Source organism: Halobaculum sp. D14 (assembly GCF_051195135.1).
In the GTDB taxonomy this organism is placed as follows: Archaea; Halobacteriota; Halobacteria; order Halobacteriales; family Haloferacaceae; genus JBNTKA01.
Genome location: NZ_JBNTKA010000001.1, coordinates 665,128 through 720,386, shown reverse-complemented (window position 1 = coordinate 720,386; position 55,259 = coordinate 665,128). Strand labels below are relative to the sequence as shown.

Below are 55,259 nucleotides of genomic sequence, written 5' to 3'. Positions count from 1 at the left end.
CCGTTCTCGGTCGGCTACGAGGCGTTCACGGAGCTGCCGTCGACGACCCAGCGGCAGGACTTCCACTGCGTCACCGGCTGGTCGAAGTTCGACTGCGAGTTCACCGGCGTCACGTTCCCGGAGCTCGCCGCGCAGGTCGGCGTCGACGACGACGCCGAACACGTCATGTTCCACGCACTCGACGGCTACACGACGAATCTGCCGCTGGAGACGTGCATGCGCGAGGAGGTGATGTTCGTCTACGAGTACGACGGCGACCCGCTGCCGGCGGACCACGGCGGCCCGCTGCGCGTCGTCACGCCGCACAAGTACGCCTACAAGGGCGCGAAGTGGGTGACGGGCGTCGAGTTCCTCACCGACCACGAGCGCGGCTACTGGGAGAAGCGCGGCTACTCCGACTCCGCGAACCCGTGGAACGAAGAGCGGTACAGCTGAGCGGACGACCGGAACCAGAGCCGTCAAGGGAGTGCCCGGCGAACGTCGACCAATGAGTCAGTCGGAGGGCGAGCCGCGGGCGACGCGACCGGACCCCGACGCGTCGCTCCACAGCCGGAGCTGTGAGGTGTCAGACGTCTCGTACCGCGCGTTCCTCTCCGCGCAGGGGACACCGCGGGTCCACTGGGCCTCACCGGCCGGCCTCGAACTCGTCGGCGCCGGCGCCGCAGCGCGGCTCGTCTGCGACGGCCCCGACCGGTTCGACGCGCTCCGCGACGCCGCCGCGACGCTGTTCGACGACGTCGACCACGACGGCCCCGCCGCGACCCGGCCCCGCGTCCTCGGCGGCCTCGCGTTCCGCGGCGACCACCGCGCCGACGCCGACGAGCAGCAGCGCCGAGACGGCGAACCCCGGCGTCGAGACGGCTGGGCGGGGTTCCCGGCGTCGTCGTTCGTGCTGCCGGCGGTGCAGTTGACGCGGGGCGACGACGCGACGTGGCTGACCGTGAACCGCTACGGCGACGACGTCGACGCCGCGGACGCCGACGCGGCGCTGACTGCGGCGCGGGAGTCGCTCGCGGACCTGCCGATGATGCGGCCGAGCGGCGGGAAGCCGGGCGTCGCGTCGACGACGTGGCGGACGTCGCGGGCGGACTGGACTGACCAGGTCGCCCGCGTCGTCGACCGCATCCGTGCCGGCGAACTCCGGAAGGTGGTGCTCGCGACGGCGCTCGACGTCGACCTGGAGACGCCGGTCGACATCCCGGACGCGCTCGAACGGCTCCGCCGGACGTACCCCGACTGCTACCGGTTCCTCGTGCAGCCGACCGACGCCGCCGGCTTCTTCGGCGCGCCGCCGGAGCAACTGGTCGAGCGGGACGGCCGCACCGTCCGGACGGAGGCGCTCGCCGGGTCGATGCCGCGCGGCGAGACGCCGGAGGCGGACGCCGAGCACGCCCGGTCGCTGCTGGACAGCGAGAAGATACAGCACGAACAGCGCGTCGTCGCCGAAACCATCTGCGAGCAGCTCTCGACGTACGGGGACGTGACGGAGGGGGAGCAGGGGCTCCGGAAGCTCTCGAACATCCAGCACCTCCGGACGCCCATCGAGGCGACGCTGCACGAGGACACGCACGTCCTGACGCTGGTGGAGGCGCTTCACCCGACGCCGGCGGTCGGCGGCCTCCCGCTCGAGGAGGCGCTCGCCACGATTCGGGCGACCGAGACGTTCGACCGCGGCTGGTACGCCGCCCCGGTCGGCTGGTTCGACGCCGACGGCGACGGCGAGTTCGCGGTCGGCATCCGCTCGGGCCTCGCGGGCGACACGTCCGCGACGCTGTTCGCCGGGAACGGTATCGTCGCCGACAGCGACCCGGCCGACGAGTGGGACGAACTCCAGCCGAAGGTCCGGCCGATTCTGGACGAACTGGAGCGCGACGACTGACCGGCGAGCGGCGCGGACGGACCGGGAGAACGGACGACACGGACGGATTCGAGCGAGCCGACGGACGCGGAGAGAAACTACGGCGCGGTTCGGTGGCGGTCGAGGTGGGCGGTTCCTGAGCCGGGTCAGCGGAAGCCCATCGCTTCGATCTGCTCTTGATACCGGTTGCGGATGGTGACTTCGGTGACCTGCGCGACGTCGGCGACTTCACGCTGCGTCTTCTTCTCGTTGCACAGCAGCGACGCGGCGTAGATGGCGGCGGCGGCGAAGCCGGTCGGGGACTTCCCGGAGAGCAGGCCCTGTTCGGCGGAGACATCGATGATTTCGGTCGCTTTCGCCTGCGTCTCCTCGCTGAGGCCGAGCGCGGAGGCGAACCGGGGGACGAACTGCTTCGGGTCGACCGGCTTGAGTTCGAGGCCGAGTTCCTGGGAGATGTAGCGGTACGTCCGGCCGATCTCCTTCTGTTCGACGCGGGAGACCTCGGCGACTTCGTCGAGGCTGCGCGGGATTCCCTCCTGGCGGCAGGCGGCGTACAGCGCCGCGGTTGCGACGCCCTCGATGGAGCGGCCGCGAATCAGGTCCTCCTTGAGCGCGCGTCGGTAGATGACGGAGGCGACCTCCCGTACCGACCGCGGGACGCCGAGCGCGGACGCCATCCGGTCGATCTCCGAGAGCGCGAACTGGAGGTTCCGCTCGCCGGCGTCCTTCGTCCGGATGCGCTCTTGCCACTTCCGCAGCCGATGCATCTGGCTGCGCTTTTTCGAACTGATGGACCGGCCGTAGGCGTCTTTGTCCTTCCAGTCGATGGTGGTCGTCAGCCCCTTGTCGTGCATCGTCTCCGTGACCGGGGCGCCGACGCGGGACTTCGACTGGCGCTCGGAGTGGTTGAACGCGCGCCACTCCGGGCCGCGGTCGATCTGTCGCTCGTCCAGAACCAGCCCGCAGTCGTCACACACTAACTCCCCCTGGTCCGCGTCCATGACGACCTCGTCCGACCCACACTCCGGACACGTCACCTGCTCGTCCGACTGTTTCTCCGACTCGCCTGCCTCCCGCTGTCGCTGTCGGCTCGGACCTTCCATTAATAAGTTTTGTGACCCCGATTGTATGTAAACCTTGGGGTCGTTCGGGTCGTCGAATCCGTTGGACTCCTCCGCCGCATCACGGATTTTCCGGCGATACCCGGGTCCGGCCGAACCGACAGCCATGTCCCCCGTCTCCGGCGGCAATCGGTCGCCGCGACGGCTCGTTCTGCCCGCCGCTCCGCTCGGCTCGCCGGCCGCGACCGGCCCGCTACTCCCGAACAACTCACCGCCCCACCGCGACGAGGAATTACTATGGCGCATTTACCAACTCTTTTGTATTACCACACTATATTCGGAGGTGACCATGAGCACGAGCGCGACGACGAGCGTGGAGCGGGCCGTGGCGGCGAGCGAGCCGGCTGACGTGGAGGCCGTGACGCTGGACGCCGCGGCGCTGGAGTCGACGGCGCCCGAACACCTCCGCGACCTGAAAGCCGACCTCGCCGCGGAGGGCTACCACCCGGCCGGGCTGCGGGTGACCGCGTGTTTCGAGGAGGACTGCTCGCTCGACACCCAACAGGAGGCCGACCGGCTCCGCGGACTGGTCCGGGCCGCGTCGTTCCTCGGCGCCGGCGAGGTGACGGTCGTCGCGGACGAGGTCGCGAACCCAGCGAAGGCCGAGCCGGCGCTCGCCGCCCTCGCCGAGCGAGCCGAACGGGAAGGCGTCAGCCTCACGGTGCAGGGGCCCGTCGACCCCTGACGTGACAGCGCCGTGAGCCGACAGGCACTCGAAGGAAAGCTCGCCGTCGTCGCCGGGTTCGAGGACCCGACGGCGGAGCTCGAACAGTACCCGACGCCGGCCGACGTCGCCGCGCACGTCGTCCACCTCGCGGACCTCCGCGGCGACGTCGCCGACCGGACCGTCGTCGACCTCGGTGCCGGCACCGGGATGTTCGCGCTCGGCGCGGCGCTGCGGGGAGCCGGCCGCGTCGTCGGCGTCGAACTCGACCGCGGCGCGCTCGACGTCGCCGCGCAGAACGAGCGGCGCGTCGGGGCGCGCACCCCGATTCACTGGGTGAACGGCGACGCGACCCGGCCGCCGCTCGCCCGCGACCGCTTCGACGGCCCCGTCACGGTGCTCATGAATCCGCCGTTCGGCGCGCAGTCCGGGAACGAACACGCCGACCGGGCGTTCCTCGCGACGGCCGCCGAACTCGCCGACGTCTCCTACTCCGTCCACAACGCCGGCAGCCAGTCGTTCGTCGAGTCGTTCGTCGCCGACGAGGGCGGCGACGTCACCGACGCCTTCCGCGCGACGCTCACCCTCGACAGGCAGTTCGACCACCAGACGAGCGAGCGCCGCGACATCGACGCCGACGTGTTCAGAATCGAGTGGCAGTGACGCGGCCACGGGCGCTGAGACGGACGCCGGCGCCGCTCAGTTCCCGCGGTACGTCTCCCGGTTCGCGACTCTGACCCGGGTCTCGTTGTCGGCGGTGACCGCGAAGACGGCGCGGCCGTCGCGGACGAACCGGAGGCCGCCCGCCGTCACCGTCTCGTTCTGCTCGGGAATCGGTGCGACCGCGGTGTCGCCGCCGTCGACGCCGCCCGCGACGACGAGGCTGAACCCGGAGCGGTTCGCGGCGACCGTCACCGTCCGGCCGCCGATTCTGGGCTCCGCGGTCGCGTTCGGCGACACGTACGCGACGCGGCCGACGGAGCCGTGGCGGACCCGGACCCGGTAGACGGTCGCGTTGCCGACGGGCGTCCAGCCGCGCCGCGTCGCCGTCACGGTCTCGCGCCAGCCGAGGCCGCCGACGACCACGGTCGCCTCCCCGGCGAACGCGAGTCTCCCCTTCGTGACGGCGGTCGTCCAGACGGCGCGGTCGGGGTTGCGGACGATGACGCCGGAGGTGTTGACGGTGGTCGTCTCGCCGAACGCGCTGACGTCGACGACCGACACCATGCCGTCCTCGACGTCCTCGGCGTACGTCACCTGGTAGCCGCGGACCTCGACCGGGTCGCCGGGGAGCGGCTCGTCGTCGACGGCGTAGAGGTTCACCGGAATCGCCGGGCCGGCGAGCGCCGCCGTCGACACCAGCATGAGCGCGACCGCGACGCGGCGCGGCGTCGGCGACGCGGCCGCGGCGCGGAGCGTCTCGACCGGGTCGGCGTCCCGGCCGGCGGCGAACGCCGCGACCAGCACCGCGAGCCCCACCACGAGCGTCAGACCGACCGCGCGGTACAGCACGTACGTCTCGCCGCCGCGGAACCAGTAGACCGCCCACAGCGACTGCGAGACGGCGAAGACGACGGTGCCGACCAGGAGCCGGCGCGGCCGCGGGAGGTCGTCGCCGCGGCGGACCGCGAGCCAGCCGGCGAGCAGCACGCCGGTCAGCAGGCCGAGCGCGTGCCCCTGTATCGCGATGTTCGACCACCACGGCGTGATGTACGCCGCGCGGCCCGACGCGACCGTCACCGGGTTCTGCAGCGCCGAGTACGCGACGTCGACGACGTTGGACGCCGACAGCGCGACGACCGCCGTGAACGGCCGGTAGAGCAGCCCCGCGCCGGCGAACGCGAACACGACGGCGGAGAAGCCGATGACCGGGCCGACGGCGAACGCCGCGGTGAGCACCGCGACGGCGAGCGCGGCCGCCGGGAACAGCACGAACGCCCGGACGTACGGATTCGTTCGGACGCTGCCGAACGCCTCGGCGCCGCGCCGGTCCGGAAAGTGCCCCCAGACGTACTCCGCGAGCGGCGCGAACACGAGCGTCGCGAACACGTTCCCGAGCAGGTGGCCGGGGCCGGCGTGGGCGACGCCGGCCGTGAGGATGCCGAGCGGCGCGAAGTACGACCACGCCCGGAACGGGATGACGACCGGGTTGTACCAGTGCGCCAGTCCGCCCTGCACGAACAGGTACACCGCGACGACGACGGCGACCGTCGTCAGCGACCCCCACGGGACGCCGAGCAGGAACCGTCGTCGCGGCGCGGCGCGGCCGGCGGCCGGCCCGCGGGTGGCGGCGTCGCGGTCGCGGTGCCGGCGGCTGCTGCGGTCGAGCCAGACGCCGACGGCCGTGGCGACCAGCGCGGCCAGCACCAGCGCGACCCGCATCGCGAGTTCCACGTTCACGGACGGCGCTGCGGCCTCGCGGTACTTCACCGTCCCGGTGACGGCACCGAACCGCCGAAACGGCCGGCCGCGAAGCCGCCGACGACCGACCGAGAACGGCCCGTCCGCGAGGGCGACCCGGCTACTGCGGCGCGACGAACACGACGACTTTGCGGTCCCAGAGGCCGAGGTGGAGGTCGAACTGCCGGTACTCGGGGAGCGCCTCATGGACCGCGACGCGGCGCTCCGGGGTCGTGACGACGACCGGCGGCGCGTCCCCGGGGATGAACGTCACGGACGGGACGCTGGTGACGTCGGCGTCGGCGCGCTCGAAGTACCACTGCAGCGGGAGCCGCGCGCCCCACGCCTTCTGGTCGCGGGACGGTATCGGCGGCTGCGCGTACTCCCGCTCGGTGTCGAATCGGTCGCCGACGTACGCGACGTCCGCGCCGTCGACGTTCGCCGCGATGACCGGCTCGGCGGCGTCGAGCATCGGGTCGAGGTCGTCGCTCGGCTGCGCGAACTGCGCGAACGGCGAGCCGGGCTGTGCGGGCGCGTACGCGCCGGCGACCGCAGTGCCGACGCCGGCGCCGACGGCCGAGACGACGAGCAGCGCCGCGACGACCCGCGCCGGGTTCACGGCCGTGTCGGCGCCGGTGAGGCCGCGGGCGACGTAGCCGCGGACGCCGCGGGCGAGCCGTGCGACGCCGACGGCGGCGGGGAGCGCGAGCCACGGCAGCACGTGGACGGCGGTCCACGGCTCCGCGCGCATCGACGACAGCGGGAAGACGAGCAGGCCGACGCCGGCCGCGTAGCCGCCGAACGCGACGACGCTCCGGGTGTCTCGCCGGTACCGTTCGAGCGCGAAGCCGACGAGCGCCGCGACGAGCATCGGCCACGCCGTGTGGACGAGCGTCGACGCGTAGCCCGCGACCACCGGGATGAACGCCGGGCCGGCCGGCGCGCCGGGGTCGAGCCGGAACGCGACGTGGACCTGCGCGAACTTCTTCGGCGACGCGACGAGCGCGCGGACCACCGCGGTCGGAATCGTCGCGGGGCGGTTCAGTCCGACGCCGCCGGAGGCGGCCCGCGGCGCGAAGAACACGACGACGACCGCGAGGAACACGAACAGCGACCGGGCGAGCGGCGTGACGCGGTCGACCAGCCAGCCGCCGGCCGCGCCGACGGTGCTGAGCGCCTCCCGCGGCGCGCCGCGGACGCGCGCCTCGTCGACGACGAGCAGCGCCGCGGCGAGCCAGACGAACGGGTAGGCGACGGCGAAGCCGGACGCCGAAAGCGCGAGCGCGAACGACGCGGCGGCGAGGTACAGCGCCGGCCGACTCCCGGTGTCGCGGAACCGGACGACGCCGCCGACGGCGACGAGGCCGAACGCCGCCGCCGGGACGTCGCCGCGGAGGAACCGCGAGTAGTACAGCAGCAGCGGGTCGGCCGCGAGCACCCCGGCGAGCGCGACGGTCTCGTCGTCGCGGAGCGTCCCGCGGAACAGCAGCGCGGCGAGCGGCAGCAGGCCGCCGACGACCGCGACCGGGACGCGGGCGGCCGCGTCGGTCGGCGGCGCCACCGACAGCCACCACCGGCCGACGACGTACAGGAACGGACCGCCGGCGACGGGGCGGTACTCCCACGCCCCGGTTTCGAGGAACCGCAGCGTCCAGTAGCCGACGCGGCCCTCCCCCCAGTGGAACGGCCGCGCGCCGAGGAACAGCAGCCGCGCAGCCAGCGCCGCCAGCGCGATGACCGCGACGGCGACGACGACGCGGTCAACGCGGCCCCGGCGGCCGGTCGAGCCCGCGTCCGCCTCGTCGCCGCGTGACATACCGGGCCGTGTCGCCGCCGCGGTAGTATGTCTTCGGGTTCGCGCCGAGCGCGTGGCAGTTCCGGGCGCGACGAGCGTCGCCGCGTGCCACCGCGTGCTGGCACGGACCGCCGGGCGCCGCCACGGGCCGCCACGCCCGGCCCGGCGAGTCGACACGCTCTTTCGCGCCGACCGCCTTCGGTTGGCCATGTCACTTGTCGCGTCGCTTCCGGGGCGAGCGCTCTCGGACGCGGAGGTCGCGTCGCTGAACCGGGCGGACAGCGTCGAACTCGCGGTCGCCGTCGACGACGACGGCGACACCGACGGCCTGCTGCTCGCGACCGACTCGTGGGTGAAGGGGCTGCGGTTCATGGGCGGCGCGTGGGAGGTCGTCGAGACCGTCGGCATCGACGACGTCGAAGAGCGGTACGACGCGCTCCGCACCTGCGAGGACGCCGTCCGCGAAGCCCACGCCGCCGCGGAGGCGGAGCGAACCGACGCGTAGGGGCGCGTCGCGGGGGAGGGACCGATCGGCCTATCGCGAACCGGGAGACGGCCACCGGTTTTATTCCGCTCTCACGGAAACGTCGGGTCGAGATGTACGACGAGATTCTCGTGCCGACCGACGGGAGCCCCGCCGCCAACGCCGCCGTGAAGCACGCCGTGACGGTCGCCGAGCGGTTCGACGCGACGCTGCACGCGCTGTACGTCGTCGACGCCACCGCCTACTCGACGCTCGAAGCCGGCAGCCAGGTCGTCGTCGAGGCGCTCGAAGAGGAGGGCGAAGACGCCGTCCAGCAGGTGGCCGAGGCCGCCCGTGACGCCGACGTCGAGGTCGTCGAAACAGTGACGTCCGGCACCGCCTACCGCTCTATCCTCGACTACGCCGACGACCACGACGTCGACCTCATCGTCATGGGAACCCACGGCCGGCAGGGGCTCGACCGCTACCTACTCGGCTCCGTCACCGAGCGCGTCGTCCGCACCGCGAACCAGCCGGTGTTGACGGTCCGGATGAAAGACGAGGAGTAGCGCTACCGCGACGCGTCGGTCGACGCCGCGATCTCGACGTCGTCGACGTAGTGGGCGGCGTCGGCCTCCCAGATGACGGAGACGCCGACGGCGAAGTGCAGCGTCTCCGGCACCGTCTCGGGCCGCCAGTCGAAGCCGTACTCGCGCCACCCGTCAGCGAGGTGCAGCGGTTCGTGGGGCCCGCCGGCCGGGGCGCCCGGCGTCGACGACGTGTTCTCGCCGGGCGACGGGAAACTGCTCTCGTCGGTCGGTTGCTCCGGGCCGAGCAGGACGACGAGGTCGCGGAGGGCGTTGAAGCTCTCGGAGGCGCTCCACGCCTGCAACGACACCGAGAACGACGACGCGTCCGCGGGCGGCGTCAGCGTCGTCGTCGCCCACGCGGTGCCGTCGTCGTGATCGCCCTCCGTGAACAGTTCGAGGCTCCACTCGCCGGTCGCCGCCTGCGCCCGGGAGCGCTGAATCCGCCAGTCGAACGCCGACAGCGGCTCCTCCGGCCCGATGCTCGCCGCCGTCTCCCAGTCCACGTCGGACTCGAACCCTTCGGCCAGCAGCGCGTCGGCCGGCGCGGACACGCAGCCCGCGAGCCCCGCGCTCCCGACGACCGCGCCGCCCAGCGCCGCGCCACGCCGCAGGGCGTCCCGGCGCGTCACGCCCCGGTTCGCGGCCGGCTCCGGCGTCGGCTCCGAGCCACCGGTCGAATCTCGTTTCACGGCCGGAGTTCGGCGGGGACCGCGGTAAGCGTTCGCCCGAGCCGCGGCGGGTCACGGGCGGCGGACGGCCCGCGGAGACGCGCGCCGGTAGTCGGTCCGGTTCGCCGCGAGGACTCCCTTTATCCGGTGTGGCGACGAACGCCGGCTATGAGCCTCGCAGTGCAACACGACGACCTCGTGCAGCTCCGCCGCGACCTCCACCGACACCCGGAGCCGGCGTGGTGTGAGTTCTACACGACCGCGCGCCTCGTCGACGAACTGGAGACCCGCGACCTCGACGAACTCCACTACGGCCCCGACATCCTCGGCTCCGAGCGGATGAACGTCCCGGACGACGACGAGCTCGCCGAGTGGTTCGAGCGCGCCCGCGACGAGGGCGCCCGCGAGGACGTGCTCGCCGAAATCGAGGGCGGCTACACCGGCGCCGTCGCGGTGGTTCGCCGCGGCGAGGGCCCGGTGGTCGGCGTCCGCGTCGACATCGACGCGCTCCCCATCACGGAGGCCGACGAGGAGACGCACGCCCCGGTCGACGCGTCGTTCCGGTCGGAGCACGACGGCTGGATGCACGCCTGCGGCCACGACGCGCACGCGACGTTCGGCGTCGGCGTCGTCGACGAGATTCTCGCGTCCGACTTCGAGGGGACGCTGAAGGTGTTCTTCCAGCCGGGCGAAGAGCAAATCGTCGGCGGCAAGCCGATGGCCGACTCCGAACTCATCGACGACGTCGACTACCTGTTCGCGGCGCACGTCGGCCTCGACCACCCGACCGGCGAGGTCGTCGCCGGCGTCGACGGCTTCCTCGCCGTCTCGCACTTCCTCGCCGAGTTCGAAGGCGAGCCGAGCCACGCCGGCGGCCACCCCGAGCAGGGGAAGAACACGGTGCAGGCGATGGCAGCGGCCATCCAGAACCTCTACGGGATTCCGCGGCACGCCGACGGCGCGACCCGCGTGAACGCCGGCCTCGTCGGCGGCGGCACCGCCACCAACATCATCCCCGAGGAGTCGTTCGTCGAGGGCGAGGTCCGCGGCGAAACCACGGAGCTGATGGAGTACATGGACGAGAAAGCCGAAACCGTCCTCCAGTCGGCGGCCGACATGCACGAAGTCGACGTGACGACCGAACGGCTCGGCCGCGCCCCGTCTGCGACCTCCGACCAGGAACTCGTGGACATCGTCGCCGACGCGGCCGCCGACGTCGACGGCGTCGACTCCGTCCTCGACCGCGACACGCTCGGCGGCAGCGAAGACGCCACCTACCTCATGCAGGAGGTGCAGAACAACGGCGGCTACGCCACCTACGTCGGCGTCGGCACCGACCACCCCGGCGGCCACCACACCTCGACGTTCGACGTCGACGAGGAGTCGCTCGACATCGGCGTCGGCCTCCTCTCGAACGCCGTGCTCGCCGCCGCCGAACAGCGGCCGTAACGCCGTCGACGCCGAACAGCAGCCGTAGCCGTCGACGCCGCAACACACCCGGTTTCTCTCCGTTTTCGTCGCGACGACGAAGCAGCGTCCAGCCGAGGCTGCAGACGCAGCCGTCGAGACGGAGGAAAACTGTGAGAAGTCGTCGTCGCCGCCGGTCGCCGCGTGGTCAGTACTTGGGGTCGGCGCCGGTGACGTCGTAGACGCGGTCGAGCAGGTCGTCGCGGCGGTCCTGCCACGCGCCGAGCGCGGACGGCCGGCTCGGGTAGCGCTGGTAGTGGCTCAGCAGGTCGTCGGCCGCGCGCTTCGCCTTGTAGAAGTCCCAGATCTGGCTCCAGTAGCCGTAGCTGTCGCGGGCGACGCGGGCGGCGAGCCGCGGCCCCATCGACGTCGTCCCGGAGTAGAGCGCCTCCGCGAGCTTCTCGCCGGGGAGCGACGCGAGCAGCCCCATCAGGTCGTCGACGTCGACCGCGGTGGCGAGGATGTTGTAGACGTCGAGGGCGGCGTAGCGCGCGCCGAAGTGGTCCATGACGCGCTCGTTGTACCGCCACAGCATCTCCTCGGACGCGTCGCCGGCGTCGATTGCCTTGGCGGCCTGCTCGGCGGCGTACTTCCCGGCGTAGGCGGCGCCGGCGATGCCGCCGCCGGTCGTCGGATTGACGTGTCCGGCCGCGTCGCCGACCGCCATGAACCCCGGCGCGACCGCCGAGTCGTACGGGCGGCGCGTCGGCAGCGCCGCGCCGAGTTTGTCCTTCACGGTGGCGCCCTCGAACTCGGGGCGGTCCCGGAGGTCCTGTTTGAGGTCCTCGACGAGCTTCATCGGCTCTTCGGTCATCTGGAAGCCGAGCCCGGCGTTGATTTCGGTGTCGGTGCGCGGGAAGTACCAGACGTAGCCGGCGGCGGTCCGCGTCGGCTTGAACACGAGCGCGTCGGTCCACTCGACCGGCTCCGGCACCTCGACGACCTCGCGGTACGCCGAGCAGAACTGCGTGTACGAGACGTTCGTGTCGAACGTCGCGGCGTCGAGGTCGGCGTTGTCCTGCAGGATCGAGAGCGCGCCCGCGGCGTCGATGGTGACGTCGGCGTCGTACTCGACGACCTCGCCGTCGCGTTTCCCGCGGATGCCGGTGACGCGGCCGTCGTCCGTCTGCGTGACGTCCTGGACGACGGTGTCGTAGTGGAAGTCGACGCCGCGGCGCTCGGCGCCGTCGATGATGCGGCGGCCGTACTCCCACCGGTCGATGACGGCGAGTTCGCCGGGCACCGGGATTTCGAGGACGGTGTCCTCGCTCGGAATCTCGAAGCGGCCGTGCGTGACCCCGGTGTTCGTGAACGCCGGCTCGATCTCCGACTTCGGGATGGCCTCCGGGAACGCGTCCGCGCCCTTCAGCGCGTCGCCGCAGGCGATGTGCCCGGCTTCCTCCGCGGATTTCCGCTCGACGACGACGACGTCGAGCCCCGCGTTCGCGGCGGTCGCCGCCGCGTAGCAGCCGGCGGTGCCCGCGCCCACCACCGCGATGTCGGGTTCGTGCGTAGTCATTACCCGGTTCTCACTCGCCGCGCGGCAAAAAACTCGTTATTCGACCCGGCAGTTCCGTCGGCGCCGAGCCGACGGATTCCGCGGCGGAGAGTCGAGGCGGCGCGGAGCGACACAGCGCCGGCGACGCGGCGTGATTCGGAGGGACGCGGGGCGGCGAAGAGCCGGACGCGAGGCGACGGGGAGTGAGGCGCGCTACTCCTCGCCGGACTCGTAGTGCTCGCCGGCCGCGTCCGGCGTCCGGGTGCGGCCGAACAGCGCGAGCACGATGACCACCGTCACGTACGGGATGGTGCGGACGAGCGGCTTCGGAATCGCGACGACGTCGCGCGCCTGCAGCGTGAGCTGGAGCGCGTCCAGCCCGGCGAACAGCATCGTCGACAGCAGCGCGCCGACCGGGTTGTAGTTCCCGAACAGGAACGCGACGATGGCGATGAACCCCTTCCCGTTCACCATCGTCGGGCCGCTCCCCGTGAACTGGCCGAGGCTGAGTGACAGCGCGGCGCCGCCGACGCCGGCGAGGACGCCGGACAGCAGCACCGCGGCGTAGCGGACGCGTTTCACGTCGACGCCGGCGGTGTCGAGCGCCTTCGGGTTCTCGCCGGCGGCGCGCACCCACCGGCCGAACGTCGTCCGGTTCAGCGTCCACCACGACGCCGCGACGGCGACGAACATCAGGTACACCATCGGCGACGCGTCGAACAGCGCGCCGAAGAACGGAATCTTCGACAGCAGCGGCACCCGAATCGCCTCGAACGTCTGGACGCTGGTCGTGTTCGAACTGCCGTAGACGACCTGGGAGACGAACGGCGCGAGCCCGAGCGCGATGAGCCAGACGGCGAGCCCCGCGATGATCTGGTCGGCGCGGAACCGGATGCAGACGACCGCGAACAGCGCCGCGAGCAGCGTCGACGCGAGCACGCCGCCGGCGACGCCAACCCAGATGCTGCCGGAGACGTCGGTGACGTAGACGCCGGCGAACGCCGACACGATGAGCAGCCCTTCGAGGCCGATGTTGAACACGCCCGACTTCTCCGCGAAGATGCCGCCGAGCGCCGCGAACGCGATGGGGACCGACAGCCGGAGCGCCGCCGCGAGCGTCGAGTCCTCGAGGAGCACGCCGAGGACGGCGGCCAGCGTCGCCGTGAAGGCGCCGAACGGCGTCCCCGGGAACGCGAGGCCGACGAGCGCCGTCGTCGCGACCACCGCGAACACGAATCCGGCGACGAGCACGCCGACGCGGTCGCGCAGATCTGTCATTCCGACTCACCTCCGTCGGTCGCCGCCGGGCCGCGGCCGTCGACGCCGTCACCGAGGTTGAGCCGTTTCCCGATCATCCGGAAGAACTCCGGCATCGCGACGAACAGGACGATGAGTCCGCGGAGCACGCCGACGAGCTCCGGCGGCACGCTCGTGGAGACGTCGACGACGATGCTGCCGGACTTCAGGACGCCGAACAGCAGCGCCGCGCCGAGCACGCCGACCGGGTTGTTGCCGGCGAGGATGGAGACGGTGATGCCGTCGAAGCCGTAGTCCGGGACGCCGGTCTGGAAGTTCCCGAGCACCATCAGCGCGTAGACGGCGCCGCCGAGCCCCGCAATCGCGCCCGACAGCGCCATCGACGTGACGACGGTGCGGGCGGCGTCGACGCCGCCGTACTCCGCCGCGTCGGGCTGGAGGCCGCTCGTCCGGATGTCGTAGCCGACGCTCGTCCGGGTGAGCAGGTAGGCGATGGCGAGCGCGAGCACGACGGCGAACGCGGTCGCGTACAGCGAGACGGACGCACGCTCAGGGAACACCAGTTTCGGGAACAGCGCGTACTCGGGGAGCGTCCGGGTCTGGTTCGCGAAGCTCTCGGGGTCCTTGAAGTGGTCCTGGACGAGGTACAGCGCGACCGACGTGGCGACGAAGTTCAGCATGATGGTCGTGATGACCTCGTTGGCGTCGGCGTACGCCTTCAGCGCGCCCGGGATGGCGCCGTAGACGCCGCCGACGACGGCGCCGACGAGCAGCCCGAACGGGACGAGCAGCAGCGTTCCGACGACGCCGGAGACGAGCGGTGAGACGGCGAACACGATGACGGCGGTGGCGAGCGCGCCGAGCACCATCTGCCCCTGCCCGCCGATGTTGAACACGCCGGCGCGGAACGCGACGGCGACCGCGAGCCCCGTGAACACCAGCACCGTCGCCTCCGACAGCGTCGTCGCGAACTGGCCGTTCAGCGGGTTCGCGAGCAGGTTCCCGAACGCGCCGAGGAACAGCTTGTCGTACACCGTAATCGGGTCGTAGCAGAAGCCGACGCCGAGGTACGTCGTCGCCGCGGCGTCGCAGGTCGTCATGCGGCCGGCGGCCAGCACGAGGAAGAAGCCGATGACGACCGACAGCACCAGCGCGGACGTCGAGATGAGCAGCCGCTCGGTCGCGGACGCCTCCGCGAGCCGGTCGAGCCACGACAGCGCCCGCGCCCGAACCGTCGACTCCGGCCCGCCCTCCGGGGCGCCCTCCTCGCCCGACGACGGGTCGTCACTCATCGTCGTCACCTCCGGCGGTTGCGGCGTCGGTGCCGGGCGTCTCCCCGGCGGCGTCGGCGCCGTCCGCGTCCGCCCCGTCCGCTTCCTCCGCCCCGTCTGCGGCCGCGTTCGCGTCGGTCCGGATGCTCGGCACGTCGTCGGGGCGTTCGCCGGCCATCAGGAGGCCGAGCTGCTCTTCGGTGACTTCGTCGGGGTCGACGACGTCGACGACGCGGCCGCGGTACATGACGGCGAGCCGGTCGGAGAGCCCGCGGACCTCGTCGAGTTTCGACGAGACCAGAAGCACCGCCTTCCCGTCGTCGCGGAGGTCGATGAGCTGGTCGTGGATGAACTCGGTGGAGCCGATGTCGACGCCGCGGGTCGGGTGGGAGGCGACGATGCAGTCGGGGTCGCGGGCGAACTCGCGGCCGACGATGAACTTCTGCTGGTTCCCGCCGGAGAGCGACTTCGCGTCCGCGCCGGGGTCCGGCGGCCGGACGTCGTAGGTGTCGATGACGTCGGCGGCGTGCTCGGCGGCGTACTCCCAGTCGATGCGGCCGGCGTGGGCGAACGGCGGGTCGTGCTGGCTGCCGAGCACGCCGTTCTCCACGAGGTCGAAGTCCATGACGAGCCCGCGCTCCTGGCGGTCCTCGGGGACGTACGCCATGCCGGCGCGGGTGCGCTCCCGGCGGGAGTCGTCGGTGACGTCGTCGCCGTGGAGCCGGACGCTGCCGGCTTCGGGGCGGCGGAGGCCGGTGACGACCTCGACGAGTTCGGACTGGCCGTTGCCGTCGACGCCGGCGACGCCGAACACTTCGCCCTCCCGCACCGTGAACGAGGCGTCGTCGACGGCGGTGACGCCGCGGTCGTCCTCGGCGGAGACGCCGTCGACCGACAGCACCGGGTCGCCGGGGGTCGCCGGCGGCGTGTCGGTTTCGAGGACGACCTCGCGGCCGACCATGAGCTCGGCGAGCTCCTCGCGGCTCGTGTCGGCGGTCTCGACGGAGCCGACGTTCCTGCCGTCGCGCAGCACCGTCACTTCGTCCGCCGCCTCCAGCGCCTCGCCGAGCTTGTGGGTGATGAAGATGATGGTCTTGCCGGCGTCGGTGAGTTCGTCGAGGACCGCGAACAGGTCTTCGACCTCCTGCGGCGTCAACACGGCGGTCGGCTCGTCGAGGATGAGGACGTCGGCGCCGCGGTACAGCGCCTTCAGAATCTCGACGCGCTGCTGGACGCCGACGGAGACGTCGGCGACCGTCGCGTCGGGCTCGACGTCGAAGCCGTACCGCTCGGAGAGTTCGAGCACCTCCTCGCGGGCGGCCTCGCGGTCGATGGCGAGCCCGCCCCACTTCGTCGGCTCGTTGCCGAGCGTGATGTTCTCGGCGACCGTCATCGGGTCGACGAGCATGAAGTGCTGGTGAATCATGCCGACGCCGGCGTCGATGGCGTCGCGCGGCGAGTCGAACCGGCGGGGGGCGTCGACGTACTCGCCGTCCTCGTCGCGTTCAAGCCCGTCGCCGTTCACGTACACGTCGCCTGCGGTCGGCTCGTACAGGCCGTACAGTACGTTCATCAGCGTCGTCTTCCCGGCGCCGTTCTCGCCGAGCAGGGCGTGGACCGTCCCCTGCTCGACGGAGAGCGTCACGTCGTCGTTCGCGACGACTCCGGGGAAGCGTTTCGTGATCCCGTCGAGGCGGACGGCCTCAGTCATTCAGGTTCGGGTTTCACCGGTATCGGCATAAACGACGCGTTTCAGCGCGCCGCGCCGCCGGCGCGACGGCTCGCCGGGGAAGAAAACGTGAGAAGCGTCGGCGGCGGCGCGGCGCCGTGGCTCCGGCTCAGCCGGAGACCTGGTTCGGGTTCGTCGGGACGCTGATTTCGCCGTCGATGATGGCCTGCATCGACGCCTCGATTTCGGACTTCACGGACGAGGAGATGTCGGCGCCGAGCTGCTGACCGTAGACGATTGCGACGCCCTCGTCGGCGAGACCGAGGCTGACCGAGGTGCCGCCCTCGAAGTTCCCGTTCACCTGCGCTTTCACGGCGTTGTAGACGGCGGTGTCGACGCGCTTCACCATCGACGCGAGGATGACGTCGGCGTAGTCCGGCTTCGTCTTCGACTGGTCGCGGTCGACGCCGATGGCGAACCGGCCCTTCTCCTGGGCCGCCTGGAAGACGCCGGTGCCGGTGTTCCCGGCCGCGTGGAAGACGATGTCGGCGCCGGAGTTGTACATCGCGAGCGCCGCCTCCTTCCCCGCCGACGGGTCGTTGAACGAGCCCACGTAGCTCGTCGCGACGTCGACGTTGGAGTTCGCGTACTTCACGCCGGCCTTGTAGCCCGCCTCGAACTTCTGGATGAGCGAGGACTTCACGCCGCCGACGAAGCCGACGTTCGTGGAGTCGGACTCCGTCGAGCCGCTGCCCGCCGAGAACGACTGCGTCGTCAGGATGCCGGCGAGCTGCCCGACGAGGAACGAGCCTTCGTGTTCGGCGAACGTGTACGACCGGACGTTCGGCTCGTCGACGACGGAGTCGACGATCATGAAGTCCTGGTCCGGGTAGTCGGGCGCCGTCTTCGAGAGCGAGTCGGCCTGCAGGAAGCCGATGCAGCTCACGAGGTCGTAGTTCGGGTTCGTGGACTGGGCGTACTGCTGCTGGTACTGCGCGAACTGCGACACCGAGTCGGGCTGGGACTCGTCGTAGCTGACGTCGAACTCCTGCGCCGCCTGCTGAATCCCGGTCTGCGCCTGGTCGTTGAACGACCCGTCGCCGAGGCCGCCGGTCGCGTACACCATGCCGACGTTGACCGTGGCGGAGCCGCCCGCGGAGCCGCCGTCGGACGTCGTGGTGGTGCTGGTGCCGTCGTCGCTGGTCTCGGTCGGCGTGGATTCGTCCGGGCCGCCCGAACAGCCGGCCAGGCCCGCGAGCCCCGCCGCTCCGGTGCCTTTGATGAACGTGCGCCGATTGAAGTTCCGGTCCATGCTGGTACTCCCGACGCAAACGCGGTTAAAATCGTCGGCTTTCGACGTTCCCGACTCCAGACACGTCCAGCGTCAGCCGGACGTTTCGCCGGAAACCGCGGATTCGACGACCGAGACGACGTCGTCGACGAGCGCGTCGACGTCGTCGCTCTCGGCGTACACGCGGACGTACGGCTCGGTGCCGGACGGGCGGACCAGCGTCCACGAGTCGTCCGGGAACGACAGCCGGACGCCGTAGTCGGTGTTCACGGACGCCTCGGGGAACGCCTCGGGGAGCGCCTCGTCGAGCCGCTCCATCACCGCCGCTTTCGCGTCGTCCGGGCAGTCGACGCTCACCTTCCGGTACGGGCGCTCCGTCACCGGCTCGCGGAGGCCGTCGAGCCCCTCGGCGGCGACGAGCCGCGTCAGCACCGCTGCGGACGCGACGCCGTCTATCCAGCCGCCGAACCGGGTGTGCACGTGCTTCCACGGCTCCGCCGCGAACACGACGTCGCCGCCGCCGTCTCGGGCCGACGCGATGCCGTCGTGGAGGTAGCCGAGCGCGACGCGCTCGACGCGGCCGCCGGCGGCAGCGACCTGCTCGTCGATGCGGCCGGACGCGTTCGGCGTCGTCACCACCACCGGGTCCGCCGCGTCGCTGACGCGGACGTAGTGCGCAGCCAGGACGGCGAGCACGGTGTCCTCGTGGACGACGTCGCCGTCGGCGTCGACGACGACGATGCGGTCGGCGTCGCCGTCGTGGCCGATGCCGAAGTCGGCCGCGCCCTCGCGGACGAACTCGCGGAGGTCCGTCAGCGACTCCGGCGTCGGCTTCGACTCGCGGCCCGGGAAGTGGCCGTCGACGTTCGCGTTCAGCGTCACGACGTCCGCGCCGAGTTCGCGGAGCACCTGCGGCGTCGCCACCGACGCCATCCCGTTGCCGCAGTCGACGGCCACGCGGAGGTCGTCCGGCGACGAGCCGAACGCCGCGGCGTACGCCGCGACGGCGTCGCGGTAGGCGTCGAGCGCGTCAGCCGCCTCGACGTCGCCCCACTCGTCCCACGCCGCCGGCGGCGTCCCGGCGGCGACGCGTCGATCGACGTCGGTCTCGGCGGTCTCCGCGTACTCGACGCCGTCCACGAACAGCTTGATGCCGTTGTCCGTCGGGGGGTTGTGCGACGCCGTGAGCATCACGCCGCGCCGGCCCCGGGAGGCGTACGCGAGCCCCGGCGTCGGGAGCTGGCCGAGCCGAACCACGTCGGCGCCGGCGGATTCGAGGCCGGCCTCGACGGCCGCCGCGAGCGCCGGCCCCGTCACGCGGCCGTCCCGCGCCACGACGAACTCTCGGTCGCCCGCCTCCCGCGCTGCCGCGCCGACCGCGCGCGCCACGTCCAGCGCCAACTCCGGCGTGACGCGGCTCTCCACGCTCCCCCGGATACCGGCGGTGCCGAACAGATCCATACCGGTTCCTCCACCGCGACGCCCAAGACTCCCTCGGTCCCGCGCGGCCCGAAACGCCCGGTGGTCCACGGAACCGATTGCGTCGTCAGCGCACCCGAGCGAACGGAACATGCGTCGCCGTCGCGGAACGGCTCACCCGGCCTCGCGGACGGTTCATCCGACGTCGCAGACGATTCCCCCCGCCGAACGGCCGAACGTTCAAATCGGAGGACGCGGGCAGGACCGCCGTGACGTGACGTTCGCCCGAGGGCGCACGCGGTTGTGCGGCGGGACGCTCTCGGGAAACACAGCCCCGCGAGACGCCCTCGCCGCCTGTCCGCTACTTAAATCACCGACGGTCGCCGGGTCCGAGGCGAGCGACTGCAGTGACCGTCGGGTTTTCCCTGCGCCGGACGAACCGTCAGGTATGAGCAGCCGCGACGACGACAGCGATGCCGCCAGCGACGACGGAGAGAGCGACGCCGACCGGGTCCGCGCACACGTGAACGTGTCCGGGAAAGTCCAGGGCGTCTTCTACCGCGCGAACACGAGGGACACGGCCCGCGAACACGGCGTCGACGGCTGGGTGAAGAACCTCGACGACGGCCGCGTCGAAGCCGTCTTCGAAGGGCCGCGTTCGGACGTCGAGACGATGATCGAGTGGTGTCACACGGGAAGTCCGGCCGCGTCCGTCTCCGACGTCGACGTCGAGTACGGCGAGCCGACCGGCGTCACCGGTTTCGAAGTGCGGCGGTAACCAAACCGTCCGCGAGCGACGCGTCTCGCGCGGCCCGCACGCACAGAAACCGCACGCGGCGGCGAGGTGCTACGCGGCGGTGAGGTACCGCTCGTGGAGGTGTTCGAGCGCGTCGCGAATCAGCAGGGAGTCGTACGTCCAGAACCCCGAGAACCGCCGGTCCTCCCCCGGGCACTCCTCGGCGAGCAGCGCGCAGGCGTTCGACAGGTCACCGCCGCCGTCGAACACCACGAACCAGACCTCGCGAAGTTCGGCCGTGTCCGCCTCGTGCACGCTGACGCCATCGATGTCAGCCGCCTCGTCTGACACCGCGCAGTAGACGTGGATGTCGAGCGGCTTCTTCGCGAGCGTCTCGTAGACGTCGGCCTGCCGCGAGAGCGCCGTCGCGGTCTGGAAGCCGGCGTGAAGTTGCCCGCTGCCGACGCGCCACGCGCGGTCCTCGATCTCGCGGGACGCCGCCACCATCTGGTCGATGCTGTACGACGAGAACGTCGTGTCGTCGAGGTGTTCCAGCAGCGGGGAGAACGGCCGTGGTTCGCCGACGCCGGCGGTCGCGTCGCCGTCGAGCCGGTCGAGGTCGACCGCGGTGAGAACGTCGCCGGCGTCGTCCGAGAGCACCGCGTAGCCCGAGAGGTCGCTGTCCGTGCTGCCGACGACGACGTCGACCTGCTGGGAGGCGAAGTAGTCGCGCAGGTCGTCGACGACCGCCGAGGAGTCGGGGTCGAACACCGTCAGCCGCTTCTCGCGGCTCTCCATGTCGCGGATGACGTCCCGGAGTGCCATCGTCTTCGACCGGTGAACTTCGCCGGGGCGTATTAAGCGCACGGTCGGGTCAGGCCGGGTCGGGACCGACCGGTTCGGCCACGGTCAGGACCGACGGCTACAGCGTGTTCGTGAACATGACGTCGTACCGGGAGCCGCGGAGGTACTGCTCGAGCGTCCCGTCGCAGACGACGCCGGAGGAGAACGTTCGCTCCGGGCCGAACGCGATGACGTGTCCGGTGGGCGGCACCTCCCGCGTGTACAGCACGGCGAGGCCGACGTCGCCGGCGTCGACGGTCGCGTGCAGCCACGACAGCGCGACGAGCGCGTAGTCCTCACAGTCGCCGCGACCGGACCGGATGACCTGCTCGACCGGCCGAACCGTGTTCTTCAGCCCGTTCCAGTCGTCCGGGTCGTACTCGTACGTCTCCGTCGACCAGCGCAGAAAGTCGAACGAGCCCCAGTCGACGGAGCGGTCGATGAACGAACTCGGCGCCGTGAGGAACGCAGGTGCGAGTCGGAGAGCCATGCGCGACGGGACGGCCGACAGGGGCAAGGTTCGGCACGATTCGTGACGCACCGCCGGAGTCCACGAATCTCCGGCGGGCGTCAGCGGCCGTACCGGTCGTCGTCGGCCGTCGGCTCCTCGTCGTGCACCCAGTGTGTGGAGCCGAGTTTCCCTCGCACCACCGCTTCGCCCTCCTCCGGACTGTAGCCGCGTCCGCGGAAGTGTTCGAGCGCCGTCGCCGGGTTGATGGCCGAGTATTCGCGGTGGGCGAACACGCGGGTCTGTCCGTCGGCTTCCGCGGGGAACAGCACGACGTGGGTCTGGTGGGTCGCGAGCAGGCCGTCCCGATAGACCCACGACCCGAGTTCGGCAGTGCCGTCGGGAAGCGTCTTGTACGCCGCGAGCGGGTTCCGGCGGAACCCGGCCTGCCACAGGAGCCGTTCGGCTTTCTCCGGGGGGACGGAGAGCGTCCCGGCGTACTCTCGTTCGCCGAGCGTGTACGCGGCGTAGCCGACGCCGAGCCGACGCGCCAGGTCGTCGAGCGGCGGCAGCACCGTCTTCCTGACCCGCTCCCACACCTCGGCGAGCGGCCCTCGCTTCCGGAGTTTCAGCCGATAGTAGCTCAGCGCCAGCCCGGCGAGCGCCACGACGGGCGCCGCAGACCGAATCGGGTGGGACCGTATCTGCGTGACGAACTCGAACATCTGGAGACCTGCGTCGACGTACGCCCCGATTCGTGTAAATAGTTCGAGACGTTGTGGCGAGATGGACTATCTCACGAGACCGACCGTACCGTCAGTCTGGAGTAACACCGGTGTCACCCGGTAACCGTGGTGTCGGCAAACAGATAAGTGAGTGACTCGTGTAGGTCAGGGGGCGATGGAACTTACAACACTCCTTCAGGGTGCATCGGCGTTCACGGGCGCAGGCGCAGGCGTCGCGTTCCTGCTCGGCCGAGTCCTCTTCGGACTCGTCGTCGCGTACATGGGTCTCGGGCACTTCCAGGCGCTCGACAACTACGCCGGCTACGCCGAGGCGAAGGGCGTCCCGGCTCCCCGTCTCAGCGCCGCCTTCTCCGGCGGGATGCTCGCGTTCGGCGGACTGGGCATCGTCCTCGGCGTCCTGCCGGTGCTGGCGTCCGGGGCCGTGGCGCTGTTCATGCTCGTCTCCGCCGTCATGATTCACGACTTCTGGGCCGTCCCCGACGACCAGAAGCAGGACCAGATGACGCAGTTCCAGAAGAACGTCATCATCCTCGGCGCGGCGCTCGTGTTCCTCTCGCTCGCGAACACGACGTGGCCGTACGCGCTCAACATCAGCGTCCTGTAATCGGCGCAGAACCCCCACAACTCAGTTTCTTCGACGGCCGACCGGACAGCGGCGGCGCCGTCTCTCGCCGCCGGGGTCCGGCGGGGCGTCCGCGACTCCGTGGAATCACTCGCCCATTAGGAGCGCTCAGCCGTCAGGCGGACCCGTATGGGACTCGCCTTCGGCTTCGTCACGGCGCTGCTGTTGGTGTACGGGACGAGCTACGCGCTCGGCTTCCTCGAACGGTTCGACGTCCCCGTGCTGGTCGCCGAAATCCTCGCCGGAATCCTGTTCGGCTCCGTCCTCGGCGTGGTCGGCCCGGGGATGCACGGCTACCACTTCCTCGTCAGCCTCGCGTCGTTCGGGCTGCTGCTCATCATGTTCGAGGCCGGCGTCGAACTCGACACGGAGCCGCTCCGGCAGCGCCCCCGACAGGTCGCCGTTCTCGGGCTCCTGACGTTCGTGCTGCCGTTCCTCGGCGGCGCCGGCTTCGCGCTCGCGATGGGGCTCGGACACTTCGCCGGCTTCCTCGTCGGCGTCACCGTCTCCACGACCTCGCTGGGGCTCGTCTACCCGCTGCTGGAGGACTTCGGCTACATCTCGACCGACCGCGGCCAGCTCATCCTCGCTGTCGCCGTCCTCAACGACATCCTCTCGGTCGTCGCGCTCGCGTACGGTATCACGCTGACGTCGGAGACCCCGGTCGTCGGTTCCGTCGCCGTGAGCGTCGCGCTCGCCGCGTTTCTCGTCGTGATTCCGCGGTACCTCGTCGGGCCGCTCAAGCGCGCCCTCCCGGATTCACTCGGCGCGTCCCCGACGAAGGTCGGCGTGCTGTTCGCCGTCGCCGTCGCGTGGCTGATGGAGGCGGTCGGGGTCCACGCCGTGCTCGGCGGCTTCTTCGCCGGGTTCCTCATCGGCGAACTCACCGACGAGCGCCACGCCGTCGAGGCGGAGATGCGGCCCGTCGTCAGCCTCGTCGCGCCGGTGTTCTTCTTCTTCGTCGGGATGCGCGCGAACGTCCCGCCGCTCACCGACGTCGACGCCGTGCTGCTGCTCGCGGCCGTCGTCGCGCTCGGCGTCGGGCTGAAAGTCGTCGGCGCGGCCGTCGGCGGCGCGCTCACCGGGACGGACCGCCGGACCACGGCGCTGCTCGCCGCGGCGGTTCCCGGCCGACTCTCCATCTCCGTCGCCGCCGCCGAAATCGGGCGGCGACGCGGCCTCATCGCCGACCCGCTGTACGACGCCTTCATCGTCCTCTCGGTCGTGTCCGTCTTCGTCGCCGCCGTCGCCTTCAGGTTCGTCGCCCGCGACCACCACCCAGAGTCCGGCGCAAACGCCGCCGCGCAGTAGCCCGGCGCCGACCGCGTCGACAGATTTCACGGCCGCCGGCCTCGCCGACCCGTCACCGCGGCTTCTGTGGCGGCACACGGCGGCCGTGGCACCAGCGGTGGCGCGCGGCGGCCGTGCTGTGTCACGGCCGCGGACGCGCGAGGGGCGGCGGCGCGGCCGAGCGCAGCGAGGGAGCGCCGGAGCCGGCTGGGGAGGGCGAGGCCGCGGCGACGGCCCGCCGGCATCGGCGGCCTTTTTCCGGCTGCCCGCCCCGGGTACCGACATGCGAATCGGGTTTCTGCTCAACCCCGTCGCCGGGATGGGCGGCCGCGTCGGCCTCAAAGGCACCGACGACAAGGTCGCCGAAGCCCGCGCCCGCGGCGCCGAGCCGCGCGCCCCCGACCGCGCCCGCCGCGCGCTCGACGCGCTCGCCGACCACGCCCCCGACGCCGACCTGCTCACCTGGGGCGAACCGATGGGCGCCGCGGTCGCGCGCGCCGCCGGCTTCGACCCGGTCGTCCTCGGAACTCCCGACGACAGCGGCGACGACACCGGCGCCGCCATCGACACGGACGCCGACGACACCCGCCGCGCCGTCACCGCGTTCGTCGACGCCGACGTCGACCTCGTGCTGTTCGTCGGCGGCGACGGCACCGCCGCTGACGTCGCCGACGCGCTCGACGGCACCGACACGCCGATGCTCGGCGTCCCCGCCGGCGTGAAAGTGTACTCGTCGGTGTTCGCCGTCTCGCCCGAAGACGCCGCCGTCGTCGCCGCGACGTTCGACCGGACCGAGCGCCGCGAAGTGCTCGACATCGACGAAGACCGGTACCGCGAGGGCGACGTCCACCCGGAGCTCCGCGCCGTCGCGTCCGTCCCCGTCGCCGAACAGCTCCAGTCGTCGAAACAGACCGCGAGCGGCACCGTCGAGTCGCTCGCCGAAGGCGTCGCCGCCGAAATCCGGTCGCGGCCCGAAACCACGTGGGTGCTCGGCCCCGGGTCGACCGTCGGCGCCGTCAAGGACGAACTCGGCGTCGACGGCACCGCCATCGGCGTCGACGTCTACCGCGGCGGCGACCTCCTCGTCGCCGACGCCACCGAACAGGAAATCCTGGACGCGCTCGGCGACGACAACGTCATCGTCGTCTCCCCCATCGGCGGACAGGGCTTCGTGTTCGGCCGCGGCAACCCGCAGCTCTCCCCGGCCGTGATTCGCCGCTGCGACGTCGAAGTCGTCGCCTCCCGCGCGAAACTCGACGACATCCGGACGCTCCGCGTCGACACCGACGACCCGGAACTCGACGAGCGGCTCCGCGGCTGGGTGAAAGTCAGAGTCGGCAAGTTCGAGCGCCGCATGATGAAAATCGTCTGACCCGCCGCGAACCGACCGCGCCACACTCTCCTCTCCTCTCCTCTCCTCTCCTCGTCCCTTCCGCGCTGCTCGTTTCCCCTCCCAGCTCCTCCGCTCGACCAGAACCGACCGAATCCGGCGTGGTAACTCCACCCACTAAACGTGTATTATGGGAACGGAGACAAGGTTAAGGTCATATGGACACATCCCTCCGATATGGTCGAGACTCGGAAAGTTCAGCGGTTGGGGCCGTCCACGCTGGCCATGACGCTGCCGGCTGAGTGGGCGAAAGAACACGACGTGGAGAAGGGCGACGAGGTGTCCCTCCGGATGGGCGGCAAGGGGACGCTCACGGTGCTGCCGGAGTCCGCGAGCCGCGAAGACGCCGAGGCGACGCTGCACGCCGACAACCTCGACGCCGACGCGCTCGAACGCGCCATCCTCGCCCAGTACGTCCTCGGGCGGCGCGTCATCAACATCACCACCGAGGAGGGCGCGCTCGACTCCGACCACATCAACGCCGTCTACAAGGCCGAGACGCAACTGATGGGGCTCGGCGTCATTGAGGAAACCCCGGAGAACATCGCCATCCGGTGCTCGGTCGACCCCGAGGACTTCACGCTCGACAACCTCCTCAAGCGGCTCGAAAACACCGGGTCGACGATGCGCGGCGAGGCCGTGAAGGCGCTCGCACACGGCAATGCCGACCTCGCCCAGCGCGCGCTGAACCGCGAGCGGCAGGCGAACAAGATCTTCGTGCTGCTGCTCCGGCTCATCTTCACCGCCTACCAGAACCCGAACCTGGCGCGCGCCGTCGGCCTCGACTCCGGGTTCCCGCTCATCGGCTACCGCTCCATCGCGAAGAACCTCGAACTCATCGCGGACAACGCCGAGGACATCGGCGAAATCGCGCTGGAAGCCGACGACAACACGCTCGACATCGACGACTCGACGATGCGCCGCATCCGCGATTTCACCGACCAGGTCGACGAGGTCACCGAGATGGCCGTCGACGCCGCGGTGCAGCGCGACTACTCGCTCACCATCGAGGTGAAGTTCCTGTTCCGCGAACTGAAAGACCGCGAACGCGACATCCTCAACGACCTCCCCGAGATGGAGAACCAGCAGCTCCTCCAGATACGCGAAGTGCTCGTGAGCCTCCAGGAGACGGCGCAGTACGCGATGCGTATCGCCGAAGTCGCCGCGAACCTCGCGCTGAACGAGGAGAACGAACACGTCTCCATCGAGTAACACACGACCGCTGAATCGAGAGCCGCCGAACGCGGGCGGATTCGGCCGAAATCGGCCGAGACCGTCCGAGCTCTGTCCCTCGCCTACTCCTCCGCTTCCTCCGCGTCGGACTCCGACGCGGTTTTCCGCGCCGTCAACGGATTCCGGCGGTGAATCGAGCAGTCGAACGCGGGGTGCTCGGCGAAGTGCCGGACGAGCATGTGTCGCCGGGAGCCGGTGATTCCGGTCCGGCCGATTTCGTCGGCGGTGAACTCCGACGGGAGCCGGTCGTACAGCCGGCGGAGCTCCTCGAAGGAGTCGAACACCTTCGCGTTGCCGGCGGAGTCGGCGGCCTTCCGGGAGACGACGTAGCTGCCGTCCGCGCGGTACTCGCCGACGGTCCGGAAGAACTCCCGGCGCTCCGTGAGGGCGTCGCCGAGCGCCTGTTGCAGGTCGGCGGCGGCGTCCCTGCTCAGTTCGCAGGCGTCGCCGTCGATGTCGACCAGAATCGTGTCACCGTCGGTGTCGGTCGAGACAGTCACGTTACCGTCCGAGAACTCGACCAGGAGCAGAGATACTCCGAGGCATACCTCACCGTGACACCGCGGTCGCTAAAGCGTTGTCGGCGTCCGCGACTACTGCAGACCCGATCGGTCGACCGTGAACAATCCGTCGTCCGTGGTCGTCGTCCCGCCGCTCGGCGTCGCGGTGCCGCCCGGCGTCTCGGTCGGCGCCGGCGTCGGAGTCGGCGTCGTCCCCGGCGTCGCGGTGTCGCCGCCGCCGGCCGTCCCGGCCGGCGTGTCCGTTCCCGCACCGGCCGGCGTCGCAGTCGCGGTTCCGTCGCCGCCGGACCCGGCCGCCGCCGACCCGGACGTCCCGGTCGCCGACTCGTTCTTCGTCCCGAACATGTCAGTCTCGACTGTCCGGGTGACGTCGGTGAGGTCGATGCGCTGCTCGCCGGCGCCGGCCGCCGACAGGTCGAACACGAGATAGAAGCTGACCCGGAGCTGCGTCACCTGGTTCCGCTGCAGGTGGGACACCCACCACTCGTCGAGTTTCTGCGTGTCGATGACGGTGGTCGCCGGGACAGCCACGGTCTCACCGGGCGGAATCGTCGTGGGTTCGCCCGCCTCGCCGCCGCCCATCGAGATGTTGTTCATCGTGATGTTGTAGCCGACCGTCGACAGCGTCACGGGGTACGACTTCGGGTTGTACAGGTGCAGCGTCATCTCGACCTCGGTCGTGTCGTTGTCGACCGTCCCCCACTGCGCCTCCGTCCGGTTCAGGTACAACACCGGGTCGGACACCAGCGGACTGCTCGCGTTCAGCGGCCGCGTCTCCGACGACCGGAACGCCGAGATGATGCTGGTGTTGACGTCGCGCGTGATCTGCGGGCTGAACGACCGGCCGAGCAGCGACGAGTGCACCGACGCGTCCACCTGCAGCGTCGTGTGCTCGCCGTTTCGGACGTGGCTCACCCACCACGCCGGAATCTTCGAGTTGTTCATCCGGGTGCGGAACGGCACCGAGAAGTTCCCCTGTTCGACCGCGAGCCCGGACTTGCTCCCGCTCGCCATCCGGATGCCGTTCAGCGAGACGGCGTAGTCGGCGGAGACGCCGCCGAGCCGAACCCCGACCGGATTCGGGTTGTTCACGACGAGGGTGCTCCGGATGACGGTGTGCTCCTCCGAGACGTCGCCGAACCGGTTCTGGACGCCGACGACGCTCGGCGCGCCGACGACGCCGAGGAGGTACGCGCCGCCCACGGCGCCGACGAGCAGCACGGCGACCGCGGCGACGACTTTGACGGTTCTCGCGAGCCCGCGTATCCCAGCCATTGGGGGACGGTCGGCACGGCGGCAGTTAAGTCTGACAACCTCGGTCGGCGGCCGGCCGGCTCCCGTCCGACAGACGCGGTGTCGGCCGGTGGGGGCGCCTGCCCCGGGGCGCCCGCACCAGGGCGCCTGCCCCGGGTTGTCTCCCCCCGGGTCGCCTGCCCAAGGTCGCTCGCCCGGGCGGGGCGCGTCGCTCGCGCGGTTGGCGGTTTCGGAAGAACTACGTGCGTACCGGCGAACCGTCGCGTATGGCCACGGACACCGTTTCGACCGACAAGAGCGTCGGGCTGGCGCTCGTGTTCGGCGCCGCGGCGACGGTCGGCGCCGGCATGATGCTCGCCGGCGCGACCCAGGAACTGAAAGCGTGGGGCTTCGCGCTCGCGATGGTCGCCGCCGTGCTGGCGGTCACCGCGATTCACGTCTACGACACCTGAGCCGCGCCCGCACGCCTCCGGCCGCGCCGACGCCGACCCGCCGCACGACGCGGCGTCGACGTCGACCTGCAGGAGTGTCACAGCGGCGCTCGAACGCGTAAAGCGTTAAGCCACAGGGAACCAAATTTACTGTAGAAGCGATGACGGACTACACAGACGAGGAGAAACGAATCGTCGCGTACCTCCGCGACAGCGTCTCCCGCGGGGAGGAGTACTTCCGCGCGAAGAACATCGCCGAGGCCATCGGGCTGTCGGCGAAGCAGGTCGGCAGTCGGCTGCCGCGGCTCGCCGAGAAGTCCGAGGAGGTCGACATCGAAAAGTGGGGGCGCGCCCGGTCGACGACGTGGCGCGTCGAACTCCCCTGAACTCGTCCGTGAACCCCCCGCTTTTTTCGCCGGCGGTTCGTATTCGGGTGCAGTAATGACCGTGCGGGTGAGCCGGGAACTCGTCGTCGACGCGTCGCCGGAGGACGTCTGGGCGTTCATCGCCGACCCCGCCGAACGAGCCGGCGCGATCAGCGTCGTCGACAGCTACGACCTCCACGGCGACGGCGCCGCGACGTGGCACGTCGAGATTCCGGTGCCGATGGTCCGGTCCACGATCGCCGTCGAGACCGAGGAGGTGGAGCGCGACCCGCCGCGGCACGTCAAGTTCGTCGGCCGGTCGAAGGCGTTCCGCGTCACCGGCGAGCACACCGTCGAGCCGACGGACGACGGCCGGACGCGGCTCCGAAACGAGTTCGTCATCGACGGGTCGCTCCCCGGCGTCGAGCGCTTTTTCGAGCGGAACTTCGAGGCGGAGTTCGACAACCTGAAAGCGGCGCTCGAGGAGGCGCTCGACGCGTGAAACTCGCGCTCGCCCAGCTCGACGTCGAGGCGGCGCGGCCGGCGGCGAACCGCGAGCGCGCCGTCGACGCCGTGGAGGCGGCCGCCGACCGCGGCGCGGACCTCGTCGCGCTCCCGGAGCTGTGGAACGTCGGCTACTTCGCGTTCGACGCGTACAGCCGGCAGGCCGAGCCGCTCGGCGGCCCGACGCTCACCGAACTCCGGGACGTCGCCGCCGACAACGACGTGGCGCTGCTCGCCGGCAGCGTCGTCGAGGACCTCGAAGCGTCCGCCGACGCCGGCGAAGCCGTCCCGGCCGACGAGGGGCTGGCGAACACCGCGGTGCTGTTCGACGCGTCGGGCGACCGCCGACTCGTCTACCGGAAACACCACCTGTTCGGCTACGACTCCGCGGAGACGGAGTTACTCACCGCCGGCGAGACGCTGCAGACCGCCGACGTCTGCGGGTTCACGGTCGGCGTGACGACGTGTTACGACCTCCGGTTCCCCGAGCTGTACCGGCGGCTCGCCGACGCCGGCGTGACGCTCACGCTCGTGCCGAGCGCGTGGCCGTATCCGCGCGTGGAGCACTTCGAGACGCTGCCGCGCGCCCGCGCCGTCGAGAACCTCGGATACGTCGCGACGGTGAACGGCGCCGGCGAACAGGGCGACGCCGAACTGGTCGGCCGGTCCACCGTCTACGACCCGTGGGGGACGACGCTCGCCTCGGCGGCCGACGACCCGACGCTCGTCACCGCCGACGTCGACCCGGGCCGCGTCGACGACGTCCGTGACGACTTCCCGGCGCTCCGCGACCGACGCGACGACTGAGAGAAGCGGCAGCGACGACGCGGCTACTCGACGTGGTGGACGTAGATGGTGCGTCGGTCACCGAGGAGATGCGGGAGCCGCTCGCGCTCGTCGGGCGCGAGGTCGAGGTGTGCGAGCGGGACTTCTTCGACGGCGACCAGCCGGGCGCCGTCGCCGAGGACGTCGCCCGGGTCGCCGAGCCGGTTCGGGTCGACGACGCGGCGCGGCTCTTCGAGTAGTTCGTCCGCACCGCCGAGCAGGGCCTCCGCGCGCACCTGCGGCATGGCCGAATGGTTCGGTCGGGGCGGTATAGATGTTGCGTCGGCGGTAGGGGTTGCAGGTCCGGCGGGACGGGCCGGCCGGCCCGCCGAGGTCGGCGGCCGAACCGGGCTGTCGCAGGGGGTCGGAGAGGCGGCGGTGGGGCGGCAGTAGGTCGGTTCCGGGTGGCCAGTGCCGGGCGGCCGGTGCCGGAGGGTTTATCACGCAGACCGCACTAGCAACTGGTGCCGACGAACCGACGCTTTTCTCGTCGTGAGTCGGCGAAATCAACTCCGCGCCACCACGCCGCCACCGCGCATCGTCCGCCCCACGATCAGGGGTCCATCGTGGCCGGACACTGCGCATCCGCCTCCCGCCTCCGCCACACCTTTCGCCTCTCGCTTTCGGAGCCCGGCGAGCAGCGGCCGTCTCCTCAGAGTTCGACGGTACGCCCGGTCTCGTCCGACTCGTAGACGCCGGCCATCGTCCGCATGTCGACGAGGCCGTCCGCCCCGTCGGGTTCGACGGCCGCGCCCGTCAGCACCGCGTGAGCGAAGTAGTCGAACTCCTCGCGCGCGTCGTCGACGCCGACGCCCGAGAATTCGACGTGGCCGTCGGCGGTGTCGAGTTCGACCTCGCGGGCCGCGTTCGGCTGGTAGGCGGACCGGACCGTGAGCCGGCCGTCCGAGCCGTGAATCGACAGGTGGGCGTGCTGCCGCCCGGAGTACGACGCCGCGAAGTGGCCGACCGCGTCGCCGAAGTCGACCGTGAAGTCGACGTGTTCGTCGACGTCCGCGAAGGCGTCCCCGGACGACCGCGTCGACCCGGACACCGCGACCGGGTCGTCGTCGAGCAGGAACCGCGCCGTGTTCAACGGGTAGACGCCGACGTCGTACAGCGCGCCGCCGCCGGCGAGTTCGTCGTCGAGGCGCCACTGGTCCGGGCCGCTGTCGCCGCCGAGCAGCGAGAAGGAGAACTCGCCGAACGCCCGGACCGGGTCGCCGATGCCGCCGGCGCGCACGAACTCGCGGAGCCGCCGCGTCACCGGGTCGGTCTGGACGCGGTAGGCGGTCATGAGCGTCACGCCGGCGGCGTCGCACGCCTCGACCAGCCGTTCGGCGCGGTCGACGGTGGCTTCGAGCGGCTTCTCGCAGATGACGTGCTTGCCGTGTGCCGCCGCAGTCTCCACCTGCGGGAGGTGGAGCCGGTTCGGCGTCGCGACGTAGACGGCGTCGTACTCGTCGGTCGCGGCGCCGTCGCCGTACTCGTCGTAGCCGATGGCGGTGACGCCGTGCTCGTCGGCGAGGCGCCGTCGCTTGTCGGCGTCGCCGCTGACGACGACCGTCGGCTCCGCGTAGTCGGCGGCCTGCATCGCGGGAAGCGACACCGTTCGGGCGTAGCCGCCGCAGCCGACGAGCGCCAACCGGACCGTCCCGGTCGGCTGCGTCGACCCCGCGGTTCGGTGCGGTTCGCCGGCGGTCGCGGCCTCGGCGTCCTCCCAGTCGCGCCGTGCGGCGTCGTCGAAGAAGTCGTCGAGCATGCACCGAACTGCGCGTGTCGCCGTGAAAACACCGGCGGCTCGGCGAGAATCAACCGCGAAAATCGGGGCGCTACGTTGAAGTTACGGTGCCGTGCTCCTCCGTGTACCGCGGCCCGAACCGTCTCATTGCGGGGCACCCCTCCGCACCGGGACGGCGCCCCACAGGGCGCTGCCCCCGAACCCACTCCGGGTCCGAACCGGTCCGTGCCGCGGATTCCGGGGCTCCCCACGCCCCGACGCGAACCTGGGTCGGCCCCGCGAGGGTGGCCGGACCGGCCGCCCACCGCGGCGTTGCCGGGCTTCACTCCCGCTCCCACTCCCGCCCGGCGCGCCGACTCACGGTTCTGCACGAACGCGACGTCTTCCTCCCGACCGACCGAAAAACAGCGGCAGCGACGGAGACGGACCGCCGGCAGCGACGACGACAAAACCGGCCGCCGGCGACGACGGAGCCGAACTCTCGTCTCGGAGCTACTCGTCTCGGGTCTTGATGTCGGCGGAGAGCCCCTGCGCCATCTCGATCTCCTTCGAGTTGTTCAGCGTCCACGCCGTCCGCTCGGTCACCGCCTCGATGACCTCCCGCGCCGACGGGTAGCCGTTCCCGGACTTCTTCACGCCGCCGAACGGCAGCTGCACCTCCGCGCCGATGCACGGCAGATTCCCGTACGCCAGTCCGACCTCCGCGTTGTCGCGGTAGTAGTTGATCTCGCGGTAGTCCTCCGAGATGATGGCGCCCGCCAGCCCGTAGTCCGTGTCGTTGTGAATCTCGACCGCGTCCTCGATGTCCCCCGAGTACTCCATGAGCGCCACGTGCGGCCCGAACACCTCCTCTTGGGTGCACCGCAGGTCCGCGTCGGGGTCCGCCTCGTAGACGAACGGGCCGACCCAGTTGCCGTCCTCGTGGCCGTCCGGAATCTCCGACGGGTCGAGTTCTTCTCGGTCCACGAGCACGTTCACGCCCTCGTCTTTCGCCAACTGGTTGTACTCGGACACCTTCTGCTGGTGCTCGGGCTCGATGAGCGGCCCCATGAACGTGTCTTCGTCCAGCGGGTCGCCGACCGCAACCGACTCGGCGACGTCGACGAACCGCTGTTTGAACTCGTCGTAGACCTCCTCGTGGACGATGAGTCGCTCGGAAGAGACGCAGCGCTGCCCCGTGGTCTTGAAACTCGACATCACCGCCGAGTGGACGGCGACGTCGAGGTCCGCCTCGGCCGTGACGACGATGCCGTTCTTCCCGCCCATCTCGCAGGCGGCGAGCTTCCCGGGTTCGCCGCCGACCTTCGAGGCGATCTCGTGGCCGACCTCCGCCGACCCGGTGAACAGCACCGTGTCCACGCGGTCGTCCTCGACGACGGCGTTGCCGGCGTCGCCGTACCCCTGGACGAGGTTGAACACGCCGTCCGGGATGCCGCTGTCGTCGAACATCTCCGCGAGAATCTGCGCGCACCACGGCGTCTGTTCGGCCGGCTTGAACACGACCGTGTTCCCCTCGACGAGCGCGACGGCCATGTGCCAGAACGGGATGGCGACCGGGAAGTTCCACGGCGTGATACAGCCGACGACGCCGCGCGGCTTCCGCCGCATGTACGCGTCCTTGCTCGGAATCTCCGACGGCACCACGTCGCCCTTCGGGTGCCGGGCGTCGCCGGCGGCCCACTCCACCATGTGCCACGCCTCGGTGACGTCCGCTCGCCCCTCGCTGATCTCCTTGCCGCACTCTTTCGTCACGATTTCGCCGAGCTCGTCGTGCCGCTCTTTCAGCTCGTGGTAGATGTCCCAGAGGTACTCCGCGCGGTCGATGTGGCTGAGCTCCCGCCACTCCTCGAAGGCGTCGTCGGCCGCCGCGACCGCCCGGTCGACGTCCGCCTCCGTGCCGCGCCGGAACTCCCCGAGCACGTCCCCCGTCGCCGGGTTCACGCTCTCGAACGTCTCCGCGCCTGCGCCGTCGACCCACTCGCCGTCGATGTAGTGTTGGAACACTCCGTCGGAGCCTGAACTCATGGGCAAAACTTGCGCTGCGGAGGTGAAATAGATGCGGGAAACGCGGCCGGTCGGACCGCGCCGCGACCCCGAGTGGTTTCGCAGCACCCGCTGGACGTCGGCGTGTCATCGGCCCGACACCGACGGACCGACGATGGTGTGGCCTCCGGCGGCGCGGCGCGCCTTCGTCAGCTGTCATCGCCCGCGGTCGGCCGGGAACCGTCGTCGGAGTCGGCGTTCCGACGCTCGTCGGCGACGTCGTCGTCGCGGTTGGGTGCTGCATCGCCGCTGCCCTCGTCGGTAGTTCCGTCCACGAAGCCGTCCGCGGGGGTCGCTGCGGCGGCAGCGTCCGCGGCGTCTGCGGCGTCTTCGTCGGCGGCGGCGCGGCGCTCGATTTCGCCTTTGAGTCCGGGCGCATCGAAGTCGTGGTCGGGGCGGATGGCGACGAAGTCGAGGTAGTCGCGCGCGGCGAGTACGTCCCCGGTCGGGTAGGCGGTGAGCGCGGCGTCGACGGCGTCGCGGACGCCGATGAGCGGCGCGAGCGCGGCCAGCCCGCACGCGAGGTCGTACAGTCGGGCGCCCTCCTGGCCGTCGGCGCGGACGTTCGTGGCGTCGATGAAGTAGAGGTCGCCGTCGAGAATCAGGACGTTCTCGGCGCGGAGGTCGCCGTGGGCGAGCCCGTGTTCGTGCATCGTCGCGAGCGCGTCGAACATCGCCGGCGCCAGCGTCCGCTCGCGGTCCGCGTCCAGTTCGTCGAGCGGCCGGAACGCCGGCAGGTACTCCAAGACCAGGACGCCGAGGCCGTCGATTTCGAGCGCCTCGACCGGCTCCGGGGCGTTCAGGCCGATGGCGCGCATCCGCTCGGTCGCCTCCAGTTCGTGTTCCGCCATCTGGTACGGCGTCCCGAAGTGCTCGAAAAAGCCCTCCGTGCCGGAGGTGAACGCGCCGATGTTCCGGCCCGTGGTGAACAGCGCGTGCACCAGCGAGTTCTGTTTCGTGATGACCTTCACGAAGTACTCCTCGTCGCCGGCGCGGAGGACGAACGGGGTCGACAGCCAGTTGTCGGCGTCGAGAAACCGGACGTGCGCGTCGCCGCGGCCGTACCGCTCTCCGAGGTCGCTGACGACGGCTTCGAGCCGCGGCCAGTCGACGCTGCCGCGGACCAGTCGGCGAAGCTCCACTACCGAGAAATTCGGGCCGTACCGCATTAAATCGTCGCCCGGGCGTCGGGGTACTGTTCAGAGAAGAGCGAGTACACGAGAATCGACGGTGAGACGCCCTCGAAAGCCCCCGCCGTCTCGACTCCCGGGACTCGCTGCGGTCCTCGGACTCCGTCCTGCGGTCCTTGCTTCGTCCGGGTTCGTCGAGACGGCGGCCCCTTTCAACCCCACCCGACGGAGATTTTCCGGCCGGTTATCGCTTCTCTGAACACTGCCGCTGCGGTCTCGTGGCGACGAGGATTCACGGCGACGGGGATTCGCGGGGGACACTCCGCGCCCTTTATCATGGATGTTCCGCAAGTTTTGCCCATGGAGTTCGACCTCCCCGCGGAGCACCGGATGGTTCGGGACCAGGTCCGGGAGTTCTGCGAGGCGGAAATCGCGCCGATCGCGCAGGACGTCGAGGACGACCACCGGTTCCCGGCGGAGATATTCGACCAGCTCGCCGACCTCGACATGCTCGGGGTCCCCGTCTCGGAGGAGTACGGCGGGCTCGGCGGCGACCAGCTCATGTACGCGCTCGTCACCGAGGAACTCGGCCGGGTGTCGGGCGGCATCGGGCTGTCGTACGCCGCGCACGTGTCGCTCGGCTCGAAGCCCATCGAGCTGTTCGGGACGGACGAGCAGAAGGAGACGTGGCTCCGGCCGCTCGCTGAGGGCGACGGGATGGGCGCGTGGGCGCTCACCGAACCCGGCTCCGGCTCGGACGCCTCGAACATGGAGACGACCGCCGAGCGCGACGGCGACGAGTGGGTCATCAACGGAACGAAGCAGTTCATCACGAACGCGTCGGTCGCGAACTCGGTGCTGGTGAAAGCCGTCACGGACCCGGAGGCGGGCTACGACGGCATCTCGACGTTCATCATCGACCCGGACGACGACGGCTTCGAGGTGACGACGGTGTGGGACAAGATGGGGCTGAACTGCTCGCCGACCTGCGAGATTCAGTTCGACGACGTCCGCGTCCCGGAGAGCCGGCTGCTCGGCGAGGAGGGCGACGGCTGGACGCAGACGATGAAGACGCTCGACGGCGGCCGCGTCTCCATCGCGGCGCTGTCGACCGGGCTGGCGCAGGGCGCCTTCGAGGCCGCCAGGGAGTACGCCGGCGACCGCGAGCAGTTCGGCCAGCCGATCTCGAAGTTCGACGCCATCCGCGACAAACTGGTCGACATGCACCGGAAGACCGAGCGCGCCCGGCTGCTCACGCACCGCGCCGCCGCGAAGTACGACGCCGGCGACTCGGTCACCCGCGAGTCGGCGCTGGCGAAACTCGACGCCTCCGAGGCGGCCCGCGAGGTCGCGGAGGACGCCGTGCAGGTGCTCGGCGGCTACGGCTACACCACCGACTTCGCGCCCCAGCGGTTCTACCGCGACGCGAAGCTGATGGAGATCGGCGAGGGGACCAGCGAGATTCAGCACGTCGTCATCGGCCGGGAACTCGGGCTGTAAGCCGCCGGCCGCGTCGGCGCCGGCGCGCCGCGGCCGCCGACGCCGCGGTCCGGTATCTCGGCTGATAATTTTGGAGGTGCGTTTATACCCGGTGGGTAGACAGTAACCGCAGACAGCCGATGGTGGCCCTCCCGACACTTCCGGTGCTCGCGGCCTGCTCGTTTCTGGCCGGCGCCGCCTGTCTCGGGATTGGGCCCGTTCTCTACCGCGCGACCCGCGGCCACGGCTCGGAGGCGCAGCTGCTCGTCGGCGGCGCCGCGGTGGTGGCGGCGCTGTGGGCCACCGCGCACGGCTTCCACCTCACCGCGACGGCGCCGGCCGCACAGCTCACGTGGGCGCGCATCGCGGTCGCGCTCGGCGCGCCGACGGCGACGTGCTGGGCCGTCCTGGTGGTCACGCAGACCCGTCCGAACTGGTCGCTCCCCGCCGGCGCCGCGCTGCTGCTCGCGGCCGAGCCGGCGGTCACCGCGGCCGCCGCGCTCGGCTTCCCGCGGTTCGTGTTCGCCGGCTACCGCGGCGTCGACGTCGCCGGGACGCCGGTCTTGGTGCTCGTTCCCGGCCGGTGGCTCGGCGTTCACGGCGTCTACACCGCGGCGCTGTGTCTGTTCGCCGCGGCGCTACTCGTTCGCGGCGCGGTCGGCGCGAACGGCCGCGACCGGAGCCGGTACGCGCTGCTGTTCGTCGCCGGCGCGGTGCCGACGGTGACGGAGGCGCTCTGGTGGCTGCCGCTTCCGGGCGTCTTCGGCGTCAACCACACGCCGATCGCGCTCGCCGTCTCCGCCGCCTGCCTGTTCGCGGCGTCGCGCCGGTACGCCCTGTTCGGCGAGCAGTCGATGGCGCGCGACGCCGTCTTCGACCAGATGCGCGACGGCGTCGTCGTCGTCGACGGCGCGAACCGAATCGTCGACACGAACGCCGCCGCGCGGGCCGCCTTCGACGTCGACGACGCCGACGTCGGCGCGCCGGCCGACGAGGTGCTGCCGGACGACGCGGCGGCGCTCACCCACCGCGGCGTCGACGAGGACGAACCGCTCACGATTCCGGGCGACGACGGCGACGACCGGGTGCTCGAACCGCAGCGCGAACCGCTGCCCGGCGGGACCGACGGCAGCCTGCTGTCGTTCCGCGACGTCACCGACCGGCGGCGCGCAGAGCGGCGCTACCGGGCGTACGTGGAGTACGCCGACGACATCGTGGTCGTCAGCGACGCGGACGGCAACCTCGACTACGTCAGCCCGGCGGTCGAGCGCGCGCTCGGCTACGCGAGACCCGACATGGAGGGCGACCCGCTGTTGCAGTACGTCCACCCGGACGACCGACGCGGCGTCGCCGAGCCGTTCGCGCAGGCGCTCGACAACCCCGGCGAACGCGTGGAGGTGACGTTCCGTGCGCGGCACGCTGACGGCGGCTGGCGCACCCTCGAAGGCGTCGGCGTCAACCGGTTCGACGACCCGGACGTCGCCGGCTACCTCGTCACGCTCCGGGACACGACGACGAACGACCGGTACGAACAGCGGCTCCGCGTGCTCACCCGCGTGCTCCGGCACGACCTCCGGAACGAACTGAACGTCGTGCTCGGCTACGCAGACGTCATCGTCGACGAGGGCGACGAGCAGCTCAGCGAGTACGGCGACAACATCCGGCGGGCGGCGAAGCGGCTCGCGACGCTCGGCGAGCGGGTGCGCGGCGTCGACCGGACCCTCTCGGACACCGACCACGGCGGCCGCCCGGTCGACGTCGGCGACGTCGCGGAGGAGGTCGGCGCTCGCGCCGAGGCGCGCTTCCCGGACGCGGACGTCGACGTCGAGGTCGACGACTGCACGACCGGGTTCGCCGACGAGCTGCTCGCGACCGCGACGTGGAACCTCGTCGAGAACGCGGTGCAGCACCACGACGGCGAGGAGCCGGCGGTTCGGCTGCGCGTCCGACGCACCGACGACGCCGTCGAGCTCCGCGTCGCGGACGACGGCCCCGGGATTCCGGCCGACGACCGCGACGCCGTCGAGTCCGGCCACGAGACCCAACTCAAGCACGCCAGCGGCATCGGGCTGTGGCTCGTCCGGTGGATAATCAACGGCGTCGACGGCGAACTGACGTTCGAGGGGAACGACCCGCGCGGCTCGGTCGTCGTCGTCCGGCTCCGCGCGGCCGACGCGGCGCCGACGGGCGACGCCGCACAGATGGACCCGTGGGCCGTGTCGTCGCCCGTCCCGGAACAGTCGGACGGCGGCCGGGACGTGTGGCCGGACGGCGACGGCGATGGAAACGACGATAGAAACGGCGACGGCGGTGACGACCGGGTCGACGACGCCCGGTGACGAAACGGGGCTGCGCGGTCAGTCGGCGACGACGACCAGCGGCTCCCAGTCGCCGCGCGCCAGTTCGCCGACGGCGTCGTCGAACGCCCGCGAGTGAACCGCCCGCATCGCCGCCAGCGTCGCGTCGTCGACGCCGAGCGCGCCGCCGAACTCCGGCCAGACGCGCGGCGGCACCAACAGCAGGTACGTGTCGCCGTCGCGCTCCACCAGCGGATCGTGGCTGAACGCGAAGCGGTACTCGAACACCAGGTCGGCGACGCCGGGGTACTCATGTACGGACCGCTGCATCTCGGCGAGCGTCGCCCGGAGCGCGGCCGCGTCGACGTCGCGGCCCCGCGCGACCGCCTCGGCGTGCGGCGTGAACACCGTCGGAAGCGTCGGCTCGGCGGACGGTTCCTCCGCGCTGTCCCCGGCGTCAGTCATGGTTCGGGGTTCGCGCTCGGCGGACAAGAGCCGTCCGGTGGGTCGAAGTATCACCGGCGCGGACGACGCCGCATGAACGGAACCGCAGCCCGACGCAGCCGGGGCAGCCGGCGCGGCCGGCGCCGCCGGATGGGCGGGCAGCGCGGGGTGGCGCGGTGAAACTGGTCGTCGGCGAGTGCCTCGTCGACCTCCACCCGGCACGGGAGCCCGCGGAGAACTCGGCCGAGTCAGCGGACGCAGGCGAGGCCGTCGAGACCGGCGTCGGAGTCGGCGGCGCGGCGGCGTACCGGCGTCGTCCGGGCGGCGCTCCGGCGAACGTCGCGGTCGGCCTCGCCCGGCTCGGCGCCCCCGCGGCGCTGTGGACCCGCGTCGGCGACGACGGCTTCGGCGACTTCCTCGCGGAGCGGCTCGACGCCGCGGGCGTCCCGGACCGGTTCGTGGAGCGCGACCCGGACGCGCCGACCGGGCTGGCGGTCGTCGGCCGCGACGCCGACGGCGACAGGCGCTTCTCGCTGTACCTCGACGGCACCGCGGCGACCCGGCTCCGGCCCGGCGGTGTCGACGACGCGCTCGCGGCGGTGTCGTGGCTGCACGTCGGCGGCGTCGACCTCGCGTACGAGCCGGCGCGGACCGCCGTGTTCGACCTGCTGGAGCGCGCCCCGGCGGACGCGACGGTGTCGTTCGACCCGAACGCGCGGCCGAGCCTCTGGACGGCGTTCGACTACGCCGACACGCTCGACCGGGCGCTCGGCCTCGTCGACGTCGTCGTCGCCTCCCCCGAGGACGTCGCGCCGGCCGGCTACGGCGGCGACGCGGACTCCGAGACGGCGCTCGCGGCGGCGCTGACCGGGGCGGGCCCGCACACGGCGCTCGTGACGCGCGGCGGGGCCGGCGCTGTCGCGGTGTCGACGCCGGAGGCGCCGTGGGGTGCCGCGACGGTCGAACACGCCGGCTTCGACGCCGACGTCGTCGACACGACCGGGGCCGGCGACGCCTTCACCGCCGGCGCCATCGCGGCGCTCTCGGCGGGCCGCGACGTCGATGCGGCGGTCCGGTTTGCGAACGCCGTCGGCGCCGCGGCGACCACCGCCGAGGGGGCGATGACGGCGCTGCCGACGCGAGACGAGGTCGACCGGCTGCTCGACCGGTAGTCGGCCGGCGTCCAGACATCTGCTGTGTCTCCGGCACCCGCGAACCGGACGGATTCAGCGGCTCGCGAGCAGCAGCGCGATGCCGGCGAGAACCGCGGCCGCGGCCACCGCGAACGCGACGAGGTAGCCGGCGGCGCCCGCGACGACGCCGCCGACGGCCGAGCCGACCGCGGTCGCCGCCCCGGCCGCTGCGGCCTGCAGTCCGAGCGCGCGGCCCCGGGACGCCTCGTCGGAGAGCCGCGTGACGATGCCGGTGGTGGTGACGGCGATGACCGCCCAGGTGACGCCGATGAGCCCGAACGCAACCGCGTACACCGGGAGGAGCGCGCCGGCCGCGGCGGCGGTGACGAGCGCCACGCCCGGGAAGAGGACGCAGCGGACGGCGAGCGCGGCCGCCTGGAGCGTCCGGTGCGGGACGCGGCCGGCGAGCCGGCCGACCGGCGTGTAGCAGGCGGCCGAGCCGAGGTTGCCGGCGAGGTACACCGCGAACACGGCGCCCTCAGCGAGGTCCGCCTTCAAATACGCCGGGACCGGCCCCCAGAACACCGCGAAGCCGAACGAGAACACGGCGACTGCGAGCAGGTAGCGGCGGAGCCGCGTCGGCACGCCGACGAGCAGGCTTCGGAGCGACCCGGTGCCGCCGCGGCCGCCGGCGGCGGTGAGCGCCCAGTAGATGCGGGAGGGGCCGTAGAGGCTGCCGCGGAGGACGCGGCCGGCGCCCCAGTCCGTCCGGGAGAACCGCCGGGAGACGCGGCGGTAGCGGTCGGGGTCGACGCTTGCCGGCTCCGGGTACCAGGCGCGTGCGAGTACGAGCGCCGTGGCGGCGACGGCCGCGAGCACAAAAAAGAGGAGCCGCTGGCCGGCGACGCCGTCGACGCCGAACCGCGGCGCGACGCCGGTCCAGACGGTGCCGACGACGAGGCCGCCGACCCAGCCGTACCCCTGCCAGGCGTTCAGCGACGCGATGCGGCCGTCCCACTCGTCGACCGGCGCGCCCTCGACGACGATGAGGTTCAACACGGGGACGGCGGCCGAGACGGCGAACCACAGCAGCGCGTTCAACAGCAGCACCGCCGCCGGCGACGACGCCAGCGGGACGAGCGCGAGCGTGCCGGCGGTGGCGGCGAGCGTGACGAGGACGAACGGCCGGCGGCGCTTCGTCCGGGCGGCGAGCCGGCCCCAAGGAGCGCGCCGGGGACGCCGACGAGCGCCGCGGTCGCGGCGATGAGGCCGACGAACGCGAGGCTGGCGTCGAGCGCGATGGCGTACAGCGGCACCAGCACGGACGCGCCGCCGACCGCCGCGTAGCCGACGCCCCACGCCACGAGCCACCGGTCCTCAGAGTTCACTGTCGGACCGACAGCCGGCGGCGACTAATCCGTTGGGGAGACGGCGAAGCCGCCGCGGCGCTACCCGCGGTGCTGCCCGCCGCGCCGCCCAATCCAGACGTTGATTTGTGGAGGCGCGAAACGGGCCTGCATGGACGCTTCGACTCCGTACGAGCGCCGCACCCGGGAGGCGCAGCGCCGCCTCCGCGACCGCGGCGTCGACGCGCTGGTGCTGTTCCCGAGCACGAACCTGCTGTACACGTCGGGGTTCGACGAACACCCCGGCGAGCGACACCTGCTGCTGTTCGTCCCGGCCGCCGACGCTGACGGCGACATGGACGGCGGCTCGGACGACGGTGCAGAGTCGCTTCCGGACCCGGTGTTTCTGGTGCCGGAGCTGTACGGCGAGCAGGTGCGGGCCGAGTCGTGGGTGCCGGACGTGCGGACGTGGGCCGACGAGGACGACCCGATGGACGCGGTCCGCGACGCCGTCGCCGACCTCGGACTCGCCGGCGCGGACGACGTCCTCGTGGACGACACGATGCACGCGCGGTTCACGCTCGACCTGCGCGAGGCGCTTCCGGACGCCGAGTTCGGGCTGGCGTCGTCCGTGCTGTCGGCGCTGCGGGTCCGGAAGGACGACGCCGAACTGGCGGCGATGCGGCGGGCGGGCGAGGTGGCCGACGCCGTCGTCTCGGACCTCCGCGGCCTCGGCGCCGACGCCGTCGGGATGACGGAGACGGAGCTGGCGGGCTACGTCGAGAACCGGCTGTCGAGCCGCGGCGGCGACGGCGTCTCGTTCGACACCATCGTCGGCGCCGGGCCGAACGGCGCGATGCCGCACCACACGCACGGCGACCGCGAGATTCGGGCGGGCGAGCCGGTCGTGCTGGACTTCGGGACGCGCGTCGACGGCTACCCGTCCGACCAGACCCGGACGCTCGTCTTCGGCGGGGAGCCGTCGGACGAGGTGAAGCGGGTCCACGAGGTCGTCCGGGAGGCGCAGGCGGCCGGCGTCGACGCCGTCGAACCGGGCGCGACGGCCGCCGAAGTCGACGCGGCGGCGCGCGACGTCATCGAGTCGGCGGGCTACGGCGACGAGTTCGTCCACCGAACCGGCCACGGCGTCGGCCTCGACGTCCACGAGGAGCCGTACGTCGTCGCCGGCAACGACCGCGAACTCCGCGAAGGAATGGTGTTCAGCGTCGAGCCCGGCGTCTACCTGCCCGGCGAGTTCGGCGTCCGCATCGAGGACCTCGTCGCGGTCACCGACGACGGCGCGGAGCGGCTGAACCGCACCGACCGCGGCTGGCGCTGCGAGTAGCCGCCAAATCGGCTGCCCGCGTCCGCCGCTCGGATTCGGCGCGCCTAAACGTATCACTTATCAGATAGTCTTTTGGCCGGTCGGCGTCACCCGCCGACATGGTCACGCTCGGGAACGTCGCGCTCGTCACGGCTGCCGGATTAGTGACGGCGCTCGCGACCGGGCTTGGGGCGCTCCCGTTCTTCTTCGTCGACGACTTCTCCGACAGGTGGAACGTCGCGCTGTGGGGCGTCGCCTCCGGCATCATGCTCGCCGCCTCCGGGTTCGGGCTCGTCGTCGAAGGGCTCGCGGCGGGCGGCCCGCTCAGTGTCGGCGCCGGCGTCCTCGTCGGCGTCGCGCTCGTCGCGGTCAGCCACGACGTCATCGTCGACGCCGACGTCGACCCGCGGGAGTACGAGGCGGGCGACTTCCGGAAGCTCGTGCTCATCCTCGGCGTCCTCACCGTCCACTCGTTCCCGGAAGGCGTCGCAGTCGGCGTCTCCTTCGCCGAAATCGGGCTGGAGGGCGGCGTCGCGGTTCCCGGCGTCGCCGCCGCGGTGCCGCTGCTCGCCGTGTTCATGACCGTCGCCATCTCCGTCCACAACGTCCCCGAGGGGCTGGCCGTCTCCATCCCGCTGCGCGCCATGGACGTCCCGAAGTCGCGGATGGTGTGGTGGGCGGTCTTCTCCAGCCTCCCGCAGCCGGTCGGCGCCGCGCTCGCGTTCGTCTTCGTCCGGGTCGCCCGCCGGTTCCTCCCCGTCGGCTTCGGCTTCGCCGCCGGCGCCATGACGTACCTCGTCCTCACGGAGTTCATCCCGGAGGCGCTCGACGCCGGCGACGACCTCCCCGGCGGCGGCAGACGGGAACTCGCCGCCGGCCTGCTCGTCGGCGTGCTCGCCATGCTCCCGCTGCTGTTCGTCGGCCCCTGACCGCCGTTCGTTCGGCGCCGTTCACGCCTTTGACGGTCGATATCGGCACATCCGGGAACCTACACGAACGTTTCCGGGGTAGATGTTCTCTCCGGGCGCCGTCTGGAATCCGGGACGCCGACCGTTGAAATTACTTCACTTATTCACACGATTCACACTTTATCTTTGATGATAGCCGCAGACGAAGTCCTAAATACCACATTTTCAAAATCCGAGGTAGACCCGAGATGACTGTCAATATGCAGCCGACCTCCGAGATAGCGCCTGCGGGCGACGCGGACCCGGCGACCTTCTGGCGGCACGCCTTCGAGACGCTCGTCGACTCCTTCCCGGAACCGGCGTTCGTCGTCGAGGAGTCCGGCCACATCACGCGGTGGAACAGCGGCGCCGAGGAGATGACCGGCTACCCGGCCGACGCCGTCATCGGCGAGCACGCCTACGACGTCTTCGGCACCGAAGGCCAGACCGAGACGCTCGCCGAGGAGGTCATCCGGACCGGGGACGTCGTCCGCGAATCCGAGATTCGGTCCGCGGAGACGGCCGACGGCTCCGTCAACCACGCCCGCGCGATGGGCGTCCCGATCACGACGCCGACCGGCGACGTCGTCGCGGCGGTCGAGGTGCTCACGCAGGTCACCGAACTCATCGACCAGCAGCGCCGCATCCAGGAGCTCCAGTCGCAGATGACCGACGAGGTCGACGGCGCGGTCGGGGAACTCCGCGACCTGACGGACGGCGTCGCCGAGAACTCCGCGGAGATCAGCGAGACCGCCGACGAGCAGTCCGAGAGCCTCTCCGAGGTGCAAGGCGAGGTGTCGACGTTCAGCGCGACGGTCGAAGAAATCGCCTCCAGCGCCGACGACGTGAGCAGACAGAGCGAGCAGGCGAAAGCGCGCGCCGAGGAGTCCGCGGCGACGGCGCGGGAGACGCTCGACACCGTCGACGACGTCGCCGCCGAGGCCGAGCGCGTCACCGACGACGCGTCCCGGCTCGCCGAGCAGGTCGAAGAGATCGACGAGATCGTCGACGTCATCAACGACATCGCCGACGAGACGAACCTGCTCGCGCTGAACGCCAACATCGAGTCCGCCCGCGCCGCCGCCGGCTCCGGCGACGGCTTCGCGGTGGTCGCGAACGAGATCAAGTCGCTCGCGGAGCAGTCGAAAGAGCGGGCGAACGAGATCGAACGAATCGTCGACAGCGTCCGCGAACTCACCCACGGCACGGTGAGCAGCGTCGAGGCGACCACCGACGAAATCACGGCGGTCGCCGAGGAGATTCAGACCGTCGTCGAGAACCAAGAGGAGATCCTCGACTCGATTCAGGAGACGAGCGCCGGAATCACCGAAATCGCGAGCGCGACCGACGAGCAGGCCGCCAGCGCCGAGGAGATCGCGAGCACCGTCGACTCGGTGGCCGACCGCGGCGCCGCGGTCGCCGACTCCATCGAGGACGTCGCGGCCGCGAACAGAGAGCAGGTCGCGATGGTCGACGACATCGCCGACAGCATCGACGCGCTCGAACGCGACATCGAGCGCGTCCTCGAATAGCGTAGCCGGCTTCGGCGGCGGCCTCGAATCGCTCGCCCCGCGGCCGGCGGTCGCCGTCAGCGTGGCCGTGGAGCCGCGGCTGGACGGGTCAAAACAGCAGTGGTTCGGCTGCGCGGCGGCGACGCGGCTCGCCGCGGCGACGGTTCAGTGCTGGTGGCCCATCGCGTCCTGGAGGCTCTGACCGAACCGCTCTTCGAACAGCTCCTCCGCTTTCGCGTTGATCTCCTCGACCTCATCCGGCGTCTCGCCCTGCGAGTGGTGCGCCAGCGCGTGCGCCTGCTGTGCGAACGCCTGCAGCACGACGTCCGTGATGACGCGCGTCGGATTCTCGCCCTGCTCGGCCATCATGTCGACGAGGCCCGCGGGCAGTTCGACCGTGTCGCTGTCGCCTTCGGGACCCTCGACCGTGTACGTCTCAGTGTCGACCATGGCCGTCACGTGGAGTCCCCGTCATAAATGTCCGCGGTATTCCGGCTGCCCGCCGCTCCGGCGCCGACTCGGCGGCGCAGCGGTGCGGCGACTCGACGACGACCAGCGGCTCGACGACTCGGCAGCTCCGCGCGGCCGACGCCGCGACGTCCGAGAGTGCGGCGAGGCCGTCGGACAGCACAACCTACAAAGCGCCGTGAACCGTAGTTCCGGTAATGACTGATTCCGCCGACGTCGTCGAGCACAGGCCGCTCATCATCGCCGGAACGGGGTCCGCGGGGCTGACCGCGGCCATCTACGCCGCCCGGTCGAACAACGACCCGCTGGTGTTCGAAGGCGACGAGCCCGGCGGGCAGCTCACGCTCACCTCCGAGGTCGAGAACTTCCCGGGGTTCCCGGAGGGCATCAACGGCGCCGAGTTCATCAACAACGCGAAAGAGCAGGCGAAGCGGTTCGGCGCCGACGTGAAAAACGGCGTCGTGGAGTCCATCGACGACGACGTGCGGCCGTTCCGGGTGGAGCTGTCGAACGGCGACGTCTACACCGCCGACGCCGTCATCGCTGCGTCCGGCGCGTCCGCCCGCACCCTCGGCGTCCCCGGCGAGGACGAACTGATGGGGTACGGCCTGTCGACGTGTGCGACCTGCGACGGGGCGTTCTTCCGCGGCGAGGACATGCTGGTCGTCGGCGGCGGCGACGCCGCGATGGAGGAGGCGAGCTTCCTCACGAAGTTCGCGGACACCGTCTACGTCGCCCACCGCCGCGAGGAGTTCCGCGCGGAGGACTACTGGGTCGACCGCGTCCAGGAGCACGTCGACGCCGGCGACATCGAGATCATGAAGAACACCGAGGTCACGGCGCTGCACGGCTCGAAGGAGGACGGCGTCGACTCCGTGACGCTGGTCAGCCACCCCGAGGGCCACCCGACCGACCGGCTCGACGACCCCGAGACCGACGAACGGGAGTTCGAGGTCGGCGCCGTGTTCTACGCCATCGGCCACACGCCGAACACGGCGTACCTCGAAGACACCGGCGTCGAACTGGACGACGAGGGCTACATCGTGACGCAGGGCGGCACCGGCGGCGGCCAGACCGCGACCGCCGTCCCGGGGCTGTTCGGCGCCGGCGACGTCGTCGACTACCACTACCAGCAGGCCGTCACGGCGGCCGGCATGGGCTGTAAGGCCGCCCTCGACGCCGACGACTACCTCGAAGCCGAGGCCCGCGCCGGCGCCGCTGCCGCCGACACCGCGGCCGCCGAAAGCGACGACTGAGACGACCGAGCGGCGACTGAGCGGCGACGGTTCTGTTTCTCCCGAACGTCGGTCCGGGCCGGAGTTCGACTGCCAGCCGAAGCACTCAGGGCGACGCGGAACGCCACGTCCCGGCAGGATGCCCGCCGACCTGGAGGAGAAGACGACGCGGTACGGGGAGATGCTCGCGGAGGCGCTCGCGGCCGCCGAGGTGTGCGTCCCCGCGGGGACGCCGATGCACGAGGCCGCCGAGGAGTGCCGGGAGATGGCGCTGTCGTACCTGGAGGACGGCCGCCACTTCCGCGAGGCCGACGACCCAGTGAACGCGCTGGCGTCGTACTCGTACGGCTACGGCTGGCTGGACTGCGGCGTCCGCATCGGGCTGTTTTCGGTGCCGGACGACACCGACCTGTTCACGACGTAGCGCGGGCGCCGGTCGGCGCGCCGCAGGCCGCCGCTTTTTCCATCGGGTGTCGCGTACCACCGGGCATGTCGACGCTCGCGTTCGACGACGTCGTCGTACCGATGGACGGCAGCGACTGCGCGGAGGCCGCACTCGACGCCGCAGTCGGGCTCGCCGACCGCACCGGCGCGCGGCTGCACGTCGTCTCGGTCGTGAATCCGTACGTGCTCTCGAAGACCACGGAGCTGGAAGACGAGCGGCACGAGGCCCGCGCGACGGTCGACGGCGGCGTCGCGCACGCGGAGGACGCCGGCGTCGACGCGGCCGGCGAGGTGCTGAAGGGCGTCCCGCACGAGGAGATCACGGACTACGTCGACGAACACGGCGCCGACGCCGTCGTGATGGGGACGCACGGCCGCAGCGGCGTGAAGCGCGTGCTGCTCGGCAGCACCGCCGAGAACGTCGTCCGGTCGTCGACGGTGCCGGTGTTCACGGTGCACGGCGAGGAGGGCGTTCCGGGCGGCGCCGGCCGCGGGAACTACGAGCGGGTGCTGCTGCCGACCGACGGCAGCGACGCCGCCGAACCCGCCGAGGACGTCGCCGTCTCGTTCGCGTCCACGTTCGACGCAGCGCTCGACGTGCTGAGCGTCGTCGACAGCGCGTCGCTCGCGACGAGCACGACGCCGGACGTCGGCGGAATCGGCGGGCTCGGCGAATCCACCGTGACCGCCGTCGAAGACCACCTGGAGGCGCTCGCCGAGCGCGCCGTCGACACCGCACGCGAGAAGGCTGAGGCCGACGGCGTCGACGCCGACGGCGACGTGGTCGTCGGGCGGCCGCACGAACGCATCCTCGAACGGGCCGAGGAGACCGAGGCCGACGTCATCGTCATCGGGACGCACGGCCGCGGCGGCATCGAGCGGTTCGTGCTCGGCAGCGTCGCGGAGAAGGTCGTCAGGCTCGCCGAGCGGCCGGTGCTGGTCGTGCCGTCGGTCGCCGCCGAGGCCGACGCGGACGCGACGGACGCGGACGCGACGGACGCCGACGGCGACGAGTCGTAGACTGCGGCGGCCGTCGGCGTCGACGCCGGCGGTGCAGAGCGGGGCGGTCGGCCCGCGGCGTCCCGGTCAGTCGAATCGGGCGACGGGGCCGTCGTCGCTGTCCTCGACGGTGACGCCGATGGCTTCGAGGTCGTCGCGGAGCCGGTCGGCGCGTTCGTAGTTGCCGGCGTGGCGCTCCTCCTCGCGGACGTCGAGGACGAGGTCGGCGAGTTCCCGGGCGAGTTCGACGTCGCCGCCGGCCTCGCGGCCGAGTTCGAGGCCGAACACGTCGCCGCCGAGTTCCTCGAACGTCTCGACGGCGCGGCGGAGCCCGCGGTAGTCGTAGCGGTCGGCGTCGTCGACGTGGCGGTTCACGGCGTTCGCCAGGTCGAGCAGCGCGTTGAACGCGGTGCGGACGTCGAGGTCGTCGTTCATCGCCGCCGCGAAGTCGTCGCGGGCGTCGTCGACGGCGCCGCGGAGCGCGTCGTCGACCGCCTTGGTGCGGGCGTCGACGGAGTCGCAGGCGTCGACGGCGGCCTCGTAGCCGCGTTCGAGCCGCTCCCAGCGCTCTTCGGCTTCCGCGACGGCGCCGTCGCTGAACGTCTGGTCGCCGCGGTACTGCGCGCCGAGGTAGAAGGTGCGGAGGACGTTCACGCCGAACTCGTCGAGGGCGTCGGCGACCGTGAAGAAGTTGCCGAGCGACGACGACATCTTGTCCGCCTCCGTGCGCAGCAGGCCGTTGTGGAGCCAGTAGCGCGCGAACCGTTCGCCGGTCGCGGCCTCGCTCTGAGCGATCTCGTTTTCGTGATGCGGGAACACGAGGTCGCGGCCGCCCATGTGGATGTCGAGGGTGTCGCCGAGGTGCGTCATCGACATCGCGGAGCACTCGATGTGCCAGCCGGGCCGCCCCTCGCCCCACGGCGACTCCCAGGTCTCGCCGGTCGGCAGCGAGCCGTCGTGGTCGTGCTTCCGGTGTTCGCGGACCGCGGACTCGTCGACGCCGCCGGCCTTCCACAGCGCGAAGTCCGACGGGTGGCGCTTCTCCGAGCGCTCGTCGACGTCGCCGCGCGCCTCCAGTTCGTCGAGCCGCTGGTTCGACAGTTCGCCGTAGTCGTCGAACCGGGTGACGTCGAAGTAGACGGAGCCGTTCGACTCGTAGGCGAAGCCGGCGTCCACCAGCCGCTCGACGAGGTCGACGATTTCGGGGACGTGCTCGGAGACGCGCGGGTACACCTCGGCGCGCTTCAGGTTCAGCCCGCGCATGTTCTCGATGACTTCGCGGGTGAAGTGCCGGGCGACGTCGGCTTCGGACTCCCAGCCGTCGCGTTCGCCGACGCGCGCCGCGATTTTCTCGTTGACGTCGGTGACGTTCTCGACGTGGCGGACGTCGTAGCCGAGGTGGTCGAGCCAGCGGTGGACGACGTCCGCGTGGAACCACAGCCGGGCGTGCCCGAGATGCGGGTCGTCCGACACGGTGAGTCCGCAGACGTACAGCAGAACCTCGTCGCCCTCCGAGGCGGCGCCCGCCTCGAACTCCTCGCGCTCACCCGTCAGGGTGTTCGTCACGGACAGCGTCATTCGGCCGACGCTACGCGCGCCTCCCGTTTAAAACGTCCAAGTTCGGCGCGGCGGAGCGGGACAGGTGGGACAGCGGCCGAGCGTTCTCGGTGACGGGCCGCCGGGCTACTCCAGGGCCGCTTCGATGCAGCGGACCGCGCCGGCGCCGTCGCGCCGGCCGACGACGACGCAGAGCGCGCCGTCCGCGACGCCGGCGGCGGTCACGTCGACCTCGGCGGTTCGGAGCCTGCCGAGCGCGCGTTCGAGCGTCCGCGGGTCCGCGTCGCCGGCCGCGAGCACGGCCGTCAGGTCGCCGCCGTCGGCGACGAAGCCGGTTCCGCCGACGGCGAGAAGCGGGTCGGCGGCGTCCGGCGCGGCGGCGACGCCGCTGCGCATCGTGACTCGGGCGTCGCGGCCGGCGTCGGCGGCGTCGGCGTCCGCCTGCAGGTCGGCGGCGTAGCGACGCAGCGCCGTGGCGACCGCGTCCGTTTCGGCGTCGACGTCGAGCGACTCGGCGGCGGCCGTGTAGTTCACGACGCCCGCGCGGAGCGCGTCGAACAGGAACGGCCGGGCGCGGACCGCGTCCCGTGCCTCCTCGGCGACAGTCATGGTCGACCGGTCCGTCGCCGCCGCGATAACCGCGACGGTTCGCCGCCGGGGCGACCGGTCCCGGCGACGGGTCCCTGCGACCGTTCCTCGCGGCGGTTCGCAGCGTCGGTCCGCCGCGGCGACCCGCGACGCCCGCTCCCGGCCGCGGGTCCGCGTCGTTTCCGCGTCGAAGCCGATAAGGTGCGCGCGTCCCTGTGTTTCCGTATGAGTCAGGCGCTGGTCATCGTCGCCCACGGGTCGCATCTGAACCCGGATTCGAGCGCGCCCACCTACGACCACGCGGACACCGTTCGCGCGACCGGCGCGTTCGACGAGGTCCGCACCGGCTTCTGGAAGGAGGAGCCGCACCTGCGGGAGGTGCTGCGGACCGTGGAGTCCGAGGAGGTGTTCGTCGTCCCGCTGTTCGTCTCGGAGGGCTACTTCACCGAGCAGGTGATTCCGCGGGAGCTCCGGCTCGACGGCTGGGACGTCGACGACTGGGGCTCCGACGGCCTGTCGGCGGACGTCGCCACCTACACCGCCGCTGACACCGGGCAGACGGTGCACTACTGCGGCCCGGTCGGCACCCACTCGTCGATGACGGACGTGCTGGTGCGGCGCGCCGAGTCCGTCACCGACGACCCGGACGTCGGCGACGGCTTCGGGCTCGCCGTCGTCGGCCACGGCACCGAGCGGAACGAGAACTCCGCGAAGGCCATCGAGTACCACGCCGACCGCGTCCGCGACCGCGGCCGGTTCGACGAGGTGCAGGCGCTGTACATGGACGAGGAGCCGGAGGTCGACGACGTCACGGACCACTTCGAGAGCGACGACGTCGTCGTCGTGCCGCTGTTCATCGCCGACGGCTTCCACACCCAGGAGGACATCCCGGAGGACATGGGGCTGACCGACGACTACCGCACCGGCTACGACGTCCCCGCGGCCGTCGACGGCCACCGCATCTGGTACGCCGGCGCCGTCGGGACGGAGCCGCTGCTGGCGGACGTGGTGCTCGAACGCGCCGCGGACGCCGGCGCCGACGTCGACGCCGCGGTCGAGCGGGTGCGGGAGTCGACCCGGGTCGCCGCTCCGGAGGCTGACGACTGAATGCGCGCCGCTCAGTTCGACGCGCTCGTGGACGCCGCGAGCCGCGACGACGGCGTCGACTTCGAGGGGCTCCGCGTCGGCCGCGACGACGACGGCGGCTTCCGGTTCGAGACGCCGGAGACGGAGACGGCCGGACTCGCCGAGTCGGAGCTGCACGCGCTCGCGGACGGCTCGCCGTACGTCACGAACTGGTACTTCTGGGAGCGCGACGTGAAGCGGCACGGCTCGCCGCGCCGCGCGTTCCTCCGACGCGCCGAAGCCGCCGACGAACGCGGCGTCGCCGACCGGTACGACGCGCTCCGCGGCGGCCTCGTCACGGAGTGGGGCGAACTCCGCATCGAGGCGACGCTCGGCCCCGACGGCGCCCGCCGCTACGACGTCCGGCACGTCGCCGACGCAGACCGCGACGCCGACGCGCTGGCGACGTACGACGACCCGCTGGACGCCCGCGAGCTCGCGAAGCTCGACGACGACGGCCGGTACCGGCCGCTGAAGACCGCGCCGACGCTCCGGACCGGCTGGGCGTTCCCGGACCTCGACTGGCACGCCGCCGTCGAAGTGGTCGAAACCGTCTACCCGGCGACGGTCGCGAACTGGTACCGCGAACGCGAGGGCGAACTCGACGTCGACCACTGGCGCGCCGCCGCCGAGCGGCAAACCGGCATCTACGACGTCGTCGACGAACTGCCGCGGGAGGCCGTCGACTACGTCGCGGAGGCGGCCTGCGTCGACTCCCAGTGCCTGAAGCGCCGCGAGTGGGAGTACGACGACGGCGACGAACTGGCCGCCGACGGCGGCGCCGGCGTCTTCCCGTGCCGCGAGCCGTGCTCGCTCGTCGTCGCCGCCGCCCGGAAGTGGACGAAACTCGAAGCCGAGGAGGAGCGCGAGTACACCTTCACGCTGACGCCGAGTGAGAAGGAGCAGCTCGAAGCGCTCATCGACGCCGTCGCGGACGACGAGGTCGACGAGGTCCGCGAAGCCGACGTGTACGAGGGCGCGAACCGCTACCGGACGCGGTACCTCCGCGCGAAGCGCGTCGACGACGACGGCCGGCTCTGCGGCGTCCCGACCGACCCCGAGGAGCCGGCCGAGCCGACTCCGGAGTAGACCGGTCGACCGGCAGCCGACTCCCGGGTCGAAGCCGGGCGCAGAACGTCGACGCAGCGGTTCAGGATGAGGACACAGCGTTTTCGTGGCGGTGAAAAATTACGGCAGCAGCACGTACAGCGCGACGGCGACGGCGACGACGACGGCGACCAGTCCGAGCGTCACGGCCGTGCTGTTCAGCGCGAGCGCGGCGAGCGCCGCCGCCGCCAGGACGACGACCGCGAACGCGGCGACGAGCAGCGTCGCGGCGTCCGGCGCGGCGGCGACGACGCGGTCCACCGCCGACCCCGACTCGTCGCGGCCGCCGGACCCACCGCCCGAAGCGGGGGAGCCGGCGCCGGAGCCGGAATCGGAGCCGAGACCTGCGGACGCGCCGGAGCCCGAATCGGTCCGTTCGGGCGGCTCCGAGAGCGATTCGTCGACGGCGACGCTGTTCTGTTGCTCCGGCGGCGGCGTCACCGTGACCGCGACGTCGGTGCTCTCGGCGCCGTGACCCGTCACCAGCGAGAGGGTCCCCGTCACGTCCTCGTCGACGTCCGCGACGTCCACGTGGACGTGCCGGGTCGCGCCGCCGTCGACGTAGTGGTTCGTGCTGTCGACGGCGGTGACGGCGGCGAGCGGCCCGGAGAACCGGAGGTGGACGTGGACCGGCTCGCCCTCGTTGTGCAACACGACGGGGAACTCGCCGCTGGCGGTGTACGCCTCCGGTGCGAGCGCCTCGTTCAGGCGGTCGCGGTTCAACACGACGTCGAGGGGCTCAGCCGACACGGCGGTAGGTCACGCCATCGCGGCAAAAAGGTTCGCTCGGGGTCAGTGTTCGCGCGAGTCAGTCCCGCATGTCCGGCGGCAGCAGGTTCGGGATGCCGTCCTCGATGGGGTACTCCTCGCCGCAGTCCGTACAGACGAGCGTGCCGGCGAGCACCTCGCCGTCCTCGTCGTCGCGCTCGTCGACCGTCAGTTCGAGGTCGTGCTTGTCGAGCGGACAGCAGATGATGTCGAGCAACGACTCCTTCATTACCGGGTGGAAGACTCGGGGCCGCCAAAAGCCTACGGGTTCGGCCGGCTGCGACCCCGTCGGGCGGTCAGCGCGGCGCGCCGCGCCGGCTCAGCCGTCGCGCTCCCACGGCGACGCGCGAATCACGGTTTCGGCGCGGTCCGGGCCGACGCCGACGGCGTAGACGGGCGTGTCGAGTTCGTCCTCGATGTACTCGAGGTAGTCGCGGCCCGCGGCCGGAATCGCCTCGTAGCCCTCGGCGGCGACGGCGTCCCAGTCGACCTCCGGCCACGGCTCGAACTCGCGGAGCACCGGCTCACAGCGCGCCCACCGCTCGGTCGTCGTCGGCATCGTCTCGGTGGTCTCGCCGTCGAGCTCGTAGGCGTGGCCCACCTTCACTTCGTCGAGGCCGGCGAGCACGTCGAGGTGGTTGACGGCGACGCCGGTGAAGCCGTTGACGCGGGCGGCGTGCCGCAGCATCGGGACGTCGAGCCAGCCGATGCGGCGCGGCCGGCCGGTGACGGTGCCGAACTCGCCGCCCTTCTCGCGGATGAAGTCGGCGAGCTCCTCGGCGCGGTCGTCGCCGTCGAGCTCCGTCGGCAGCGGCCCCTCGCCGACGCGCGAGAGGTACGCCTTCACGACGCCGACGACTTCGCCGCGGCCGACGACGGTCGGGCCGACGCCGGAGCCGACGGCGGCGCCGCCGGCGGTCGGGTTCGACGACGTCAC

Annotated in this window: 53 protein-coding genes and 1 pseudogene (2 of these 54 only partly in view); 27 read left to right on the top strand and 27 right to left on the bottom strand. The window is 71.5% G+C overall.

The features are described from left to right. Together ACQUST_RS03595 and ACQUST_RS03590 are read left to right on the top strand one after the other, a co-directional pair. On the top strand, positions 1-435 hold the 3' portion of the coding sequence (locus ACQUST_RS03595) for a sulfite oxidase-like oxidoreductase (protein ID WP_435125022.1). It extends 159 nt beyond the left edge of the window; 435 of the gene's 594 nt are visible here — the last part of the coding sequence; its start codon lies beyond the left edge, outside the window; it ends in the stop codon at positions 433-435. Positions 436-487: 52 nt separating this feature from the next. Next, positions 488-1,879 carry an isochorismate synthase gene (locus ACQUST_RS03590; protein WP_435125019.1) on the top strand — a complete coding sequence of 464 codons (1,392 nt, stop codon included), beginning with the start codon at positions 488-490 and terminating at the stop codon, positions 1,877-1,879. Between the two features lie 125 nt (positions 1,880-2,004). On the opposite strand, the gene ACQUST_RS03585 is transcribed toward ACQUST_RS03590, so the two are convergent. Beyond that, positions 2,005-2,961 (bottom strand): transcription initiation factor IIB, encoded by a 957-nt coding sequence (locus ACQUST_RS03585; RefSeq protein ID WP_435125016.1) that lies wholly within the window; start codon positions 2,959-2,961, stop codon positions 2,005-2,007. 307 nt (positions 2,962-3,268) lie between these two features. Here ACQUST_RS03585 and ACQUST_RS03580 point away from each other — a divergent pair, with 307 nt between their 5' ends. Both ACQUST_RS03580 and ACQUST_RS03575 read left to right on the top strand, forming a co-directional pair. After that, positions 3,269-3,664 (top strand): hypothetical protein, encoded by a 396-nt coding sequence (locus ACQUST_RS03580; protein WP_435125013.1) that lies wholly within the window; start codon positions 3,269-3,271, stop codon positions 3,662-3,664. 12 nt (positions 3,665-3,676) lie between these two features. Continuing rightward, the gene (locus tag ACQUST_RS03575; RefSeq protein WP_435125012.1) at positions 3,677-4,306 is read left to right on the top strand and encodes an METTL5 family protein; all 630 of its coding nucleotides are present in this window, start codon (positions 3,677-3,679) and stop codon (positions 4,304-4,306) included. 36 nt (positions 4,307-4,342) lie between these two features. On the opposite strand, the gene ACQUST_RS03570 is transcribed toward ACQUST_RS03575, so the two are convergent. Together ACQUST_RS03570 and ACQUST_RS03565 are read right to left on the bottom strand one after the other, a co-directional pair. Further along, positions 4,343-6,025 carry a rhomboid family intramembrane serine protease gene (locus tag ACQUST_RS03570; RefSeq protein WP_435126103.1) on the bottom strand — a complete coding sequence of 561 codons (1,683 nt, stop codon included), beginning with the start codon at positions 6,023-6,025 and terminating at the stop codon, positions 4,343-4,345. A 139-nt stretch (positions 6,026-6,164) separates the two neighbouring features. Then, positions 6,165-7,859 carry a flippase activity-associated protein Agl23 gene (locus tag ACQUST_RS03565; RefSeq protein WP_435125009.1) on the bottom strand — a complete coding sequence of 565 codons (1,695 nt, stop codon included), beginning with the start codon at positions 7,857-7,859 and terminating at the stop codon, positions 6,165-6,167. 187 nt (positions 7,860-8,046) lie between these two features. Between ACQUST_RS03565 and ACQUST_RS03560 the strand changes: the two genes are divergently transcribed. Further along, on the top strand, positions 8,047-8,343 hold the full coding sequence (locus ACQUST_RS03560) for a hypothetical protein (RefSeq protein ID WP_435125006.1): 297 nt from the start codon (positions 8,047-8,049) through the stop codon (positions 8,341-8,343). Between the two features lie 92 nt (positions 8,344-8,435). Further along, positions 8,436-8,870, top strand: coding sequence for a universal stress protein (locus ACQUST_RS03555; protein WP_435125004.1), 435 nt, complete (start codon positions 8,436-8,438; stop codon positions 8,868-8,870). Between the two features lie 2 nt (positions 8,871-8,872). Here ACQUST_RS03555 and ACQUST_RS03550 read toward each other — a convergent pair whose 3' ends face one another. Further along, a complete protein-coding gene (locus ACQUST_RS03550; protein ID WP_435125001.1) occupies positions 8,873-9,580 on the bottom strand; it encodes a hypothetical protein in 708 nt (235 codons plus the stop codon). A gap of 147 nt (positions 9,581-9,727) precedes the next feature. Here ACQUST_RS03550 and ACQUST_RS03545 point away from each other — a divergent pair, with 147 nt between their 5' ends. After that, complete coding sequence (locus ACQUST_RS03545; protein ID WP_435124998.1) at positions 9,728-11,008, top strand: amidohydrolase; 1,281 nt, start codon at positions 9,728-9,730, stop codon at positions 11,006-11,008. A gap of 166 nt (positions 11,009-11,174) precedes the next feature. Here ACQUST_RS03545 and ACQUST_RS03540 read toward each other — a convergent pair whose 3' ends face one another. The 6 genes from ACQUST_RS03540 to ACQUST_RS03515 form a co-directional block, all read right to left on the bottom strand. Then, complete coding sequence (locus ACQUST_RS03540; RefSeq protein WP_435124996.1) at positions 11,175-12,545, bottom strand: geranylgeranyl reductase family protein; 1,371 nt, start codon at positions 12,543-12,545, stop codon at positions 11,175-11,177. Positions 12,546-12,737: 192 nt separating this feature from the next. Continuing rightward, positions 12,738-13,802 carry an ABC transporter permease gene (locus ACQUST_RS03535; protein ID WP_435124995.1) on the bottom strand — a complete coding sequence of 355 codons (1,065 nt, stop codon included), beginning with the start codon at positions 13,800-13,802 and terminating at the stop codon, positions 12,738-12,740. Continuing rightward, complete coding sequence (locus ACQUST_RS03530; RefSeq protein ID WP_435124992.1) at positions 13,799-15,073, bottom strand: ABC transporter permease subunit; 1,275 nt, start codon at positions 15,071-15,073, stop codon at positions 13,799-13,801. Before ACQUST_RS03530 ends, ACQUST_RS03535 begins: the two co-directional genes overlap by 4 nt. Then, entirely contained in the window at positions 15,066-16,763 is a 1,698-nt protein-coding gene (locus tag ACQUST_RS03525; protein WP_435124989.1) for an ABC transporter ATP-binding protein, read from the bottom strand. Before ACQUST_RS03525 ends, ACQUST_RS03530 begins: the two co-directional genes overlap by 8 nt. A gap of 127 nt (positions 16,764-16,890) precedes the next feature. Continuing rightward, a complete protein-coding gene (locus ACQUST_RS03520; RefSeq protein WP_435124987.1) occupies positions 16,891-18,033 on the bottom strand; it encodes a BMP family lipoprotein in 1,143 nt (380 codons plus the stop codon). A 72-nt stretch (positions 18,034-18,105) separates the two neighbouring features. Next, positions 18,106-19,473, bottom strand: a complete 1,368-nt coding sequence (locus ACQUST_RS03515) for a phosphomannomutase (RefSeq protein ID WP_435124984.1) — start codon at positions 19,471-19,473, stop codon at positions 18,106-18,108. Between the two features lie 406 nt (positions 19,474-19,879). Between ACQUST_RS03515 and ACQUST_RS03510 the strand changes: the two genes are divergently transcribed. Continuing rightward, on the top strand, positions 19,880-20,209 hold the full coding sequence (locus ACQUST_RS03510) for an acylphosphatase (RefSeq protein WP_435124982.1): 330 nt from the start codon (positions 19,880-19,882) through the stop codon (positions 20,207-20,209). A 69-nt stretch (positions 20,210-20,278) separates the two neighbouring features. Here the strand turns inward: ACQUST_RS03510 and ACQUST_RS03505 are convergent, their stop codons facing one another. The 3 genes from ACQUST_RS03505 to ACQUST_RS03495 form a co-directional block, all read right to left on the bottom strand. Next, on the bottom strand, positions 20,279-20,992 hold the full coding sequence (locus ACQUST_RS03505; protein WP_435124980.1) for a DICT sensory domain-containing protein: 714 nt from the start codon (positions 20,990-20,992) through the stop codon (positions 20,279-20,281). A gap of 97 nt (positions 20,993-21,089) precedes the next feature. Further along, a complete protein-coding gene (locus ACQUST_RS03500; RefSeq protein WP_435124977.1) occupies positions 21,090-21,500 on the bottom strand; it encodes a hypothetical protein in 411 nt (136 codons plus the stop codon). An 80-nt stretch (positions 21,501-21,580) separates the two neighbouring features. Then, the gene (locus ACQUST_RS03495) at positions 21,581-22,183 is read right to left on the bottom strand and encodes a hypothetical protein (RefSeq protein WP_435124975.1); all 603 of its coding nucleotides are present in this window, start codon (positions 22,181-22,183) and stop codon (positions 21,581-21,583) included. A gap of 175 nt (positions 22,184-22,358) precedes the next feature. Between ACQUST_RS03495 and ACQUST_RS03490 the strand changes: the two genes are divergently transcribed. From ACQUST_RS03490 to ACQUST_RS03475, 4 genes are all read left to right on the top strand, one after another. After that, entirely contained in the window at positions 22,359-22,808 is a 450-nt protein-coding gene (locus tag ACQUST_RS03490; RefSeq protein WP_435124973.1) for a DoxX family protein, read from the top strand. Between the two features lie 147 nt (positions 22,809-22,955). Further along, positions 22,956-24,137 carry a cation:proton antiporter gene (locus ACQUST_RS03485; RefSeq protein WP_435124970.1) on the top strand — a complete coding sequence of 394 codons (1,182 nt, stop codon included), beginning with the start codon at positions 22,956-22,958 and terminating at the stop codon, positions 24,135-24,137. Positions 24,138-24,399: 262 nt separating this feature from the next. Then, positions 24,400-25,488, top strand: coding sequence for an ATP-NAD kinase family protein (locus ACQUST_RS03480; protein ID WP_435124967.1), 1,089 nt, complete (start codon positions 24,400-24,402; stop codon positions 25,486-25,488). A 195-nt stretch (positions 25,489-25,683) separates the two neighbouring features. Beyond that, entirely contained in the window at positions 25,684-26,718 is a 1,035-nt protein-coding gene (locus tag ACQUST_RS03475; RefSeq protein WP_435124965.1) for a PhoU domain-containing protein, read from the top strand. An 83-nt stretch (positions 26,719-26,801) separates the two neighbouring features. On the opposite strand, the gene ACQUST_RS03470 is transcribed toward ACQUST_RS03475, so the two are convergent. Beyond that, the gene (locus tag ACQUST_RS03470; RefSeq protein ID WP_435126101.1) at positions 26,802-27,173 is read right to left on the bottom strand and encodes a DUF7528 family protein; all 372 of its coding nucleotides are present in this window, start codon (positions 27,171-27,173) and stop codon (positions 26,802-26,804) included. A 159-nt stretch (positions 27,174-27,332) separates the two neighbouring features. Continuing rightward, on the bottom strand, positions 27,333-28,535 hold the full coding sequence (locus ACQUST_RS03465; RefSeq protein WP_435124962.1) for an LEA type 2 family protein: 1,203 nt from the start codon (positions 28,533-28,535) through the stop codon (positions 27,333-27,335). 245 nt (positions 28,536-28,780) lie between these two features. On the opposite strand from ACQUST_RS03465, the gene ACQUST_RS03460 reads away from it, so the two are divergent. The 4 genes from ACQUST_RS03460 (at position 28,781) to ACQUST_RS03445 (ending at position 30,621) form a co-directional block, all read left to right on the top strand. Next, positions 28,781-28,966: a DUF7525 family protein gene (locus ACQUST_RS03460; protein WP_435124960.1), complete on the top strand. Its 186-nt coding sequence runs from the start codon at positions 28,781-28,783 to the stop codon at positions 28,964-28,966. A 140-nt stretch (positions 28,967-29,106) separates the two neighbouring features. After that, entirely contained in the window at positions 29,107-29,331 is a 225-nt protein-coding gene (locus tag ACQUST_RS03455; protein ID WP_435124958.1) for a DUF7123 family protein, read from the top strand. 55 nt (positions 29,332-29,386) lie between these two features. Beyond that, complete coding sequence (locus ACQUST_RS03450) at positions 29,387-29,812, top strand: CoxG family protein (RefSeq protein WP_435124957.1); 426 nt, start codon at positions 29,387-29,389, stop codon at positions 29,810-29,812. After that, entirely contained in the window at positions 29,809-30,621 is an 813-nt protein-coding gene (locus ACQUST_RS03445) for a carbon-nitrogen family hydrolase (protein ID WP_435124955.1), read from the top strand. The genes ACQUST_RS03450 and ACQUST_RS03445 overlap by 4 nt, the downstream gene beginning before the upstream one ends. Positions 30,622-30,644: 23 nt before the next feature. Here the strand turns inward: ACQUST_RS03445 and ACQUST_RS03440 are convergent, their stop codons facing one another. From ACQUST_RS03440 to ACQUST_RS03425, 4 genes and pseudogenes are all read right to left on the bottom strand, one after another. Beyond that, positions 30,645-30,884: a hypothetical protein gene (locus tag ACQUST_RS03440; RefSeq protein WP_435124953.1), complete on the bottom strand. Its 240-nt coding sequence runs from the start codon at positions 30,882-30,884 to the stop codon at positions 30,645-30,647. Positions 30,885-31,291: 407 nt separating this feature from the next. Continuing rightward, the gene (gene gfo6 / locus ACQUST_RS03435; protein ID WP_435124950.1) at positions 31,292-32,398 is read right to left on the bottom strand and encodes a D-xylose 1-dehydrogenase Gfo6; all 1,107 of its coding nucleotides are present in this window, start codon (positions 32,396-32,398) and stop codon (positions 31,292-31,294) included. A 471-nt stretch (positions 32,399-32,869) separates the two neighbouring features. Beyond that, positions 32,870-34,402, bottom strand: a complete 1,533-nt coding sequence (locus ACQUST_RS03430; protein WP_435124947.1) for an aldehyde dehydrogenase family protein — start codon at positions 34,400-34,402, stop codon at positions 32,870-32,872. Between the two features lie 356 nt (positions 34,403-34,758). Next, a pseudogene (locus ACQUST_RS03425) lies at positions 34,759-35,562 on the bottom strand (RIO1 family regulatory kinase/ATPase domain-containing protein); the annotation flags it as partial. A gap of 348 nt (positions 35,563-35,910) precedes the next feature. On the opposite strand from ACQUST_RS03425, the gene ACQUST_RS03420 reads away from it, so the two are divergent. Next, on the top strand, positions 35,911-37,050 hold the full coding sequence (locus ACQUST_RS03420; RefSeq protein WP_435124945.1) for an acyl-CoA dehydrogenase family protein: 1,140 nt from the start codon (positions 35,911-35,913) through the stop codon (positions 37,048-37,050). 119 nt (positions 37,051-37,169) lie between these two features. Next, a complete protein-coding gene (locus tag ACQUST_RS03415) occupies positions 37,170-39,368 on the top strand; it encodes a PAS domain S-box protein (protein WP_435124942.1) in 2,199 nt (732 codons plus the stop codon). An 18-nt stretch (positions 39,369-39,386) separates the two neighbouring features. On the opposite strand, the gene ACQUST_RS03410 is transcribed toward ACQUST_RS03415, so the two are convergent. Then, positions 39,387-39,791, bottom strand: a complete 405-nt coding sequence (locus ACQUST_RS03410; protein WP_435124940.1) for a hypothetical protein — start codon at positions 39,789-39,791, stop codon at positions 39,387-39,389. Positions 39,792-39,946: 155 nt separating this feature from the next. Between ACQUST_RS03410 and ACQUST_RS03405 the strand changes: the two genes are divergently transcribed. Next, positions 39,947-40,942 carry a carbohydrate kinase family protein gene (locus ACQUST_RS03405; RefSeq protein WP_435124939.1) on the top strand — a complete coding sequence of 332 codons (996 nt, stop codon included), beginning with the start codon at positions 39,947-39,949 and terminating at the stop codon, positions 40,940-40,942. Between the two features lie 54 nt (positions 40,943-40,996). Here the strand turns inward: ACQUST_RS03405 and ACQUST_RS03400 are convergent, their stop codons facing one another. Beyond that, on the bottom strand, positions 40,997-42,262 hold the full coding sequence (locus ACQUST_RS03400) for an MFS transporter (RefSeq protein WP_435124937.1): 1,266 nt from the start codon (positions 42,260-42,262) through the stop codon (positions 40,997-40,999). Between the two features lie 159 nt (positions 42,263-42,421). Between ACQUST_RS03400 and ACQUST_RS03395 the strand changes: the two genes are divergently transcribed. From ACQUST_RS03395 to ACQUST_RS03385, 3 genes are all read left to right on the top strand, one after another. Further along, positions 42,422-43,594 carry a M24 family metallopeptidase gene (locus ACQUST_RS03395; RefSeq protein ID WP_435124934.1) on the top strand — a complete coding sequence of 391 codons (1,173 nt, stop codon included), beginning with the start codon at positions 42,422-42,424 and terminating at the stop codon, positions 43,592-43,594. A 98-nt stretch (positions 43,595-43,692) separates the two neighbouring features. After that, positions 43,693-44,502, top strand: a complete 810-nt coding sequence (locus tag ACQUST_RS03390; protein WP_435124932.1) for a ZIP family metal transporter — start codon at positions 43,693-43,695, stop codon at positions 44,500-44,502. 227 nt (positions 44,503-44,729) lie between these two features. Beyond that, positions 44,730-46,052, top strand: coding sequence for a methyl-accepting chemotaxis protein (locus ACQUST_RS03385; RefSeq protein WP_435124930.1), 1,323 nt, complete (start codon positions 44,730-44,732; stop codon positions 46,050-46,052). 144 nt (positions 46,053-46,196) lie between these two features. Here ACQUST_RS03385 and ACQUST_RS03380 read toward each other — a convergent pair whose 3' ends face one another. Next, positions 46,197-46,481, bottom strand: coding sequence for a DUF7545 family protein (locus tag ACQUST_RS03380; protein WP_435124928.1), 285 nt, complete (start codon positions 46,479-46,481; stop codon positions 46,197-46,199). 215 nt (positions 46,482-46,696) lie between these two features. Between ACQUST_RS03380 and ACQUST_RS03375 the strand changes: the two genes are divergently transcribed. From ACQUST_RS03375 to ACQUST_RS03365, 3 genes are all read left to right on the top strand, one after another. Next, entirely contained in the window at positions 46,697-47,755 is a 1,059-nt protein-coding gene (locus ACQUST_RS03375) for an NAD(P)/FAD-dependent oxidoreductase (protein ID WP_435124927.1), read from the top strand. 118 nt (positions 47,756-47,873) lie between these two features. Continuing rightward, positions 47,874-48,158 carry a DUF357 domain-containing protein gene (locus ACQUST_RS03370; protein WP_435124925.1) on the top strand — a complete coding sequence of 95 codons (285 nt, stop codon included), beginning with the start codon at positions 47,874-47,876 and terminating at the stop codon, positions 48,156-48,158. 65 nt (positions 48,159-48,223) lie between these two features. Beyond that, positions 48,224-49,198 (top strand): universal stress protein, encoded by a 975-nt coding sequence (locus tag ACQUST_RS03365; RefSeq protein WP_435124923.1) that lies wholly within the window; start codon positions 48,224-48,226, stop codon positions 49,196-49,198. Between the two features lie 66 nt (positions 49,199-49,264). On the opposite strand, the gene cysS is transcribed toward ACQUST_RS03365, so the two are convergent. Together cysS and ACQUST_RS03355 are read right to left on the bottom strand one after the other, a co-directional pair. Continuing rightward, positions 49,265-50,755, bottom strand: a complete 1,491-nt coding sequence (cysS, locus tag ACQUST_RS03360) for a cysteine--tRNA ligase (protein WP_435124921.1) — start codon at positions 50,753-50,755, stop codon at positions 49,265-49,267. Between the two features lie 105 nt (positions 50,756-50,860). After that, positions 50,861-51,343 (bottom strand): DUF7523 family protein, encoded by a 483-nt coding sequence (locus ACQUST_RS03355; RefSeq protein ID WP_435124919.1) that lies wholly within the window; start codon positions 51,341-51,343, stop codon positions 50,861-50,863. Positions 51,344-51,547: 204 nt separating this feature from the next. Here ACQUST_RS03355 and ACQUST_RS03350 point away from each other — a divergent pair, with 204 nt between their 5' ends. Further along, a complete protein-coding gene (locus tag ACQUST_RS03350; protein WP_435124917.1) occupies positions 51,548-52,429 on the top strand; it encodes a CbiX/SirB N-terminal domain-containing protein in 882 nt (293 codons plus the stop codon). Beyond that, positions 52,430-53,536: a DR2241 family protein gene (locus ACQUST_RS03345; protein ID WP_435124914.1), complete on the top strand. Its 1,107-nt coding sequence runs from the start codon at positions 52,430-52,432 to the stop codon at positions 53,534-53,536. A gap of 99 nt (positions 53,537-53,635) precedes the next feature. Here ACQUST_RS03345 and ACQUST_RS03340 read toward each other — a convergent pair whose 3' ends face one another. The 3 genes from ACQUST_RS03340 to ACQUST_RS03330 all read right to left on the bottom strand — a co-directional run. Beyond that, on the bottom strand, positions 53,636-54,304 hold the full coding sequence (locus ACQUST_RS03340; RefSeq protein WP_435124911.1) for a DUF7524 family protein: 669 nt from the start codon (positions 54,302-54,304) through the stop codon (positions 53,636-53,638). 58 nt (positions 54,305-54,362) lie between these two features. Further along, positions 54,363-54,551 (bottom strand): methytransferase partner Trm112, encoded by a 189-nt coding sequence (locus ACQUST_RS03335; protein WP_435124908.1) that lies wholly within the window; start codon positions 54,549-54,551, stop codon positions 54,363-54,365. A gap of 90 nt (positions 54,552-54,641) precedes the next feature. Then, on the bottom strand, positions 54,642-55,259 hold the 3' portion of the coding sequence (locus ACQUST_RS03330; protein ID WP_435124905.1) for an adenylosuccinate synthase. The gene runs 720 nt beyond the window's last position; only the last 618 of its 1,338 coding nucleotides appear in the window; its start codon lies off the right edge, out of view — the gene reads right to left on this strand; its stop codon occupies positions 54,642-54,644.

Coding starts and splice junctions, on each gene's coding strand:
- ACQUST_RS03590 (WP_435125019.1), top strand. CDS start 488: ATGAGTCAGTCGGAGGGCGAGCCGCGGGCGACGCGACCGGACCCCGAC.
- ACQUST_RS03585 (WP_435125016.1), bottom strand. CDS start 2,961: ATGGAAGGTCCGAGCCGACAGCGACAGCGGGAGGCAGGCGAGTCGGAG.
- ACQUST_RS03580 (WP_435125013.1), top strand. CDS start 3,269: ATGAGCACGAGCGCGACGACGAGCGTGGAGCGGGCCGTGGCGGCGAGC.
- ACQUST_RS03570 (WP_435126103.1), bottom strand. CDS start 6,025: ATGCGGGTCGCGCTGGTGCTGGCCGCGCTGGTCGCCACGGCCGTCGGC.
- ACQUST_RS03565 (WP_435125009.1), bottom strand. CDS start 7,859: ATGTCACGCGGCGACGAGGCGGACGCGGGCTCGACCGGCCGCCGGGGC.
- ACQUST_RS03560 (WP_435125006.1), top strand. CDS start 8,047: ATGTCACTTGTCGCGTCGCTTCCGGGGCGAGCGCTCTCGGACGCGGAG.
- ACQUST_RS03555 (WP_435125004.1), top strand. CDS start 8,436: ATGTACGACGAGATTCTCGTGCCGACCGACGGGAGCCCCGCCGCCAAC.
- ACQUST_RS03545 (WP_435124998.1), top strand. CDS start 9,728: ATGAGCCTCGCAGTGCAACACGACGACCTCGTGCAGCTCCGCCGCGAC.
- ACQUST_RS03540 (WP_435124996.1), bottom strand. CDS start 12,545: ATGACTACGCACGAACCCGACATCGCGGTGGTGGGCGCGGGCACCGCC.
- ACQUST_RS03535 (WP_435124995.1), bottom strand. CDS start 13,802: ATGACAGATCTGCGCGACCGCGTCGGCGTGCTCGTCGCCGGATTCGTG.
- ACQUST_RS03530 (WP_435124992.1), bottom strand. CDS start 15,073: ATGAGTGACGACCCGTCGTCGGGCGAGGAGGGCGCCCCGGAGGGCGGG.
- ACQUST_RS03525 (WP_435124989.1), bottom strand. CDS start 16,763: ATGACTGAGGCCGTCCGCCTCGACGGGATCACGAAACGCTTCCCCGGA.
- ACQUST_RS03520 (WP_435124987.1), bottom strand. CDS start 18,033: ATGGACCGGAACTTCAATCGGCGCACGTTCATCAAAGGCACCGGAGCG.
- ACQUST_RS03515 (WP_435124984.1), bottom strand. CDS start 19,473: ATGGATCTGTTCGGCACCGCCGGTATCCGGGGGAGCGTGGAGAGCCGC.
- ACQUST_RS03510 (WP_435124982.1), top strand. CDS start 19,880: ATGAGCAGCCGCGACGACGACAGCGATGCCGCCAGCGACGACGGAGAG.
- ACQUST_RS03505 (WP_435124980.1), bottom strand. CDS start 20,992: ATGGCACTCCGGGACGTCATCCGCGACATGGAGAGCCGCGAGAAGCGG.
- ACQUST_RS03500 (WP_435124977.1), bottom strand. CDS start 21,500: ATGGCTCTCCGACTCGCACCTGCGTTCCTCACGGCGCCGAGTTCGTTC.
- ACQUST_RS03495 (WP_435124975.1), bottom strand. CDS start 22,183: ATGTTCGAGTTCGTCACGCAGATACGGTCCCACCCGATTCGGTCTGCG.
- ACQUST_RS03490 (WP_435124973.1), top strand. CDS start 22,359: ATGGAACTTACAACACTCCTTCAGGGTGCATCGGCGTTCACGGGCGCA.
- ACQUST_RS03485 (WP_435124970.1), top strand. CDS start 22,956: ATGGGACTCGCCTTCGGCTTCGTCACGGCGCTGCTGTTGGTGTACGGG.
- ACQUST_RS03480 (WP_435124967.1), top strand. CDS start 24,400: ATGCGAATCGGGTTTCTGCTCAACCCCGTCGCCGGGATGGGCGGCCGC.
- ACQUST_RS03475 (WP_435124965.1), top strand. CDS start 25,684: ATGGTCGAGACTCGGAAAGTTCAGCGGTTGGGGCCGTCCACGCTGGCC.
- ACQUST_RS03465 (WP_435124962.1), bottom strand. CDS start 28,535: ATGGCTGGGATACGCGGGCTCGCGAGAACCGTCAAAGTCGTCGCCGCG.
- ACQUST_RS03460 (WP_435124960.1), top strand. CDS start 28,781: ATGGCCACGGACACCGTTTCGACCGACAAGAGCGTCGGGCTGGCGCTC.
- ACQUST_RS03455 (WP_435124958.1), top strand. CDS start 29,107: ATGACGGACTACACAGACGAGGAGAAACGAATCGTCGCGTACCTCCGC.
- ACQUST_RS03450 (WP_435124957.1), top strand. CDS start 29,387: ATGACCGTGCGGGTGAGCCGGGAACTCGTCGTCGACGCGTCGCCGGAG.
- ACQUST_RS03440 (WP_435124953.1), bottom strand. CDS start 30,884: ATGCCGCAGGTGCGCGCGGAGGCCCTGCTCGGCGGTGCGGACGAACTA.
- gfo6 (WP_435124950.1), bottom strand. CDS start 32,398: ATGCTCGACGACTTCTTCGACGACGCCGCACGGCGCGACTGGGAGGAC.
- ACQUST_RS03430 (WP_435124947.1), bottom strand. CDS start 34,402: ATGAGTTCAGGCTCCGACGGAGTGTTCCAACACTACATCGACGGCGAG.
- ACQUST_RS03420 (WP_435124945.1), top strand. CDS start 35,911: ATGGAGTTCGACCTCCCCGCGGAGCACCGGATGGTTCGGGACCAGGTC.
- ACQUST_RS03415 (WP_435124942.1), top strand. CDS start 37,170: ATGGTGGCCCTCCCGACACTTCCGGTGCTCGCGGCCTGCTCGTTTCTG.
- ACQUST_RS03410 (WP_435124940.1), bottom strand. CDS start 39,791: ATGACTGACGCCGGGGACAGCGCGGAGGAACCGTCCGCCGAGCCGACG.
- ACQUST_RS03395 (WP_435124934.1), top strand. CDS start 42,422: ATGGACGCTTCGACTCCGTACGAGCGCCGCACCCGGGAGGCGCAGCGC.
- ACQUST_RS03390 (WP_435124932.1), top strand. CDS start 43,693: ATGGTCACGCTCGGGAACGTCGCGCTCGTCACGGCTGCCGGATTAGTG.
- ACQUST_RS03385 (WP_435124930.1), top strand. CDS start 44,730: ATGACTGTCAATATGCAGCCGACCTCCGAGATAGCGCCTGCGGGCGAC.
- ACQUST_RS03380 (WP_435124928.1), bottom strand. CDS start 46,481: ATGGTCGACACTGAGACGTACACGGTCGAGGGTCCCGAAGGCGACAGC.
- ACQUST_RS03375 (WP_435124927.1), top strand. CDS start 46,697: ATGACTGATTCCGCCGACGTCGTCGAGCACAGGCCGCTCATCATCGCC.
- ACQUST_RS03370 (WP_435124925.1), top strand. CDS start 47,874: ATGCCCGCCGACCTGGAGGAGAAGACGACGCGGTACGGGGAGATGCTC.
- ACQUST_RS03365 (WP_435124923.1), top strand. CDS start 48,224: ATGTCGACGCTCGCGTTCGACGACGTCGTCGTACCGATGGACGGCAGC.
- cysS (WP_435124921.1), bottom strand. CDS start 50,755: ATGACGCTGTCCGTGACGAACACCCTGACGGGTGAGCGCGAGGAGTTC.
- ACQUST_RS03355 (WP_435124919.1), bottom strand. CDS start 51,343: ATGACTGTCGCCGAGGAGGCACGGGACGCGGTCCGCGCCCGGCCGTTC.
- ACQUST_RS03350 (WP_435124917.1), top strand. CDS start 51,548: ATGAGTCAGGCGCTGGTCATCGTCGCCCACGGGTCGCATCTGAACCCG.
- ACQUST_RS03345 (WP_435124914.1), top strand. CDS start 52,430: ATGCGCGCCGCTCAGTTCGACGCGCTCGTGGACGCCGCGAGCCGCGAC.
- ACQUST_RS03335 (WP_435124908.1), bottom strand. CDS start 54,551: ATGAAGGAGTCGTTGCTCGACATCATCTGCTGTCCGCTCGACAAGCAC.